Annotated in this window: 44 protein-coding genes (2 of these 44 only partly in view); 22 read left to right on the top strand and 22 right to left on the bottom strand. The window is 44.9% G+C overall.

The features are described 5' to 3' along the window. Positions 1 to 1,737, bottom strand: the 5' portion of a protein-coding gene (locus tag ON006_RS17930) for a SusC/RagA family TonB-linked outer membrane protein (protein WP_244820747.1). 1,527 nt of this gene lie to the left of the window's left edge; the window shows 1,737 of its 3,264 coding nt (coding positions 1-1,737); the start codon lies at positions 1,735 to 1,737; its stop codon lies off the left edge, out of view. 792 nt (positions 1,738 to 2,529) lie between these two features. Here ON006_RS17930 and ON006_RS17925 point away from each other — a divergent pair. The 5 genes from ON006_RS17925 (at position 2,530) to ON006_RS17905 (ending at position 9,974) form a co-directional block, all read left to right on the top strand. Continuing rightward, a complete protein-coding gene (locus tag ON006_RS17925; protein ID WP_244820746.1) occupies positions 2,530 to 5,733 on the top strand; it encodes a SusC/RagA family TonB-linked outer membrane protein in 3,204 nt (1,067 codons plus the stop codon). An 11-nt stretch (positions 5,734 to 5,744) separates the two neighbouring features. After that, complete coding sequence (locus ON006_RS17920; RefSeq protein ID WP_244820745.1) at positions 5,745 to 7,223, top strand: SusD/RagB family nutrient-binding outer membrane lipoprotein; 1,479 nt, start codon at positions 5,745 to 5,747, stop codon at positions 7,221 to 7,223. 17 nt (positions 7,224 to 7,240) lie between these two features. Further along, a complete protein-coding gene (locus tag ON006_RS17915) occupies positions 7,241 to 7,984 on the top strand; it encodes a BT_2262 family domain-containing protein (protein WP_244820744.1) in 744 nt (247 codons plus the stop codon). A gap of 12 nt (positions 7,985 to 7,996) precedes the next feature. After that, entirely contained in the window at positions 7,997 to 8,485 is a 489-nt protein-coding gene (locus ON006_RS17910) for a lipid-binding protein (protein WP_244820743.1), read from the top strand. 151 nt (positions 8,486 to 8,636) lie between these two features. Beyond that, the gene (locus ON006_RS17905) at positions 8,637 to 9,974 is read left to right on the top strand and encodes an amidohydrolase (RefSeq protein ID WP_244820742.1); all 1,338 of its coding nucleotides are present in this window, start codon (positions 8,637 to 8,639) and stop codon (positions 9,972 to 9,974) included. Positions 9,975 to 9,983: 9 nt separating this feature from the next. Here the strand turns inward: ON006_RS17905 and ON006_RS17900 are convergent, their stop codons facing one another. From ON006_RS17900 to ON006_RS17875, 6 genes are all read right to left on the bottom strand, one after another. Continuing rightward, positions 9,984 to 10,784, bottom strand: a complete 801-nt coding sequence (locus ON006_RS17900) for an SDR family oxidoreductase (RefSeq protein WP_244820741.1) — start codon at positions 10,782 to 10,784, stop codon at positions 9,984 to 9,986. Positions 10,785 to 10,787: 3 nt separating this feature from the next. Continuing rightward, complete coding sequence (locus ON006_RS17895; RefSeq protein ID WP_244820740.1) at positions 10,788 to 11,726, bottom strand: S66 peptidase family protein; 939 nt, start codon at positions 11,724 to 11,726, stop codon at positions 10,788 to 10,790. 85 nt (positions 11,727 to 11,811) lie between these two features. Continuing rightward, a complete protein-coding gene (locus tag ON006_RS17890; protein ID WP_244821174.1) occupies positions 11,812 to 11,943 on the bottom strand; it encodes a Txe/YoeB family addiction module toxin in 132 nt (43 codons plus the stop codon). 115 nt (positions 11,944 to 12,058) lie between these two features. Then, on the bottom strand, positions 12,059 to 12,277 hold the full coding sequence (locus ON006_RS17885) for a DUF2683 family protein (RefSeq protein ID WP_244820739.1): 219 nt from the start codon (positions 12,275 to 12,277) through the stop codon (positions 12,059 to 12,061). A gap of 42 nt (positions 12,278 to 12,319) precedes the next feature. Then, positions 12,320 to 12,646: a DciA family protein gene (locus tag ON006_RS17880; protein ID WP_244820738.1), complete on the bottom strand. Its 327-nt coding sequence runs from the start codon at positions 12,644 to 12,646 to the stop codon at positions 12,320 to 12,322. Between the two features lie 65 nt (positions 12,647 to 12,711). Then, entirely contained in the window at positions 12,712 to 15,675 is a 2,964-nt protein-coding gene (locus tag ON006_RS17875; RefSeq protein ID WP_244820737.1) for a serine hydrolase domain-containing protein, read from the bottom strand. A gap of 211 nt (positions 15,676 to 15,886) precedes the next feature. On the opposite strand from ON006_RS17875, the gene ON006_RS17870 reads away from it, so the two are divergent. Next, a complete protein-coding gene (locus tag ON006_RS17870; protein ID WP_244820736.1) occupies positions 15,887 to 16,063 on the top strand; it encodes a hypothetical protein in 177 nt (58 codons plus the stop codon). Next, entirely contained in the window at positions 16,029 to 16,571 is a 543-nt protein-coding gene (locus ON006_RS32350) for a DUF6169 family protein (RefSeq protein WP_374760215.1), read from the top strand. Before ON006_RS17870 ends, ON006_RS32350 begins: the two co-directional genes overlap by 35 nt. Before the next feature lie 67 nt (positions 16,572 to 16,638). Here ON006_RS32350 and chrA read toward each other — a convergent pair whose 3' ends face one another. The 3 genes from chrA to ON006_RS17855 all read right to left on the bottom strand — a co-directional run bounded on the left by chrA (position 16,639) and on the right by ON006_RS17855 (position 19,723). Then, positions 16,639 to 17,781, bottom strand: a complete 1,143-nt coding sequence (gene chrA, locus ON006_RS17865; RefSeq protein ID WP_244821173.1) for a chromate efflux transporter — start codon at positions 17,779 to 17,781, stop codon at positions 16,639 to 16,641. A 60-nt stretch (positions 17,782 to 17,841) separates the two neighbouring features. Next, a complete protein-coding gene (locus ON006_RS17860; protein WP_244820735.1) occupies positions 17,842 to 18,798 on the bottom strand; it encodes an isopenicillin N synthase family dioxygenase in 957 nt (318 codons plus the stop codon). A gap of 70 nt (positions 18,799 to 18,868) precedes the next feature. Beyond that, the gene (locus ON006_RS17855) at positions 18,869 to 19,723 is read right to left on the bottom strand and encodes a sugar phosphate isomerase/epimerase family protein (protein ID WP_244820734.1); all 855 of its coding nucleotides are present in this window, start codon (positions 19,721 to 19,723) and stop codon (positions 18,869 to 18,871) included. 680 nt (positions 19,724 to 20,403) lie between these two features. Between ON006_RS17855 and ON006_RS17850 the strand changes: the two genes are divergently transcribed. Together ON006_RS17850 and ON006_RS17845 are read left to right on the top strand one after the other, a co-directional pair. Further along, positions 20,404 to 23,571 (top strand): SusC/RagA family TonB-linked outer membrane protein, encoded by a 3,168-nt coding sequence (locus tag ON006_RS17850; protein ID WP_244820733.1) that lies wholly within the window; start codon positions 20,404 to 20,406, stop codon positions 23,569 to 23,571. Positions 23,572 to 23,605: 34 nt separating this feature from the next. After that, positions 23,606 to 25,246: a RagB/SusD family nutrient uptake outer membrane protein gene (locus tag ON006_RS17845; RefSeq protein WP_244820732.1), complete on the top strand. Its 1,641-nt coding sequence runs from the start codon at positions 23,606 to 23,608 to the stop codon at positions 25,244 to 25,246. Positions 25,247 to 25,313: 67 nt separating this feature from the next. On the opposite strand, the gene ON006_RS17840 is transcribed toward ON006_RS17845, so the two are convergent. Both ON006_RS17840 and ON006_RS17835 read right to left on the bottom strand, forming a co-directional pair. Beyond that, entirely contained in the window at positions 25,314 to 26,690 is a 1,377-nt protein-coding gene (locus ON006_RS17840; protein ID WP_244820731.1) for a M16 family metallopeptidase, read from the bottom strand. A gap of 42 nt (positions 26,691 to 26,732) precedes the next feature. Next, complete coding sequence (locus tag ON006_RS17835) at positions 26,733 to 28,052, bottom strand: M16 family metallopeptidase (RefSeq protein ID WP_244820730.1); 1,320 nt, start codon at positions 28,050 to 28,052, stop codon at positions 26,733 to 26,735. Between the two features lie 98 nt (positions 28,053 to 28,150). Here ON006_RS17835 and ON006_RS17830 point away from each other — a divergent pair, with 98 nt between their 5' ends. Beyond that, positions 28,151 to 28,948 carry an endonuclease/exonuclease/phosphatase family protein gene (locus ON006_RS17830; RefSeq protein ID WP_244820729.1) on the top strand — a complete coding sequence of 266 codons (798 nt, stop codon included), beginning with the start codon at positions 28,151 to 28,153 and terminating at the stop codon, positions 28,946 to 28,948. On the opposite strand, the gene ON006_RS17825 is transcribed toward ON006_RS17830, so the two are convergent. Next, the gene (locus tag ON006_RS17825) at positions 28,935 to 30,674 is read right to left on the bottom strand and encodes a VRR-NUC domain-containing protein (protein ID WP_244820728.1); all 1,740 of its coding nucleotides are present in this window, start codon (positions 30,672 to 30,674) and stop codon (positions 28,935 to 28,937) included. The two genes, ON006_RS17830 and ON006_RS17825, sit on opposite strands and share 14 nt — an antisense overlap. Positions 30,675 to 30,956: 282 nt before the next feature. Between ON006_RS17825 and ON006_RS17820 the strand changes: the two genes are divergently transcribed. After that, positions 30,957 to 32,147, top strand: coding sequence for a phosphoglycerate kinase (locus ON006_RS17820; protein WP_244820727.1), 1,191 nt, complete (start codon positions 30,957 to 30,959; stop codon positions 32,145 to 32,147). A gap of 120 nt (positions 32,148 to 32,267) precedes the next feature. On the opposite strand, the gene ON006_RS17815 is transcribed toward ON006_RS17820, so the two are convergent. Together ON006_RS17815 and ON006_RS17810 are read right to left on the bottom strand one after the other, a co-directional pair. Then, positions 32,268 to 34,709 (bottom strand): TonB-dependent receptor, encoded by a 2,442-nt coding sequence (locus ON006_RS17815; RefSeq protein ID WP_244820726.1) that lies wholly within the window; start codon positions 34,707 to 34,709, stop codon positions 32,268 to 32,270. Between the two features lie 301 nt (positions 34,710 to 35,010). Then, a complete protein-coding gene (locus ON006_RS17810) occupies positions 35,011 to 35,202 on the bottom strand; it encodes a cold-shock protein (RefSeq protein WP_244820725.1) in 192 nt (63 codons plus the stop codon). Between the two features lie 180 nt (positions 35,203 to 35,382). Here ON006_RS17810 and guaA point away from each other — a divergent pair, with 180 nt between their 5' ends. Further along, the gene (gene guaA / locus ON006_RS17805) at positions 35,383 to 36,912 is read left to right on the top strand and encodes a glutamine-hydrolyzing GMP synthase (protein WP_244820724.1); all 1,530 of its coding nucleotides are present in this window, start codon (positions 35,383 to 35,385) and stop codon (positions 36,910 to 36,912) included. 64 nt (positions 36,913 to 36,976) lie between these two features. Here the strand turns inward: guaA and ON006_RS17800 are convergent, their stop codons facing one another. Further along, a complete protein-coding gene (locus ON006_RS17800) occupies positions 36,977 to 37,141 on the bottom strand; it encodes a DUF1328 family protein (RefSeq protein WP_026628251.1) in 165 nt (54 codons plus the stop codon). A gap of 248 nt (positions 37,142 to 37,389) precedes the next feature. Between ON006_RS17800 and ON006_RS17795 the strand changes: the two genes are divergently transcribed. Beyond that, the gene (locus ON006_RS17795) at positions 37,390 to 39,246 is read left to right on the top strand and encodes a M1 family metallopeptidase (RefSeq protein WP_244820723.1); all 1,857 of its coding nucleotides are present in this window, start codon (positions 37,390 to 37,392) and stop codon (positions 39,244 to 39,246) included. Here the strand turns inward: ON006_RS17795 and ON006_RS17790 are convergent, their stop codons facing one another. The 3 genes from ON006_RS17790 to ON006_RS17780 form a co-directional block, all read right to left on the bottom strand. Continuing rightward, entirely contained in the window at positions 39,247 to 41,814 is a 2,568-nt protein-coding gene (locus tag ON006_RS17790; RefSeq protein WP_244820722.1) for a DUF5686 and carboxypeptidase regulatory-like domain-containing protein, read from the bottom strand. 169 nt (positions 41,815 to 41,983) lie between these two features. Continuing rightward, complete coding sequence (locus tag ON006_RS17785) at positions 41,984 to 42,691, bottom strand: DsbA family oxidoreductase (protein WP_244820721.1); 708 nt, start codon at positions 42,689 to 42,691, stop codon at positions 41,984 to 41,986. 26 nt (positions 42,692 to 42,717) lie between these two features. Next, positions 42,718 to 43,350, bottom strand: coding sequence for an NAD(P)H-dependent oxidoreductase (locus tag ON006_RS17780; protein ID WP_244820720.1), 633 nt, complete (start codon positions 43,348 to 43,350; stop codon positions 42,718 to 42,720). 108 nt (positions 43,351 to 43,458) lie between these two features. Here ON006_RS17780 and ON006_RS17775 point away from each other — a divergent pair, with 108 nt between their 5' ends. Next, positions 43,459 to 43,866, top strand: a complete 408-nt coding sequence (locus ON006_RS17775; protein ID WP_244820719.1) for a winged helix-turn-helix transcriptional regulator — start codon at positions 43,459 to 43,461, stop codon at positions 43,864 to 43,866. Here the strand turns inward: ON006_RS17775 and asnB are convergent. Both asnB and fbaA read right to left on the bottom strand, forming a co-directional pair. Further along, a complete protein-coding gene (gene asnB, locus ON006_RS17770) occupies positions 43,811 to 45,721 on the bottom strand; it encodes an asparagine synthase (glutamine-hydrolyzing) (RefSeq protein ID WP_244820718.1) in 1,911 nt (636 codons plus the stop codon). The two genes, ON006_RS17775 and asnB, sit on opposite strands and share 56 nt — an antisense overlap. A gap of 349 nt (positions 45,722 to 46,070) precedes the next feature. Continuing rightward, the gene (gene fbaA / locus ON006_RS17765) at positions 46,071 to 47,150 is read right to left on the bottom strand and encodes a class II fructose-bisphosphate aldolase (RefSeq protein WP_244820717.1); all 1,080 of its coding nucleotides are present in this window, start codon (positions 47,148 to 47,150) and stop codon (positions 46,071 to 46,073) included. A 184-nt stretch (positions 47,151 to 47,334) separates the two neighbouring features. Between fbaA and ON006_RS17760 the strand changes: the two genes are divergently transcribed. The 8 genes from ON006_RS17760 (at position 47,335) to ON006_RS17725 (ending at position 56,965) form a co-directional block, all read left to right on the top strand. Further along, positions 47,335 to 47,580, top strand: coding sequence for a hypothetical protein (locus ON006_RS17760; protein WP_244820716.1), 246 nt, complete (start codon positions 47,335 to 47,337; stop codon positions 47,578 to 47,580). After that, on the top strand, positions 47,577 to 48,782 hold the full coding sequence (locus ON006_RS17755) for a hemolysin family protein (RefSeq protein ID WP_244820715.1): 1,206 nt from the start codon (positions 47,577 to 47,579) through the stop codon (positions 48,780 to 48,782). The genes ON006_RS17760 and ON006_RS17755 overlap by 4 nt, the downstream gene beginning before the upstream one ends. A gap of 22 nt (positions 48,783 to 48,804) precedes the next feature. Then, complete coding sequence (gene bla / locus ON006_RS17750) at positions 48,805 to 49,716, top strand: class A beta-lactamase, subclass A2 (protein ID WP_255772899.1); 912 nt, start codon at positions 48,805 to 48,807, stop codon at positions 49,714 to 49,716. Between the two features lie 43 nt (positions 49,717 to 49,759). Then, positions 49,760 to 50,380, top strand: a complete 621-nt coding sequence (locus tag ON006_RS17745) for an ABC transporter ATP-binding protein (protein ID WP_244820713.1) — start codon at positions 49,760 to 49,762, stop codon at positions 50,378 to 50,380. A 20-nt stretch (positions 50,381 to 50,400) separates the two neighbouring features. Continuing rightward, complete coding sequence (locus ON006_RS17740; protein ID WP_244820712.1) at positions 50,401 to 53,862, top strand: DUF7948 domain-containing protein; 3,462 nt, start codon at positions 50,401 to 50,403, stop codon at positions 53,860 to 53,862. 13 nt (positions 53,863 to 53,875) lie between these two features. Then, positions 53,876 to 54,307: a hypothetical protein gene (locus ON006_RS17735; RefSeq protein ID WP_244820711.1), complete on the top strand. Its 432-nt coding sequence runs from the start codon at positions 53,876 to 53,878 to the stop codon at positions 54,305 to 54,307. A 361-nt stretch (positions 54,308 to 54,668) separates the two neighbouring features. After that, the gene (locus tag ON006_RS17730) at positions 54,669 to 55,112 is read left to right on the top strand and encodes a DUF4920 domain-containing protein (protein ID WP_244820710.1); all 444 of its coding nucleotides are present in this window, start codon (positions 54,669 to 54,671) and stop codon (positions 55,110 to 55,112) included. A gap of 71 nt (positions 55,113 to 55,183) precedes the next feature. After that, positions 55,184 to 56,965 (top strand): SGNH/GDSL hydrolase family protein, encoded by a 1,782-nt coding sequence (locus ON006_RS17725; protein WP_244820709.1) that lies wholly within the window; start codon positions 55,184 to 55,186, stop codon positions 56,963 to 56,965. A gap of 10 nt (positions 56,966 to 56,975) precedes the next feature. Here ON006_RS17725 and ON006_RS17720 read toward each other — a convergent pair whose 3' ends face one another. Beyond that, positions 56,976 to 57,671, bottom strand: partial view of a 1,4-dihydroxy-2-naphthoate polyprenyltransferase gene (locus tag ON006_RS17720; protein ID WP_244820708.1) — the 3' portion only. The gene runs 198 nt beyond the window's last position; only the last 696 of its 894 coding nucleotides appear in the window; the start codon falls outside the window, past its right edge; it ends in the stop codon at positions 56,976 to 56,978.

The raw sequence follows: 57,671 nt of genomic DNA, 5'->3' as shown, positions 1-57,671 counted from the left end.
CATGCTACCACCCAACAAACCCGAGAAGTGAATATCCTTTGTAATTTCCTTTCTGAAATTAGCGATTACGTCAAGGTTAGTTTCGTTAAATAAGCGGTTGTAACGTGCGTAAGCGCCAGGAGCTTGGCTGAAAACCGCGATTCTCTCCTCCTGCATATCGCTAGTTCCGTTATAGCTGAAACGACCTGTGATGTCTACCCATGAGGCGATTTTGTAAGTTCCGGTAGCATATCCGAAGAAGTTGTCACGGCTGTCGTTGTTATAATTTTTGTACCTCGACCAGTAGGGGTTGTCAGCGTAGATCGGATAGTTGTTTGCAAACTGGGCGCCTGTGCCTGAATGGTTTGCCCAGTTCCAGGTAACATTCTGCCCATTTCTGAAATATGCATCTTTCAATTCAAGCACATCAACATTGGTCTGAAACCACTGACGGAAAGCTTGGTTAGGGTTTTTACCGCTATAACCAGTTCCGAAACGGCCCAATCCTTTAATTTGTGAATAGTTCACATTTGCAGATACGCTCAGTTTTTTCGACAGATCGTAGGATGCTGAAAAGTTGAAAAGGTTTTTGCCTAGCTTACTATTTGGAAGGACACCTTTTTCATCATTTCTCGCGTAGCCAATTTTAAAAGTGCTGTTGTCGCCACCACCGGTGATGTTAATGCTCTGGTTAGAGGTAACACCTGTTTCATAAAATTTGTCAGGGCCATTCTGAGCAGCAGTCCAAGGCGTCATTTTTTGGAACGAAGGAGATGAAGGGTCGATCGCATTCCATTGATAAACCATCAGGCTAGGGTCGAATTTAGGGCCGAACGAAGCATCCGAATCAAAGGAAGCAATTTTGCCATCGCCTGATCCAAGATTGCCGTTGTAAAAGTCAGTAGCGCCACCGTAGCCCGCACCGTATTCTTTTTGATACTTTACGTAAGTTGATTTGTCGATTTTACCCCAGGTAACACCCGAGTTAACAGTTACGTCGAAGCTGTTTTTCCGGCCTTGTTTGGTAGTGATCAAAATCACACCGTTTGCAGCACGCGAACCGTAAAGGGCAGTTGCGGCAGCACCTTTCAATACGTTAATGGATTGAATGTTATCAGGATTGATATCAGCAGCAGCGTTACCATAATCAGCACCAGTTCTACCAGTTTGCTGGTCAGTAGTGTTATTGTTGGCATTAGAAACAGGGATGCCATCAATTACATAAAGAGCCTGGTTGTTTCCAGTGATTGATTTGTAACCACGGATGATCGTGCTGGTAGAACCTCCCATCGTGTTACTCGCCTTGATATCCACACCTGCTACTTTACCGGAAAGGGCATTCATCATGTTGGTGTTGCGGCCCTGCGTAAGTAATGCCGAGCTAACCTGCTGCGCAGCATAAACCAGTTCGTTTCGTTTTTTCTCCTGACCTAATGCTGTTACAACAACTTCTTGTAACAGACTTATGTCATTGGTAAGGGAAACATCTATGGTAGACTGGGTACCCACAATAATTTCCTTCGTCTGGAAACCAATAAAGCTAAAAACCAAAGTAGCGCCCGACTCGGTTGTAATGGTGTATTCTCCCTGGGCGTTTGTGGTGGTACCCCGATTAGTACCTTTCAAAGAAATGTTAACACCCGGTAAAACCGAGCCGTCTTCAGCGCTGACCTTACCGGTCACAGCGCGGTCCTGGGCATAGACTTGTGCGCATAACAGCACCAAGCACCCCAGTAGGGATAATAGAGTCTTCCTCATAAATGATTAAATAGTTAGATTTGTTATGTTAACATAATGTTGCAAAATTAATTATTAGTTTAACCATTACAACCATGCAATTGCCAGATTTCAAAATATACTTTGGTTTGGTATATGTTTTCGGCGAATTTTATAGCAGGATTTGGCCGTTTTTTGCGATTTTTTTAAATGTTTAAAACTTCCAAAAAAACAGCTCTTGTTATGTTTTTGTTAACAGATCTCTCCTTTCTTTAACTTTTTCGTAGTATTCCCTCCAAGACTTACTGAGATTATCAATGATTACAGTCAACTGACGGTATATGTATACGTAGCTGTTATTAAGAATTAATATAAATTATATAATCTTCGCTATTTTTTTAAATCATCCTCAAATCCAATATTTTATTCATGGCTTATGATAGGATTATTCTAACATTTTTAAGGTTTTGCAGAGAAAAAACGAGCTGGTTTGGACGGGCTAAATCGTGGTTTGTGAGGCTTACGTGTATGAAAATTGCACGGTGCTAGGCATAAGGTTATTTACCAAATGTCGAATATGATTACAATTATTCTATTGATCATGTAGTACAGTTGAAATTTTAATAACAAATCGGCATAAAAGCTAAACTTCTACAATATACGCTTTAAGGGGTGCTTTTGAGTATTTGTATATTTTTTTGGCAATAAAACGATTCTAATACCAAATTATATTCTGGGCTTGGTGCCCCAGGCATTGTAATTTTATTAATTCGGCAGTAGTTTTGTAACCAGTAAAATCAAATTATCCTATTAAACAAACTCTAAATCATTGCTATGAGAAAGATTCTACAATTGTTGATCTTGATCGCCTTACTAATGCCTGGGTGGCACACCTATGCCCAGGACAAGGTGGTATCAGGAGTCGTGACCGCGGATGACGGGAGTGTCCTGCCAGGAGTGAACATTACAGTAAAAGGGACGACAAGAGGGGTAAGCACAGACACAGAGGGGAAGTATTCTATTTCAGCTCCGGCCTCTGCAACATTGGTATACTCATTCGTGGGTTACCTTGGCCAAAGTATAGTAGTAGGTTCCAAAACCACAATTAATGTAACGCTGGTGACCGACGCCCAGCAGCTTGGAGAAGTAGTGGTTACAGCCCTTGGTATTTCCCGCGAAAAAAAATCGCTCGGATATTCCACTGCTACCATTACCAACACATCTATTACAGAAGCAAGGAATACAAGCCCGCTGGATGCCCTGAATGCCCGGGTACCCGGTTTATCTGTGTCTACTGCTTCGGGAGCGCCGGGAGCTTCAACAGTTTTGAACATCCGGGGTTTTAACTCTGTAACGGGTAATAACCAGCCATTGTACGTAGTCGATGGTGTGCCGATGAACAACAGGGGAAATTCTTCATCTACAACTGCTGCAAACAGCAATGATGACTTCAACAGGTCGATGGACTTTGGTAACCAGATGAATGACATCAACCCAAACGAAATTGAGAGTATCACCGTTTTGAAAGGTATTTCAGCGTCGGCTTTGTATGGTAGCCGTGCTGCTAACGGTGCGATCCTGATCACTACCAAAAGAGGAAAGTCAGGTAAAACGACTGTGGACTTTTCAAGTTCTTTTGCCCAATCACAAATTCTGAGGGTTCCTCACCTGCAAAATACTTACGGACAGGGATGGAGCGGACTGTTTGACCCGATCGAAAACGGTTCCTGGGGGCCTAAAATGGACGGCTCAACCAGGCTGTGGGGTAACGTGGTGGACAATTCACAATTGTTGAAACCATTCGCTGTACAGGAAGATAACCTGAAAGACTTTTTCGACCGTGGTTACGAATGGAACAACAGTATTGCTGTTTCCGGAGGTACCGAAACTGCCAATTACCGTGTGTCTTATTCCAATGCCATGGCGGACGGTGTAGTACCAACCAATGCAGATTCGTATAAGCGTAACACGTTAAGTCTGAATGGCGGGTTAAAGCTGGGCAAATTCTCGGTTAACTCGAACATCAATTACGTTCACAAACACCAGAAAGCGGTAGCAACCGGACAAGGTGACGACGCAGGCGGTGGAAAGGTGGTATGGCAGGAGATCATTCAGATCCCGAGAGACCATTCTATTGTAGATTCAAAAGCATTTCTTGATCCGAATAATCCTTTTGGCAAGTTCATGGATCTTGATAATTATTTTACACCATACGCACAAAACCCTTACTGGACGCTGTACAACCAAGGTAACAACTACGATGAAGACCGTATTTTTGGTAACATCGAGTTTGGTTATCAACTGCTGCCAAGTTTAGGTGTTCAATGGAGAGTGGGTGGTGACTACTCCGATGCATTCCAGAAAGACTGGGGTAATGTGGGCCGGATCACACCGGGCACTCCTAACAGCACGGCCAACAATGTATTTGGTAGTGTGGCCCAGTTGTCGAGAGGTAACCGTCAGTTCAACAGTGACCTGATCTTTAACTTCAAACATAACTTCGGAACCCGTTTTGATGTTCAGGCATTTCTTGGACATAACCTGAATGAAAGATCGGGACTGACCAACTATGCGAAAGTGACCAATCTTGACTTGCCAGGTTTTTACAGCCTTTCCAACAGCTCGGTAACCCCGATCACATTCGCAACCACTACAATGCGTCGTCTGGTCGGTGTTTATGGTTCCGCCACATTCGGTTTCGATAGCTGGTTGTACCTGACAGTGGGAGCGAGAAATGACTGGAGCAGCACATTGCCAAAAGGTAAAAATTCCTACTTCTATCCAAGCGCGAGCATTAGCGCGGTGCTTTCGGAGGCATTCAAGCTTCCTGCACAGATACCATTTGTTAAGGTACGCTTTGCTGCCGCATCAGCCGGTAATGACGCCGATCCTTATCAGGTGTATTCCGTGTATGTTCCGGGTAGTGTGAGAGCGGGTGGTTTTGGTAATATCAACTTCCCATTCGGTGGTGTTAACGCCTATGAAGTTTCCAATAACCCGGGTAACCTTGATTTGAAACCTGAAATTTCGCAGGAATTCGAAGCCGGTCTTGAACTTGGTTTCTTTGGCAGAAGGGTAGGACTTGATCTTAGCGTTTATGATAAACTGACCAAAAACCAGATCATCAGCCTGAACCTGGAACCAGCAACCGGCGCCACAGCGCAAACTGTGAACCTGGGTAGCGTTAGAAACCAGGGTTTGGAACTCGCATTGAACCTGATCCCGGTTCGTACAGCGGATTTTGAATGGGGCGTGACCCTGAACTACAACAAAATCAAAAACGAAGTAGAGTCACTTGGTTTGGAAGGCGGATCGGGTAACATCCTGCTCAACAGCAGCTACAATGTGAAGCTTCGCGCCGTAGTTGGTAAGCCACTTGGCGCTATCTACTCTCCTGACGTGAGGCGTGATCCCGACGGCAATGTAGTTGTGAACCCTGAAACGGGCTTGCCATTGCAAAGCACCGAAGAAACTTACAGAGGTTCGATCAATCCTAATTATACGCTGGGACTTTCAACTTACTTGACCTATAAAGGTTTTAAACTGAGCGCAAATGGTGATTACCGTAACGGCGGTGTGTTTTATTCCTATACTGCCAGGTTGAATTACTTCAATGGGAACGCGTATAATACTCAATATAACGATAGAGAACCATGGGTAATTCCTGGTTCGGTGGTACAACAGCCAGATAATACTTATACAGAAAACACGACGCCGATCTCACGTGCTGATGTTTATACTTACTATGGAGGTACCACTTCCTACGAGTATAACCACGTGTTGCCGAAGACTTTCTTTAAGCTCAGAAACGTGTCATTGACTTATTCTGTGCCAAAAAGCTTCCTGGCCAAATCGCCGGTCCGTGTAGCATCCGTAGGCGTTTTCGGAAGAAACCTAGTACTGTGGACACCAAAAGGAAACCACTTTACCGATCCCGAGGCGAACACATTTGGTACCAGTCTTAAAAACCTTTACGGTGAATTTGCATCTGGTCCTTCTGTCGCAACGTACGGCGCGCAGTTAAATCTATCATTCTAATTCAATTTCAAATGAAAGGTATAATTAAAAATAGTGTATTGCTGTTCGCAGCACTTGCACTGGGGTCTTGCAATGACTGGCTTGATGTTAATGAAGATCCCAATAACCCAACCAATGTAGCCCCACAATACGTATTGCCAGCCGCGCAGGCGTCGGTAGCAGGTACGGTAGGCGGCGATTTTGCGATCATCGGCGGAATCTGGTCTCAACACTGGACGCAATCCAATGCAAGTTCCCAGTACAGGACCATTGACGCGTATAACCTGAATGCGGCAGATTACAACACTGCCTGGACCGAGCTATACGCCGGAGGCTTGAATGACTTCGAAGACGTGAAGAAAAAGGCGACCGAATCAGGAAATAATCTGATGGTATTGCAGGCGGTGGCTGTTCAGTCATACGGTTTTCAAATGCTGGCCGACTGGTTTGATAAAATTCCTTTGACAGAAGCACTACAGGTAGAAACTAATAAGGCGCCGAAGTACGACGACGGGCCGGCTGTTTATGCTGAGTTATTGAAAAGACTGGATGCAGCACTTGCTCTGGATTTCGACAATGGAAAGTCTACGCAGGTAACGTCCGACCTTGTTTTCGGAAGTTTGAGTGCGGCCGATCAGCTTGATCAATGGAAACGGTTTGTCAATACGCTGAAACTGAAAATGTATCTTCGTCAGACGAGCAGCGCCAATTCGGCACAGGCAATTGCAGCGATCAAAGCAATGCTTGATGCTAATACGGCGTTCCTGGAAGGACCGGCAGCTATCACCCAGTTTGTAGACGAGCCTAACCGTAGCAATCCATTGTACGAAAACAATGTACGCCAGCTTAACACAGGTACTAACCTGAGACTAAGCAGAACGCTGTTCAGCTATTTGGATGAAAATAACGATCTGGATAGATTGAATGCATATTTTACCCCTGGTTCGGGCGGGCAATACGGCTTGGTTCAGGGTGACTATGGCTCAACAGTCGCTCCGACTATACCCAGTGTAGCGAAAATGACCGCCACCGATCCCTTCTTCTTTTTTAGTACTGACGAAGTATATTTCCTGCTTGCAGAGGCATACCTGCGCACCGGCAATGAAGCGATGGCCAAATCATTTTATGACAAGGCGGTGCAAGCTGCTTATGCCAAGTTCAACATCACGTTCGATCCGAAGAAAATAGCTGCTGGCGGCGTGTATGCCTACCCTACGACAGGAACGACTGAAGCAAAATTGAAAGCCATCATCATTCAAAAATGGGTAGCAATGTTCCGTCAGGGCTATGAGTCGTTCTGGGATCAGGCACGGACTGGGTATCCTGAAAAATCGCCGGTACCAGTAACCAGCAACAGTTATGTACCTGGGCAATGGACTTCCTCAGTACAGGCGGTGACCTCGGGCGGTGCGCTTCCGAAGCGTATCCCTTTCACATCGGCCTCACGCGACGTTAACCCTAATACCCCGCAGGTGCCGAACATTACGGACAAAGTCTGGTGGATGAAATAATTCAAATCAATATTCAGATGAAAAGATTTATAAAATATATAGCCGTTGCGTTTATAGGTGCCCTTTCTTTATCCTGTGAAGAAGAGAAAGTAACCGAAGGGATTTCGGAAATAACCTATTTTCCTGATTTTGATTACAAAGGTGACGAACTGATACTCTTGCCGTGCGGAACAGCGTTCACAGATCCCGGGGTAACAGCATCTGAGAATGGGACCTCCATTCCAATCACAACCAGTGTTTCGCCAATGATCAGCGGTGGTACATCTGCCGAGGTCGGTGCAACACCCGACAGGTACACCGTCAACTATAGTGCCGTGAATAAAGATGGTTACGATGCCAATGCATCACGGGTTATATGGAGGGCTTGTACAGGTGACCTGAAAACCTCGATCGAAGGTCTGTACACCTCAACTGTTTTTAGAAATGGTGCTTCTGGTGCTCAGTACACTAATATGAGGTATGTACTTATTCGCAAGAAACCTGGTACTACCGATACTTATCAGATATCCGATGCCATTGGTGGTTGGTATGCATTGGGAAGGGCGCTTGGGGATGCGTACCTGGCTCCGGGACTAGAGGTTACTGCGAACAGTATTCCGAAAAACGACTTCAAATTTGGCGGTGCTCCGCAAGTGTTGGGCTTCGGTGGTCCAGTGACTCCAAAAACGCTTACGGTTGACCCTGCAACTAAAACAATCGTGATGACTACCGAATGGAACATTTATTCCTTCGTAACTACATTGAAGCAAGTATCATTTTAAAACCAGATAAAAATGAATAAGATTTTAGGATATATAGCTATTCTCATCGCAGGCCTTTCTATGTCAGCCTGCGATCTGGGAAGTGAACCCACTATCGAAGGGACCAAGTTGCAAGCAATGGCAGGTGAATGGTGGATCAATGTGCTGGTTGACGGCGAAGACATTGGTGCGGGTTTTAACCTCATTACCACATCAAATACCGCTGCGAACAATGAGACAGACCTCATTTTGGATGATCATGAATTATGGCCTGCGAAAATCGTCGCCAAAGTTAGCCTTCCGGGCCTGACCTTTGTAGCTGCTCCTGGTTTGAGCAATGCTTACGATCCCGACATTAAAGTATCGGTGGTTGAGGGTAAGATCCTGAAAGGCATGGCTACTACGCCGGGAGGGAATAAAACGGATTCTATTTATGTAAAATTTGAATTTTCGGATGACCCGGGCACACAGTACGAATATGCGGGCTACCGTCGTACCGGTTTCCGCGAAGACGAGCATTGATCGCCGAAACCGGAAAACTTAATTTGAATTGAATACAGAGGCCTTATCTTTCACAGGATAGGGCCTCTGTGTGTTTCTTGAATGCTATTCTGTATTATATTGCGTAAATGCATTCCTAGGACTGATTATTAACTTTTAAGAAACACGCTGCATGGCATACGCTACATTTCGTTTTTCCAAATCTATATTGAAAGCGCTGTTGCTGTTACCGGCAGTGTTTCCTGCCACCCAGGCATTCAGCCAGTCGAAAATAAACACTGCTATAGATCAGAAAGCGCAGACGCTGGATAAAAAACTGGTGGAATGGCGGCGCGATTTTCACCAGAATCCCGAACTCGGCAACCGGGAGTTCAAAACCTCTGAAAAAGTTGCCAATCATTTAAGGAAACTGGGAATCGAGGTTACGACCGGCATCGCTCATACGGGTGTGGTAGGTATTCTGAAAGGCGGAAAACCAGGCCCCGTGGTGGCACTTAGAGCTGATATGGACGGACTGCCGGTGACGGAAAGGGTTGATGTACCATTCAAATCAACAGTAGTGACCGAGTATAATGGTCAAAAAACGGGCGTAATGCATGCTTGTGGGCATGATACGCACATTGCGATCCTGATGGGCGTGGCGGAGGTGCTGGCGTCCGTGAAAAGCGAGTTGCCCGGAACAATCAAGTTTATTTTTCAACCAGCCGAGGAAGCAGCGCCAGCAGGCGAGGAAGGTGGTGCACAGCTTATGGTGAAAGAAGGTGTTCTGGAAAATCCCAAAGTTGAAGCCATTTTTGGTTTACACATTGATTCTCAGCTTGAAGTCGGAAAGATTTCATACAGGCCGGGCGCAACCATGGCGGCAGTAGATTTTTTCACTATTGATGTAAAAGGAAAACAAACCCACGGCGCTTATCCGTGGTCAGGGGTGGATCCGATCGTGACATCTTCTCAGATCGTGACTGCCTTGCAAACCATTGTAAGCAGAAACTTAAATATCACCCAGGCACCGGCGGTAGTCACGATTGGAGCAATCAATGGCGGTATCAGGGAAAATATCATTCCCGAATCAGTAAAAATGATTGGAACGATACGCACGTTTGATGAAGGAATGCATACCTATATTCACAAAAGGATCAATGATATCTCCACGCACATTGCCGAAAGCGCGGGAGCGACGGCGCAGGTGAAAATAAACGTAATGTATCCGGTGACGTTTAATGATATACCACTAACTGAAAGAATGATCGGTACCATTGAAAATGTTGCAGGAAAGGACAACGTGAAAGTGATTCCAGCCAAAACCGGAGCAGAAGACTTTTCTTATTTTCAACAAAAAGTACCCGGTTTGTTCTTTTTTCTGGGTGGTATGCGCAAAGGGAAAAATGTGGCGGACGCTGCTCCACACCATACACCTGACTTTTACGTAGACGAAGGTAGCCTCGTTTTAGGAGTTCGCTCACTCAGCAGGCTGGCAACAGATTATCTGGAAAAAGCAAAAAGTAAATAGGAACGAATGTCATTCGGGAATGTTCTTCCTGACCTGATCGAAAAGCATGCTCGGGAAGAACCTTTTCAAATATATGGCAGCCACTTCTTTGAAGCCGCCGATATAGATTTCCTTTTTATCCTTTTTAACAGCGTCCAGGATCTGGCGCGCACATTCGTCGGCAGGAATGCCTTTGGCCTGATTGGCATCCATTTTACCAAATTTAGCGCCGGATTCATTTAATGCATTCAGCGAAATATTGGTACGGATATAGCCCGGACAAATCGTAGTAACCTTGATATTATCCTTATAACCCTCAGCGCGCAAAGAATCGTAAAATCCCTGCAAGGCATGTTTGGCAGCATTATAGCCCGACCTCATGATGGTGCCAATCTTGCCAGCCACGCTGCTGATCACAATAAAATGACCACTTTTTTGCTTGGTCATGTAAGGTAAAACGGCTTTCGTTAATGCTACGGTACTGTAAAAATTTACATTCATTAGACTCTGATACACTTCAAGATCTGTGTCCTGAATGTATGACCGCTGGCTTACACCGGCATTGTGTACCATGATATCAATCCTTTGAAAATGACTGATAACCTGCTCAGCAGCAGGTTTGGCTTTCTCAAATTCCGTTACATCCAGGGGGAGTACCAGTACGTCACCGTCAGGAAGTCCCGTTAGTTTTTTCACGCGGATCAATTCCTCCTCGCGGCGGGCAGTTAGCACCAGTTTGGCACCTTCTTTGGCAAAAGCCAGCGCAATAGCCTCCCCGATTCCCGAAGAAGCACCCGTGATCCATACTACCTTATCCTTGAAAGTTTCCATGTGTTAAATCTGAATATCAGGAGCTTGTGGCAAAAAACGGAAATTGACCTCATGATCCCCGACTTCCAGAGAAGCCTTCATACCAATGCTCATCGCCCTGTTGTCACCTACGTGGCCAACCGGGAAATTGTAACATACCGGATAGCTGAACTCGGCAACATGCTCTTGAACGATCTCGTAAGTATCTTTTCCAAATGAGGGGTTACCATTGTCCTTCATATCAGTAAACTGTCCTACAATCAGTCCTGCGAGGTTGGTCAGCTTTCCAGCTCTTTTCAGCTGGATCATCATTCTGTCCAGATTGTATAGGTATTCATTAATATCCTCAATAAACAGGATCTTGCCTGTCGTATCGATTTCAGTTTCGGAGCCGATCAGATGCGCAAGAAGGCATAGGTTTCCGCCTACAACCTGGGCGGTAGTGCTTCCGGTACGGTTCAATGAATGAGATGCAAATGTATATGCAGGCTGTTCGCCAAAAAGCATTTGTCTCAATGATTCAGCAGCTTCTTCCGCGCCTTCCGTAGTAATGGATTTGGCCATAGGAGCGTGCAGGCTGGCATAACCGAGCTGGTAAATTCGGGAAAGGATCACAGTAAGATCGCTAAAACCGATAATCCATTTGGGAGATTTTAAAAAACCATTAAAATCAAGACCATCGACGATCCGGGAGCATCCGTAGCCACCACGTGCGGCGATAACAGCTTTGATATCAGGATCGTCCAGCATCTGCTGCAAGTCTGCGAGACGTACAGCGTCCGAAGCCGAAAATTGATTGAATGCACTTTGTAATGTGGTACCTTCTACCACTTCCAGTCCCCACTTGTTTTTGAAGATATTGATACCAGGCACGATATCGTCATACTTAACCACACTGGCGGGAGCAATTATCCCTATTTTATCACCTGGCCTCAGAAAAGGCGGAAGCTTTATTTCGTTCATTCAAATAAGTCAAAGCATTGACGATATCTTGTGGACGTGGAAGAAGATGTCGTCAATGTCGTCATGAATAATTGTTAACCTGGGACTAGTAATGTCCCTTTAATGAGAGTATGTAAACGGTATTGCCTATTATTTCGTAAATAATACGGTGTTCCTGATTTATTCTGCGTGAATATTTTCCAGCAAGCTGATGCTTCAATAGCTCTGGTTTACCGATCCCGGAAGTGGGCGTTTCCCTTATTGATTGAATAAGTTCTCCGATCTTTTAATGAGATTTTTCTGACCAGATTTATGCCAGAATTGCAAATGCAGAATAGCGAGCTCTGTAAATTCTATTTCGAAGATATCAGATCCCATACATTAGCGCCTGCTTCTAGTTTAACGGTCTTGCCAGCCTTCATTTGCTTTTCGCTCAATTTTACCATCGCAACAAATTCAGGATCATATTCCTTATCTTTTGCTTCTTCAAAAGGAACTTTGAAACCGTTAAGAAGTGCTCTAACTGCTTGCAAAACCGCTTTGTCCTCGGTATTAATGAATAGCGTTGTCATTGCTTTATTTTATTAAGTTATCACTAATGATACCACGGCTGACTAAATAAACACCACATCCTCAACCAGATCTGTCCCCATTTCGCGGTTGATCAGTTCTACAATTTTGGTTTTGGCGCGGAAAAGTTCATTACGTAGCGGAGCCGATTCTATCTGAAGAAAAAGCGTCCTTTCTTTAATGTAAACCGTTTTGGTACGGGTAGCAATCGCCGAACCCATGATCTTGTCCCAATGTGCCACGACATACGACTGGTCGAACCGGTTTCTGATCCGGTACTTGTCCAGCATCTGATCAATAGCATCCTTCAAGGGGGTAATTCCCGGTCGGCGGGATGCTTTTTCTTTGTCAAACCGATAGTGTTGTGCCATAGTTGGAGTGAATGTGCGTGTTACAAATGTAGCAAGATATCAGGGTTCCTTCTCAGAAATCGATCTTACTTTTTTAACAATTCCTGGTATACAACGTCCATAATCGCCGTCCGGATATTGAGTGCTGAGATCTTGTTATTCTCTCTCGTCGGGTAAACCCGGTTGGAAAGAAAAACGTAATTCAGCTTCCACGCCGGATCGGCCCAGGTCATGATACCCGTGTAGCCCGTGTGCCCGAAACTCGACGGACTGGCGTATCTAGGCGCATTGCCTGAATATTTGAAAGTAGGTTTATCAAAACCGATTCCCCGACGACTGCCTTCCTCAGGATATTGATAACGCGTAAATTCAATGAGTGCATCCTTGCTCAGCAACTGCTGACCACCGTAGTAACCCTGCTGCAAGTACATTTGCCACACTTTCATCACATCATTGGCATCGCCAAACAAGCCTGCATGACCGCTAAGCCCGCCGAGCATCGCAGCGGCTTCATCGTGAACCTGGCCGTGAAGCTGCGTCATCCTGAAAAACGTGTCTCTTTCGGTAGGTACAATGTCTTCCAGTTTATAAAAACGTTTTGGATTGAATGTCAGTGAATTCGCTCCCAATTTATGGTAGTAATGGTTTTTGAGATAATCTTCAAAATTCTCACCGGAAAGGCTTTTTACAATCTGCGGATAAAGGATGAATGATAGATCGCTGTAAACATATCCTTCCTTTTCGTTCAATGGCGAATCGCGGATGGATTTGAAAATGGTTTTGTCATAATTTTTAAAAATAAACAGACTATCACCGACGACCGAAGTAGGGTATCTTTTAGATTCCTTGGTACTGAAAGTCTTCTTTTTCCAGCTTCCGTCCTGATTTTGCGCTTCTTTCCAGAGTACAATAAATGCTTTCAGCCTTGCGCTGTGCGTCAGTACGCGTCTCCATTGAAGATCAGCTTTGCTCGAGTTTTTAAAATCGGGTAAATAATCTTTCATGGTAGCGTCCAGGTCAAATTTTTTCTGATCCCAAAGGCTCATCAATGCCAGGGTAGAAGCTGTAATTTTGGTGACCGACGCCAGGTCATAAAGATCGGTCAGCTTGACTGGTTCCGGGCCTTCGTAAGTATGCTTGCCGTAAGCTTTCCGGAAAAATACCTTGCCATCTTTTGCCAGCTGGACCACGCAGCCCGGCGTTGCTTTTTGCGTCAGTGTAACATTGGCAATGGAGTCGATTTTGAAAGTAATGACTTTGGAATCCAGCCCCAGCTCTTCGGGAATGGTGTATTTCAACCTGCCAATTGCTGGCGTTTCAATTCCTGCATTGTATGGAAACTGTGCATTCACCGTCACTGGCAGCTTACCTTTCGCGGGTATCGCCCCGAAAATCAGCTGAGCCGACAAGTCCTGTGTGTACTGTGTCAGCTGGTACGACATGATCAATGCTTTTGCAGCCTCGGGTTTCTGGATTTTATTCAGTGCGTAGGGATTCCCAAAAATGGATACGACTGCTTTATTGGTAGCAATCAGCTCCTGCAAAACCGCATTCATCTGCTCAGTCAGGCCATAATTCGTGCGTGGAGAAATACTTCCCAAATGAACGCCGACTAAAAACAGATTGTATGATTTCAATTTGGAGCGCAAGTCAGCAATCTGCACATCCGTAGCTTTTGCGGGGATAAAGAAATGATCAACGCTGGTATACAGGCCGAGTGTTTTCTGAAAAGTGGTAATGGTATCCGCGCCAATCGAGACCGATGCGATTTTTAATGTATCAAGCTCCCGCAGGGGTAATAGATTGTTGTCGTTTTTCAAAATGGTCAACGCTCTTTCCGTTAAGAGGCGGTTGCTTAACTCCGCAGCTTTTGGGTTCAGGTCTTCATAAAGATTGTTGAGGTCAACCGGTTTATAATGATTAAGTCCGGCCCAGGCTTTTGCTTCCAATACTTTTCTGCAACGGTAGTCAATCTCCGCCTGGCTGATCTTTCCCTCCGCAATGCTTTTCTTGATCTCCGCAATCGATTTGGAAACATCTTCGGTAAATTCAAGCAAGTCCATTCCCGCTTCCAGGCCCATTGCATCGGCTTTGCCGTCGGGGAAATATTTGGTAACCCCTTTCATATTCATTGCATCCGAATAAATCAACCCTTCGAATCCTAGTTGGTTTCTCAGCAAGTCGCTCACGATCGGTTTGGAGAGTGTGGAGGGCAGGTTAGGTGTTTTGTCAAGAGCGGGAATGCTCAGGTGCGCGATCATAATCCCGCTGATGCCATTGTTGATCAGGGCCTTGAACGGATATAATTCGAGCGAGTCAATTCTGGTAGTATTGTGAGAAATCAATGGCAGGTCATAATGTGAGTCAACGCCGGTGTCGCCGTGGCCGGGAAAATGTTTTGCGCTGGTTAGCAGGCCGTTGTCCTGCATTCCTTTCATGTAAGCAACCGCTTTATCGGCGACTTTATATTTGTTTTCGCCAAAAGAGCGAAAGCTGATAACCGGGTTATCGGGGTTATTGTTAACGTCTGCTACCGGCGCGAAATTGATATGCATTCCCAATCGTCTGGCCTGTTTGGCAAGCTGGGCACCCATTTCATAAATCAGATCATTGCTGCCCTGAATCGCACCCAATGTCATCTGATATGGATACCTTACCGTACTGTCAATGCGCATTGCCAGCCCGAATTCCGCGTCCATCGCCACCAGCAATGGTACTTTGGAAATGGATTGGTAGTAGTTCGTCAAGCGTGCCTGAGGAACCGGTCCTCCCTGAAAAAACACGATACCCCCTACTTTATTTTCACGGATCAGTTTCTCAACAGCCGCCGGACTACTCGTTTTGGGATCAATTACAGCCCTTTTTACATCCGAAACTGCCGCTACCATAATCAGCTGCGCAATGCGTTCATCCGGTGTAAGTGTCGCAAAAACGGAATCGACCCATTGCTGATTTCTGTGCAAAAAACTAGGCGGTGTACTAATCTGGGCCTTGGAACTGAAAGTATGAAAGAGGATAACGGAAAGAAGAAAAAGGAAGGAATGTTTCATTCTTGTAATTGTATACTATTCTGTGGTGGTTAAATTTCGTTTACTCTTGTCAGAACCTTGGTAAGCGTTACACTTTCTCTGATGTGAAACAAATTTTATATATTTGTATGTTTACAAAAGTAAATATACAAGAGCGTTACCTATAAAACTTAAATCGATTCAAGAATATAGGTATAAGGTCAACGCCTAAAACAATATTACCAAAAAGACCATGAACAAAACAGCAAGTGAGCCAGTGGCAGAAGCTGCTGATGGCGCAAATAAGAAGAAAGGATCACTTTTTCAGAAGATGCTAGACGACAAAAAAGCGGTGTCCAGATACTTCGAGGGGAAAGAAACCTTAGAAAACATACATGCAAGGGGAATCAAATTCGTTAAACCCGTATGATCTAGTTAGTGCAGGCGAGGATTCGTATAAATTTTATACGGATAGTGGCATAGAGTACATAGCCTACTTTACCAACTCACCAGACTATTTTAGCAAATACCCGGACTTCAATAATGACATAGTAAGCTTCACGTTTGAGCCACACGGCAAAGTACGTGAAGCTTTATACTATTCAGGTAACCGAGCTTCAAAAATTCTCGGGCAGAGCCACGACAAAAGAATCATGGACACCGTGCTATCTCTACTGTTAGGATCTCTCGTTAAGTCCCCCTCGAAATCGATTATTATGATATGCGAAAATGATGATGCAAGAGATGTTTGCCGAAATAGGTTGTTCACCAGATGGTATAACAAAATATTTCAATCTAATAATAATCTAGCAACTAAGAACGACAATGAGCTATGTGGTGAGGGGTATTGCTCAATTTTCATTAGCAATTCGAACCCATATCATGATACTATCAAAAAAGCATTTGATAACATATTATTTGAAGATCCATCTAAATAACATTCCTATTTTTCTCTTTCTTAGTAGGAGTGTTAAACGCCATTAAAACCAGTTCCAGTTTAGCAGCTCAGAAAATCAATCCTAGCAGCAAGCCTGCGAGAATGATGAGGTAGGAGGGGACTTTGGCGAAGGTGAGGACGAGCAGGGTAGTGATTACGGTCAGCAGCGGTTGCCAGTCGGTCATCATGGGTTGGAAAAGTGAAATGGCTGCGGCGATGGTAAGTCCGCAACTAGCCGCATGAATTCCTTCCAGCGAGGCGCGGATACCGCGGTATTTTTTGAGCTGGGCCCAAAAAGGGTAGGCAAAAAAGATAAAGAATGTACCTGGGAGAAATATCCCGGCGGTAGCGACAAACCCTCCAATAATTTGCCCGACGATACCTTCGGATTGCAGTGAAATGCTGCCGACAAAAGTAGCAATTGAAAATACAGGGCCCGGTACAACCTGCGTCAGGGCCATTCCCGCCAGAAATTCCTGATCGGTGAGGTAATGCTTAAATCCAACAAACTCATTGTAAAGGATTGGGATCAGTACCTGCCCGCCGCCAAAAACCAGGCTTCCGTTACGATAAAAGTTTTCGAAAAGCCGCACCGGCAGTGAGTTCGTGATCTTTCCGATAATGGCAGCAGCTACCAGTACGGATATCCAGAATATAATGGGCCGCCAGAGAATCCGTATCGGGCCACGCTCCATTTTTTCGTGCTTCTTGAAATTGAGAGAAGCGGCAATTCCGCCCGAAATGATCAGTACCGGCGTCATGTAGGGTGATGGATATAAATAGGCAAGCATGGTTGAAATGATCAAAAAAGACCAGCCCTGCGCGTTATGAATCACTTTGCGGGCGATTGCCCATGCTCCGTACATTAAAAAAGCTACTGCCATCGGGCCGACAAACCTGGTGAATCCTAGCGAAATGGAATTTCTTTCAAGGTAGTGGATACCGATAGCCGCCGTCGTCATGAGTATCATCGCTGGCAGCGACCATACGATCAGGCTGAGATAAGCCAGTGGTTGTCCACCAATTTTCAGGCCAATGGCTGTTACCGTTTGCGTCGAACTTGGACCTGGCAATACCTGGCAAAGAGCTTGTAATTCAAGCAGTTCTTCTTCGGTGATGTATCGCCTTTTTCGCACGAGCCTTTCTATCATCATCATCAAATGTACCTGCGGACCGCCAAACGCTGTGAGTGACAGCAAGAGGATATCCATCAGGTAAATGATGTAACGAAAGCGGCGAATGGGTGGATGGGCCAAGTGGGTTCTGCCGTTTTATTTCTTTAATCCTAACTCTCTCAAACGCTCATCCAGAAACTCGCCGGCAGTCATATTGGTATAAAGTTTCGGATTTTCCGCAGATACGCAACTGTCCAGGCTGGTCAGGTCCATGTCTGCGCGCGGATGCATGAAGAATGGGATCGAATATCGGGAGGTACCCATCTTTTCCCGCGGTGGATTGACGACGCGGTGAATCGTGGATTTGAGTTTGTGGTTGGTAAGCCGGTCAAGCATATCTCCTACATTGACGACGATCTGGTCCGGTAATGCCGTAATGGCGATCCATTCACCGTCGCGTCTCAGTACTTCCAGTCCTTCCGCACTGGCACCCATAAGCAGGGTAATGAGGTTGATATCACCGTGTGCCGCCGCGCGAACCGCTCCTTCCGGTACCAGCTCGGGATTGGGGATCGGGAAGTAATGCAATGCTCTGAGCAAACTGTCGCCGTTTTTTACTTTATCTTCAAAATAGTCTTCAGGAAGGTTCAGATAGATGGCGATAGCTCGAAGCAATGTTTTTCCGGTGCTTTCAAATGTGTTATAAACTTCGAGTGTATATTTTTTGAAATCAGGCAGCTCATCGGGAAATACATTGGATGGCATACTGCCAATGGGCTCGGGCTGACCAACGTGGTAAAACTCTTTCAGGTCAGCTACTTTGAATCCCTTGGCCGTTTCCTTGCCTTTACCAATGTAGCCGCGTTGGCCAAACAGGTTTGGAAATTCGTATTTCTTTTTGATTTCATCGGGAAGTGAGAAAAACTGCTGTACGTAGTGGTACAGATCATTTCTGAGGGCATCACTAAGCCCGTGATTTTTGATAGCGACAAAACCTATATTTGTAAATGCCGACCCAAGATCAGCGACGAATTGCTCTTTCTGCTCCGGATTTCCTGATGTGAAATCGGCCAAATCCAGCGAAGGGACTTGATTTAACAATGCTGGTTCCATAAAATCCTTTTTTCTGCAAAGTATAAAACTATCCTGAGACTTGCCAAGGGACTTGCCAAGTCTCTCTGTTTTACTCCTTCACACTCTTAACAAAAGCAATCGTCTGAGGGATTTGTTTCAGATACGAAGGACTTTCATCTTCGATGAAATAGTGAACGATCCCTACTTTTTTTGCGGCTTTCAAAACAGCGGGAATGTCAATGGAGCCGGTTCCCAATGCAACGTCGTTGGTCGTTGGCGTACCGCCCGACAAGTTTCCTTCTACACCTTTACGCAGGTCTTTCAAGTGCATCAGTTTCCAGCGTGTCGGATACTTTAATAGCAGTTTCGCAGGGTCTTGTCCCGGGAAAGCTGTCCAGAGTACGTCCATTTCGAAGCTTACATATTCAGGCTTTGTATTTTTGACCAGATAGTCGAACAATGTACCGTCCTCGTAAGGCTCGAATTCATAACCATGGTTGTGGTAGGTGAAGGTGATCCCTGCCTCTTTCAATTCTTTGCCAACTTTATTGAAGTCAGCCACGGCCTGTTTTGCAGTAGCAAGATCAAATGCACCTTTATGGGGGATCCAGGGGACCATTACAAAAGTCGCTCCCAAAATTTTGCAGTTTTTGATCGTCTCTGCTGTGCTTTCACTGATCATCTTGTAATCGGCACCGATCGATACCATTTTAATGCCGCGCTTATCGAGTTGCTTGCGCAGCTCTTCGGTAGTCATCCCTTTGATCGGCCCGCCTTCCATTTCTGTCACGCCTAAGGATTTAATCGTGTCCAGAGTCGCCTCAATGCCCTTGTCCCAGCTGCCCCGGAATGTGTAAGCTTGCAGGCCTATGGGTTTGGTATAAACAGGTTTCCCCTGTCCAAAGCTTTCGAAAGACATTAAAACGCCAAGTGCAAAATACACTATCTTCGTTACTTTCTTCATTGTAAACGATTGTTAGAAATTTGGATAAAAGTTTTCAGCAAAAGTAGGCAATACTGTGAAACCTACTGCTTCGAAAGAAGTTTGACGTATATGACAAATCGTTCATTTTTCCCTAAAACTCATTGCTATTCTCCGGCGTTTATTCATACCGTTTATATTTTTTTGCCAAATTATGGCTTGCATACATGAAAATGCACTTCTTTAAATTTGATATTATATTAAAATAACAATATTTCTATAGGCTGCATTAATATCACCCTTTTCTCGGGTATAGTTAATTTTGGTGGTTTAATTGTATGATTACAAGGGCATAGCATTTTTATAAATCAATAATTCTTGGAAAATCCGAAAAGCGATCGTTTTTGGCTAATCATTTTTAAATGGAGTTGTAGAATATTATCAAGAATCTTTGCCAAGCGAATTAATAATATTTTTTAAAAACAAAAAGCGGGCACATATCGTCGGCAAAATGAAGATTTGCTGGTAGCGTTACCGAAATATATTTGGCAGAATAACATTTTTATAAAACCTTGTTTATGCAAATATTATTTCTTTTTATAAAATGATTGTAGATTATTATGTAACCATATTTCCGTTTGTACAGTAGTTTGTATCGAAATTTCAAATGAATATATTTGCTTAGAGGCTGACCTCGATACCAACCTAACTATTACTTACTAATGAAGAAAATTCTACTGCTGGGCGCCCTGCTGGTGTGCTCCTGCTCGTCATTGCTATGGGCACAGGAAAAATTCGTAACAGGTACAGTCACCGCCGCGGACGATGCGTCCGCCATCCCAGGGGTGAACATCGTGGTAGCCGGAACCAACAACGGTGTGATTACAGACATGGATGGGAAGTACAAAATTGGTGTGCCCGACAAGGGAAAGTTAATTTTTAGCTTTGTAGGCATGATCTCTCAGGAACTCGCTTTTGAGAATTTGAGCGTTATTGATGTGAAGCTCGTTTCCGACGCGAGGATTTTGAGCGAGGTGGTCGTAACAGGTAGCGGGGTGGCTACTACCAAAGCCAAGCTGGGGATTTCTGTGGAAACGATTTCTGGTAAAAATCTGCCACAGACGCCTTCCGCCTCGGTCGATCAGGCACTGGTTGGTAAAATTCCGGGAGCGCAGATTACGAGCGGCAACGGAACGCCCGGTGCGTCGGTCAATATCTTGCTAAGGGGCATCAACTCTGTGAACCGCGGAACGTCCCCAATGATCCTGATCGATGGTATCCAGATGGTTTCGACGGACCTTAGCTCGATCGATCTTAATACTATTGAAAGGATCGAGGTTGTACAGGGGGCTGCCTCCGCTTCTATTTACGGCGCCCAGGGTGCAAATGGGGTAATCCAGCTTTTTACCAAAAGAGGTAAAAACGGCGTGCTGAATATCGATTTTTCATCTTCGATTACGAACAACACCTATTTGAACGTAGGTGGAATGGCAAAGTCCCAGTTTCACGGCTACAATACCGACGCAAACAATAATATCATTGGCTCCTCAGGTGCTCCGATTACCATTGATCCGCTGACCGGCTTGTACTCCGAAAATGTCATCTGGAACAGTACGGACCCATTGAATAAAACCGATAAGCCTTATAACGCCAATCTTGCTTATCATGATCATTTCAAAGAATTTTTCGTTCCGGCAAACACCTACAATAACAGTGTTTCCATGTCAGGCGGCAGCGAAAAATTTGATTTCAGCGCTTCTGCGTCCAATAACCATCAGAAGTCAAACTTCCTGAACAATGGATATAATGACAGGAGCAACCTCACGACGAACCTGGGTGTTCAGCTGGCCAAGGGATTAAGACTGCGGAGCACTACGCAGCTCGTTTACACCAAAAACACGGTAAATGGAAACAACATATTTTCTATTTTTAACAGCCGGGCTTTTGTTGATTACGACTTCAGGCTGCCTGATGGAAGCCCTATCAACAGATTAGGGGATGCGGCAGGTGTGAACGGTAGTAATCCGATTTACGCTCAGCATTATTCCAGCAGTGACGATAAGCGGGTTGATATCATTCAAAATTTCAATCTTAATTACAAAGTCAATAAGTATCTCGAATTGGATGCGAAGTACGGGCTGAACTACCGCAGGGAAGATTTTATCTTCACCGCACAGAATCAGTCGGACAACGCTAACTCCGTCGCGGCTTCGACCTGGGTTGGTTCCGCGATCAGCCCAGATAATACCGGTGGTATTGACAAATATACCTATGCCAAAACATTCCAGAACTTTCTGGGTACCGCGTTCTTTTACACCAATTTCCAGGACGACTTCCATTGGAATGTTCCTATTACAACATCTACACAGGTTTCTTTTGACTATCGTAACCAAAAGCAGACGCTTTACGCGGCCTCTGCGGCCGGATTGCCCTCTTACACGCCGTTTACTAGCACCCAGGGGACTTCTTTCAAGGTTATTGAGGACTACGCTGAGCCGTTTATCACATATGGATACCTTGTTAACCAAAAAATTGAATATGGCGAACTTTTTGGTCTGGCTGGGGGATTCCGGAGCGATTATTCGTCGGCATTTGGCGGTGGTTCCAAGCCGTTCACTTTTCCAAGAGGCGATGTTTATTTGAGGATGTCCTCATTTGATTTCTGGAAGGGTGGTAACCTTGCCGGCCTTGTGCCTGAATTCAAACTTCGCGCAGCTTACGGCGAAGCGGGTATTCAGCCCAATCCTTTCGATCGTTACGTTACGTTGAGAACGAAGGTTTTAGGATCCAGTAATGCCTTCTATTTTGACCCGAATCAAAATAACCCTGACCTGAGCGTAGAGGTTTCCAAAGAACTTGAAATAGGGACAGATCTGACAGTCAATCTGATGCCTGGCGGGAACTGGCTGAATGATGTCCGTTTGTCGGCAACTTACTGGAAGCGCACGACTGACAATGCGATCTGGAACATTGATGTGGCCCCAACTTCCGGTTCCGGAACCTTGAAGACCAATGCTTTTTCATTAGGCTCGCACGGCTTGCAGGCTTCGTTGAACGCAGCGATGTACCATGGGAAGAATTTTACCTGGAACCTGACGACGAACTTTACAAAACAAACTTCGAAGATAAATTCTGTGGTAGGCGACCAGGAGATCGTCATTATTTCCAGTGCGGGAAGTACCAATTACGTGCTGCGCAAGGATGAAAAAATCGGGCAGCTTTATGGCCACAAAATGATCCATAGCCTGGATGCAGTGAAACCAGACGGAACACCATTTTTGACCGAAGCTGAAAAAGGGAACTACACGCTGGCCAGCAATGGATATGTGGTGGATAAGGCTACCAAATTTCCTTATGTAACACCTGACAAATACAGCTTTGGTGATCCAAATCCAAAGTTTAACATGTCGTTCATCAATGATTTGACCTTCAAGAACTTCCTGACTTTCGGGTTTCAATTGGATTGGATCCAGGGAAGCCACCTTTACAACCAAACCAAAGAATGGATGTATCGCGACGGTATTCATGCAGATTACTCGAAACCATTCACTATTGACGGTGAAACCGGCGCGTGGACGTCGTTTTACAGAGGGGTCTATGCGGCTGTTACGAGAAATGGGACCAAAGATTATTTCTACGAAGACGCTTCTTTCCTGCGTCTGAGAAATATTTCCCTGGGTGTCGATTTTGCCAAAGTGACCAAGATCAAAGGATTTAGAAAATTGCAGCTGGTATTGTCGGGACGTAACCTGTTTACCTTGACCAAATACACCGGTATGGATCCTGAAATCGTATCCGGAGCGAACAACTCTGCATGGGATCGCGGAACTGACCATAGCAGTATGCCGAACTACAGATCATATCAGGTCTCTCTCAATTTCGGCTTCTAAAAACCATTCATTGTATTCTTTAAAAGATTAAAATATGAAAAAGATAAAAATATTGTCAATGTTGGTCCTACTGGGATTTGCCTTTTCCTGCAAGGATCAGTTGGACGTTAAGAACCCGAATCAGCCTACAACCGGAAGCGCTAATTCTGAATCCGGCCTCATCAACCTCGCTCAGGGCGCTATCTATGTCAATGGTTTTCTAACCGTAAAGTATGGCGGTTTTTATGGCGGGTTTTTCGGAGATCCTGTTGGTTATCATGAAATCATGGGCGACAATATCGGTGCGGAAGCGGCTAACCAGCGGCTGAACGAAATAGGGGTGGCCAATTACGTGGTCCTCGATAATGGTACCAAAGTGATGAACCCCAATTCTCCGACGCTTCAATTGGATATGCTCCGGCAGGTCAACATCAATGCGAACGCAAGCGACAACCCGCTATACTACGAGTGGGCGTATATGTACAGCCTCAACAGCGGGGCCAATAACGTTCTGGCATTGGTGGACGCTACCACATTTACGGGCGACGCGGAAAGTAAGAAAAACGCATTGAAGGCATGGGCATACTGGTGGAAAGGTTATGCTTACTCCCGGATCGGGTCTGTTTACTATGCTGGTATCATTAATGACGAAGCAGTTGGAACAAACGGGGTTTTTGTAAGCAAGGAGGCAATCATTGCGGAGTCTAATGCCAATTTTGACAAGGCAGCGGCAGCACTGAGCGCTGTGAGCAACGTTTCTGATTATTCAGCGATCATCGGAAAGATCATTCCCGCATTCTTTCAGGTTGGCAAAGGAGGGATACTTACGCCAGACATGTGGAAGAGGAATATCAACTCCATGAAAGCACGTAACATCCTGGTAAACACGCCTGTAAAAGACATGACTGCGGCGCAATGGGCATCTATTATAGCACTTGCGAAGGATGGTGTTTCAGCCACTGATTATGTATTCACAGCCAGGTCCAACGAAACCAGTGATTTTATTTCAGCTACGGGAAGCACGCCTTCGGCACTTACTGCGGGTACTACCAAAACCAGTAATTTCAAAGTAAGCGAACGCCTCATACAGGATTTCAAAGCTGGCGATAAGAGGTTGGAGAATAATTTTGCGATTGAGGCTAATCCATGGATTGGTAACAATGACCGTGGAAATATATTCAATACCCGCTATGGCTTGATCGACGGTGGCAAAGGGCTGGCCGGGGTAGTTGTGTTAGGAAGTAAAAAGGTGGGAGAATATGAATTTTACATGGCCACTACCTACGAAGAAAATCAGCTTACTTTGGCGGAAGCCCTGATCAACACAGGGGACATCGAGGGTGGCCTTAAAATTATTGATGCTATACGTACACTTCAAGGCGCTGGGCTGGCTGCTGTGGCCGGTAAAGGTCTTGCTCTTGCAGCTGCCAAGGAAGAATTGAGAAGTGAGAGAAGGGTGGTTTTACCATTCAGGGGCCTTGCCTTTTACGACGCCCGGCGCTGGGGAATAATTGACGATGTGGCAAGCGGCGGAGGCAGAAAAGGTGCGATAGTGGTTGACAAGGCTGGTTTGGTGAACAAGAACGCGACTATTAATTACAACTTCCTGGATTACTGGGATGTACCTGCCAATGAGCTTGCTTACAACAAGGCGGGGGAGGGCAGTGTGGCTGTTCAGAACCCGAAAGGATTATAGTAATGTAAAACTACGCATGGGTAATTGAAAACCGGGCGGGATCTGTTCCTGCCCGGTTTTTTTGGTCTTAAAAGCCGTCCGCCTTGATTTGTTTTTCGGTCATCTCGCCATACTTTTTCACTTGCTCCCGGATCTCCTCGGCTTTCCCGATCAGGACAAATTGCAGTTTGTCTTTTGGGAAATAAGTTGCAATGATTTCCTTGGCCTGAGCGGTGGTTAAGCCATCCACTTTGGCCTGGAATGTATTGATGAAATTTTCATCGAAATTATATACGTGCATGTCGGTAAGCAGTCGGGCAAGTGCCCCGGCAGACTCGTACGCAGGCGGGAAGCTACCTTTCACGTAAGCTTTGGCGGATAACAGGATTTCCTCATTAATGCCTGTCCTGTGCAGGCTGTCCAGTACTTGCAAAGCCATATCAATGGCTGGTACCGTCGTCGAGTTTTTGGTAAATGTGCTGATCGCGAACGTTCCGGCGAATTTGTACCGGGCAAAACTGCTTCTTGCACCATAAGTAAGCCCTGAATTGACGCGTAACGCATCGTTCAGCCACGACGTGAAACGGCCGCCAAGAATGGTGTTGATCACCAAAACAGGAACATAATCGGCAGAGTTGTAATCGATTCCCTTGCCGCCGATCACAAACGTAGTTTCTCTTGCATCGGCTTTATCAACCAGTAATACCCGGCTTTTGTTAAAATCGAGATTGGGGGCAACCCGTTTTACCATTCGGTAGGGAGCTGTTTTCCAGGTGCCAAAAAGTGCAGTCACTTTTTTCCTCATATCGGCGGCTTTGAAGTCGCCTACAATTGAGATCGCACCGCGTCCCGACGTGTAATTACTTTCATAAAAAGCCTTTGCGTCGGCGGCAGTAAGTTTTTCAATGGTCGAGGGAATTCCGTCGCCGGGAGTAGCATATGGAAAATCTTTGAACATGAATGCATTCAAATAGTTGTTGATCACCGCGCGCGGACTTTCTTTTTGTCTCACAAGATCCTGAACAGTGCGTTGTTTGTGTTTGTCAAATTCCGTTTGGTCAAACACCGGGTGCATGAGTACCTGCTGGATAATGTCGAGGAGTTTTTCCTGATCTTTTACCGCGAATGAGGACGTAATGCCAGCAGCATCTTTGCCAGCGTAAGTATTAATGCTCGCGCCCACGAAATCGGTCATTTCTTCGATCTGCGGCTTGGTGTATTTTTCAGTACCAAAAAGCAGCGCGTCGGCCGTGATACCGGCAAGTCCATACCGGTCACCATCATTGATTGAACCTGCGTCAAAAACAGCCGAAACATTAATCAGCGGAACTTCGTGCTGCTCCATGAGGTAAACGGTCAGACCGTTTTTGAGTTTGAATTTCTCATAAGCAGGTACCTTAAAATTGTTTTGCGCCGAAGCTGAAAGCGTTATCAGCCCCAGAAGCACAAATAGTATCTTTTTCATATATCAAAAGTTATGAATGAATGTCGGTTGTGAAGGTTGAGGCTATTTCGATTTCTCCGGCAATAGATAACCCACGGTACGGTTGCGATCGGTGAAGTACTTGGCTGCAACCCGCTTGATGTCTTCCACGGTCACTTTTTGATACAGTTCCGGTGCCTCGAACATCTTTTTATAATCCCCAAAAAACACATCATAACTACCTAGACTATTGGCTTTGCCGTTTATGGTTTCGAGCGTGCGGTAAAATTCCATCAGCTTCTGATTTTTCACTTTTTGGAGTTCCTCGTCCTTTACTCCGTCTTTGATAACCATATCAATCTGATTATCAATCGCTTTTTCCAGGTCCGGGGCGGTAATATTGTTTCCGGCAATGGCGTAGATCACAAAAAGGCTTGGGTCAAAACTCTGATCCGTGAAGCTGGATACATTGGTCGCCAGCGTTGAATCCATGACAAGTGATTTGGTCAATCGGGAAGAGTTGCCGGAGGTAAGCAGGCTGCTGAACAGGTCCAGCGCGTAGTAATCCTCGTGTTTGGTTTCCGGGACGTGATAGGCCATCAGGATATTCGGCGTGGCAATGTCCTTGTATGTGGTAACCCTTCTTTCGCCGTTTTGAGGTGGCTCCACAGTCCTGATCTTGGGAGGTAGCCCCCGCGCCGGAATGGGTGCCATATACTGATCGGCCAGTTTTTTAACCTGCTCCAAAGTCACATCGCCAACCACTACCACCGTAGCGTTATTGGGAGAATAGTAGGTTTTGAAATAGTTTTCCAGGTCTTGCTGCGTCCAGCTTTTAATGTCAGATTCAAACCCGATCACCGGAAACATGTAGGGGTGCTCCTGAAATGCCACGGACTGCACGAGTTCGCCAATGAGCCGGTAGTTGCTGTTTTCCAGACCAGTGCTGCGCTCGGAAAGCACCACGCCACGCTCACTTTCCACCATTTTTGGGTCAATGGACAGGCTGGCAATACGGTCAGATTCAAGTTTAAAAATCGGTTCCAATGCATCTTTTTGAAACCAGTCGGTGTAAACCGTTACATTCTCAGTAGTATACGCATTGTTGGAGCCGCCATTGGCTTCCATAAAACGGTCAAATTCTTTGGGGCCAAAGTTTTTGGAACCATTGAACATCATATGCTCGAAGAAGTGGGAGAGGCCTGTAATGCCGTGCACCTCATTTCTGGAACCAACTTTCCAAAACAGGTACATGTTCGCATTGGGAATGGATTTGTCTTCAAGCACCAGGAATTTCATCCCGTTGGCCAATGTGAAGGATTTCACATCGTCGGGCTTGGTTTGAGCAAAAGACATCCCGAAACCGGCCAGAAAGGCGACGGTTAGCAGTATTTTCTTTATCATTTGATTATGCTTAGTTAATTGATGTGTAATGATAGCAAACGGATTTAAATCTATCCACTATTTTTGGCTCTTCATTATCCTAAATCCTTTTATTCTTTATGAAAAATACCCTTTTGAGTGTGCTTGCCCTGATTTCTTTCTCTGTTTTTGCAAACACGGGAACTGACCAGCCAGTTAAGAAATTCCGCTTCAAGGTGATGACGTACAACATTCACCATTGTAACCCGCCGTCTGCCGGAGATAAAATTGATGTTGAAGCAATTGCCAAGGTTGTTAATGCTGAAAAACCTGATTTTGTGGCGTTGCAGGAAGTGGACGTGAACACTGAACGTTCCGGAAAAGGTAAAAACCAGGCGCAGCAACTGGCGGCGCTGACAGGAATGAAATTTTATTTTTCCAAAGCCATTGATCACCAGGGCGGAGACTACGGTGTGGCCGTTTTGAGCAAGTATGCTATTATTGACTCGGCCAGAGCTTCACTGCCCATTCATGCTGACAAACCGGAGGAAAACCGTACGATTGCAGCAATAACAGTAACATTGCCTTCGAAGCAAAAAATTATTTTTGCCAGTACGCATTTGGGGTTAAAAGAGCCAAACCGCCTGCTGCAAGCTGAAAAGATCATGGAAAGTTTCGGGAAAAACGAGCTGCCTATGATCCTTGCAGGGGATTTCAATGCAGTTCCTGAAAGTCCCGTGATCGCTTATTTTGATAAATATTTCACGAGAACCTGCTCGGACTGCAAGCCTACGATCCCGGTTGAAGCCCCCAACAAGACCATTGATTTTATCATGGCCAAAAAGGGTAGCAAACTAAAAGGCGGTGAAACCAGGGTAATTGACGAAAAATACGCCTCTGATCATTTGCCGGTAGTGGCTGAATTTACATTGGAGTAGCGGGTTCCTTGATCCAGTTGACCCGCACAATCCTGCTATGGACGTCACGCTCCGCAAAAAAGTGCTGCCAATGCAATTGCCGTGAGGACAAATGGTCGGTAGGTGACTTGATCTCTATGAATGCATATTCCGAGTCATTCCAAACCAGTAAGTCGGGAAAACCACGGGTGTTTTCCCGCAGGTTTAAAGCAATTTCCAGCATGATCGCATGGATTTTTTCAGGGATGAGCAGGGACGTCAGGGTCAGTACTTTTTCCAGCGCGCCGTCGTACCAGGGTACCAGTACATTGGTAATGCCATATTTTTCGGCATATGTCCTGCTAACCAGCTCATCTATAATTTCCCTGGAATGAGCTGCCTCCAATCTTTCTTTGAGCTGTGCTGATCTTTTGTAATAAAAATCAGGCAGGAAAAAGTCAGACGGAACGCGCTGCAACGGGTTATGAATGGTTTTGACATTGGTATCATATATAATGTCCCAAAACAGCAGCCCGAACAATGCGCGCCAGGGCTCATTTTCACTAAAAAAAGCCTGGTAACCTTGTGCCCGGTAGTAATGTATCGCCCCAAGTTCGACCTGGTACCGGTACATCACAGGTACTTCAATGGCCTCCGCGGCTTTCAGCGCCTGCGTCGTACGTTTGATAACCCGGGTCTTTTTGTTTTTTATTTTTTCATAAAAATCAAGACTGAAATAACGCTCGTCGGCATTCTGCGGATTTTCGGAAATCTCTTCACAAAGCGCAATTGCTTCATCGATTTCACCTAGATTGTAAAGCAGTCGTACTCGCCTTTCACGTGCAGGAGCATCGTTGGTGAGCTGGTAAATGCTGAGGGCTTGCGACAACATTTTTTTGCGTTCGAGCCACGCGCTCACCCGCAGAATGAATGAATTAAATGAGGGCTGGGCTTTTTGGCTCAATCCATTGGCGTCGGCAGCATGCCAGTTCATGAACCAGTCGAAGATTTCTTCGGGAGGCAGCTCGTGTTTCATCACGTCAAAAGTCTCTTTCATCAGCGAGACCATTAACGTATCGTCCATGTCCTTCCGGGTTTCAAACTGAATGGACAAATGCTGTTCATCAAACGACTGGAAACGAACATGGCCAAGGTCCCGGATCACAAACTCGGTCATATCGGCATTCCTGTTCCCAAAAAACAGGAATTTCATCACCATTACCTCCACTTCGTATGTTACTTTGACGACCGGCTCGGTTTGCGAAATAATCTCGCACAGCGTTTTGAAATCGTACTCATACATCAACCAGCGCACGAGATCGGGCTTCTTGATGCTTTTGGAAGGCATGATCTCGGGTTCGAGCATTTTAGTAAATATCAAATGCTCGGGCTTTGTGAACAGCTCCATGATTTCCGCAAAACGGCTCTCGTGGGCATCACAAAGCGACTCAATGAATTCCTTTTCGAGCAGCTCATTCAGGACTGCCGGGAGGTCGGCTATTTCGGAATAGGAGAGGCTATTGACTCTGAAAAACGACTTACTTCTGTTACTGAACCGGATAAAAAGACATTGCGCATCTTCGGAAAGTGCGTCGTAACCGTCCAGAAATGCAAGTTCCTTCTCATTCAGCACATGGGCATACCGCTTCCTGACAAATTCCAGTACATAGCCGAAATAATCATGGTAATATTTGGGTGGAAGATCTGTCGGGAACTCCGGCGGGAGCTCAAAATTCTGCACGAATGGATTCGGAAGTACGTCGCTCAAAACGGGATGAAGTGAATTGGTTTTAATGATAAAGTTACCAAATAAATCATTTTGGAGGATGAAAAGTTGCCAACTTTCAGCAAAGAAAATAGGGCAGTCAGGCGGTGGCGGTGACTGGCGGGTACATGATATTAAAATTTGGTTAAACTGATATTTTTTAGAAAAATTGAAGGCAAAAATTGCATTATACCTATTATGAAAGCGGCCTTTTCTCAATCATATAGTATTTAATAAAGAAATTGGTTTACATTTGTTTCCTATGGAAAACAATTTTACCTGCCCATGACAACATTAGATTCTTACGATTTTTCAGGCAAAAAAGCCTTGGTCCGCGTTGACTTTAATGTCCCGCTTAATGACAAATTTGAGATCACGGACGATACACGTATCCGTGCGACAATTCCCACAATCAGCAAGATTCTTAACGACGGAGGTTCCGTTATTTTAATGTCACATTTGGGACGCCCGAAAGACGGACCAACTGAAAAATATTCTTTGAAACACCTTGTTAACCCATTGTCGTTGATATTGGGCAAAACAGTGAAATTCGCAGACGATTGCATTGGCGACAGCGCAACGGAAATGGCGGGTGCATTGAAACCAGGTGAAGTTTTGTTGCTTGAAAATCTTCGTTTTTATAAAGAAGAAGAAAAAGGTAACGAAGAGTTCGCCGAAAAACTTTCCAAACTCGGCGACGTTTGGGTAATGGACGCATTTGGAACTGCTCACCGCGCACACGCTTCTACGGCTGTGATCGGCAAGTTTTTTGCGGATAAAGTTTGCGGATATGTGATGCAGGCTGAGCTTGATAATGCAGAAAGACTTCTGGAACATTCAGAAAGACCATTTACTGCAATCATGGGCGGAGCGAAAATCTCCGATAAAATTTTGATCATCGAACGCCTCATCGATAAGGTAGATAACCTGATTATCGGTGGCGGTATGTCATATACATTCTCGAAGGCGCAAGGCGGAAGCATTGGCGGATCACTTCTGGAAGCCGACAAGCAGGAACTGACTTTGGAACTGGTGAAAAAAGCCAAGGAAAAAGGAGTTAACCTGATCCTCCCGGTTGACACCGTTATCGCTGACAAATTCAGCAATGACGCTGAGCTGAAAGTGGTAAAAGCAGGGGAGATACCTGACGGATGGCAAGGGCTGGACATTGGTCCTGAAACTATTGCAATCTTTGCTGACATCGTTAAAAATTCAAAAACAGTGCTTTGGAATGGTCCAATGGGCGTATTTGAATTCCCTAACCTTGCAAAAGGAACCAATGCAATCGCCAAAGCCGTGGTAGCGGTGACGGAAGAAAACGACGCATTCTCATTGATCGGCGGCGGCGATTCAGCTTCTGCTATTAATAATGCAGGTTACGGCGACCGCGTAAGCTACGTTTCGACAGGCGGTGGTGCATTGTTGGAATACATGGAAGGAAAAGTACTTCCGGGTGTTGCAGCTTTGGAAGCTTAGGAGTTACATTCAGGTTTTGTTTAAAATAAGAAATCCATCCCGCATAGCGCGAGATGGATTTTCTGCATAACAAACCTAACTAATTTATGAATATCGGCCACGTTTGGCCGGGATTCCAACCTAACTACCGCCGTTGGCACGTTTCTGAAGATCATCAGAACCGGTATTGCGCTGGCGGGCACCCTTAACATTTTGATTTCCAAAATTGTATGTAAATGTCAGTCTGAACTGGCGGCTTGGCCATTGAGATTTGACACTGAAATCAATGTCTTTGTAAATTGCTTTTCCACGGAACCTGTTGGTCCAGAAAATGTCGTTTACATTCAGGCGTATTGTTCCTTTCTTATTCAGGATGGTTTTTTGAAGTCCTGCATTCAACATTCCCATCGGTTTCGCAGCATATAAACCGTAAAACGCTCTGCTATTGTACCATCCCGAAATTTCTCCCGACCAAGTTTTGGAGATGGTGAACTGGTTGCTTGCATACATATTCCATGAAGCCTGCTTGATTTCCAGTTTTTCTTCGAGGTAAATCGAGTTGTAGTGGTTGTACACTCCGGTGAAATTGGTTTGTACATTCCACCACTTGGCGATTTTGATCGGGAATGAGATAGTAAGGCTCACATTATCCTGATTATCCAGGTTGTCGGATGTTACAAATGTTTTATTTTCAGAGGCGATCTGTTGTGGCAATTCGTCGGCGATCATATCCTTGATCCGGCTGTATGCCAATGTGGTGTTCAGGAAATTTTTGTAAACGTGTACGAGCTGAAATGAGTTGGTATACTGTGGTTTAAGGTTCGGATTTCCTTTTTGGAATGTATATGGATCCAGATAAAATTCGAATGGGTTCAATGACTGATAGTTCGGGCGATCGATCCGGCGGCTGTACGACAGGTTGATCACGTTGTTGGTATCCAGCTGATTGGACAGGAATACGCTAGGGAAAAGGTTGACATAATTCCGGTCGCGTTTCTGGTTCAATGTTACCGAGTTACCGATCGAATGTGTGTGCTCGCCGCGGACACCAATCTGGTATTTCACTTTTTTGGAAATGCTGCCGCTGTAATTGATATAAGCCGCATTCACATTTTCAGTGTATTTAAATCGGTTAGAGCGGGTCGGATCCAGTACCCATTCATCGGTTTTGGTTTCAAAAACCATGTCATTGTCCGAGGTAACATAACTTGCTTTCAAGCCGGTCTCCATTTTGCCTTTCCACAATGGCTGCGTGTAGTCCAGTTTTGCTACCCCGATGTTGATGTCAGAAGGCATGTTGTTTCTTACATTCTCGGGATTTCCGTCAACTGAGCCGTCCGGTTTGAAGTAGTTGGTATTTAAATTACTGTTCTTCTTGCCACCATAATTAACATAGTCTACATCGAAAGTAAGCTCCTTGCCTTTATCGTCGAACTGATGTTTAAAATTGGCATTGGTACTGATGTTGGTCATTTTGCCGCCATTGAAAACATTGGTACGGAATGTTCTCTGAAGGCTTAGGTCTTCATTTAAAATGCGGGTATTGGTTTGCCCGAACGGGTTGCTCCAGTCATTAAAGAATCCTGATACGAGTACCCCCACCGTAGTTTTGTCCGTTGCAAAATAGTCCAGCCCGGCTCTTACATTATAATACTGCGATTCGTTGGTCCGCTCCGTTTTCTGATCGAAAATGGTTACTTTATTTTCGTACGGGATCTTCCGGTAAATGTCATTATTGTTGAAGCCTTTGTTATAAAATGCGCCTCCATTGATGAATGTACTGATCTTACCGGCCCGGTGATTGATCGTCGCAGTGGCATTGGCCCGGCCATATTTTGCCCAGGCACCACCCAGGTTAACATTCCCGTTGGTCCCGTAATTTTTATTACGTTTCATCTTAATGTTGATGATCCCGGAATTACCGGCGGCGTCATATTTGGCCGAAGGGTTGGTGATCAGTTCTATTTTTTCAATGTTGTCGCTGGGCGTGTTACGCAGGAGGGTGATCAGCTCTTGTTGGGAGAGAAATGTTTGTTTACCATCAATCTGGACGATAACGCCTTCTTTTCCGCGAAGTTTGAGTTGCTCGTTTTGTTGATCCACGGTAACGCCGGGCGCTCTTTCCAGTACTTCAAGGGCAGTAGCACCAGCGGAAACAATGCTGTTTTCAACATTAACAACCGTGCGGTCAATCTGTTGTTCAATGAAAGGCTTCTTAGCTACAACGGTTACCTCATTGAGAGATTGGATGTCTGTTTTGAGCGCGACGGTAGGTAGGTTCACCGCGTCATCGTTAACCTGAAAAGCCGCGCTGTAACTTTTTTGATATCCTACCATCGATACCAGCGTCATGTACTTGCCGGTTTGAACCTGGTCGAACAAAAACTTTCCATTCTCGTCAGCGGCGAGGCCTTTTACGAGTACAGAATCTTTGGCATTGAGAAGAAGCACGTTCACGAATGGGAACGGCTGTGACTTTTCATCGAGAATAGCGCCCGATACCTTTCCTTTTCCGGTAGTGACAGCGGGAGTTTGTGCAAACGCAAAACTTCCACTCAGTAGCAATGCTACAGTTAGGTTCATTAAAAATTTCATGGCTAATAGATTATGGTCAATGTACCGGAGGCATTTTTTCCTTATCGGTACATTGCAAAGATAAGTACTTTGTATAACATAGAACCTTAGATTACATAAATGGTTTCTCTGTTATATAAGTGGAAGCGTGTGTCTTTCTTTCGGCTTATAGATACAAAGGGAATAAAGAAAGTTGCACCAACGCGAAAAAAAAGTTTAAGTGGTAAAATAGTGGTGTGAATTGACGAAGGGCCAACAAAAAAGCCGCTTCGTGAGAAGCGGCTTTTCGAAATTCTATATTAAGTCCCGATCAGGCAAGCTTAACATTGATTGCGTTAAGGCCTTTACGTCCTTCCTGAAGGTCAAAAGTAACGTCATCATTTTCGCGAACTTCGTCAACCAGACCAGAGATGTGTACAAAATAGTCCTGTCCTGTTGTTGTGTCCTTAATAAACCCGTATCCCTTAGAGTCATTAAAGAATTTTACTGTTCCTTGATTCATATTAATTATATATTGAAAATTTAGGCAAAGATATGGGCAACTCGGCAGTTGTACAAATTAAACTTAGAAAAATTAAAATTATTAAGGTTTCTGTCCCGTCACTGTTCTCCCTGAAGATTGAAGTTCGTTTTTTGGTTTGGGTCAATCTCCCTACCTTTGCGTTTTAGATAGCATATATATATGACTGAACAAATTCTTATTTTAGATTTTGGCTCACAGTATACTCAATTAATCGCGCGACGCGTTCGTGAACTTAATGTTTATTGTGAAATCCACCCTTACAATAATTTCCCCGACCTCACTCCAAATATCAAAGGCGTCATTTTATCAGGAAGCCCCTGCTCCGTTCGCGATACTGATGCTCCCCGTGTTGATCTGGACCAATTTCGTAAAGTAGTGCCTTTATTGGGCGTTTGCTACGGAGCCCAGCTTTTGGCTCAGGAATTGGGAGGCGATGTGAAGCCTTCGCAACATCGTGAATATGGCCGCGCCCGTCTGGAAATAGATGATACTGATTCATCATTGCTCGCTGGTTTGTCGGAATCTTCTCAGGTATGGATGTCACACGGGGATACGATCGTACGTACTCCCGATAACTTTCATATCATTGCTTCTACCGAATCGGTAAAAGTTGCTGCATTCAAAATTGAAGACGAGCTGACTTACGGGATTCAGTTTCACCCGGAAGTGACGCATACCACAGAAGGTAAAAAGCTGATGCACAACTTTGTAGTCAATATTTGTGGCTGCAAGCAAGACTGGACAGCGGAATCTTTTGTTGAGCAAACAGTCAATCATTTACGTCAGAAATTAGGCAACGACCGTGTCGTAATGGCGTTGTCTGGCGGAGTGGATTCTACTGTTGCGGCTACATTGGTACACCAGGCGATCGGTTCTAATCTATACTGTATTTTCGTTGATAATGGATTGCTCCGTAAAGATGAGTTTGAAGAAGTACTTCTTTCTTATCAGGATATGGGGCTTAATATTAAAGGTGTTGATTCAAAATCGCATTTTTATAAGTCCCTGGCGGGTATCAGCGAGCCTGAGGCAAAACGGAAAGCGATCGGGAAATCATTTATCGATATTTTTGACCAGGAAGCACATTTAATTGAGGAAGTTAAATGGCTGGGTCAGGGTACGATTTACCCGGATGTGATTGAATCAGTGAGCATTAAAGGGCCTTCTGCAACAATCAAATCGCACCATAATGTAGGCGGGTTGCCTGACTTTATGAAGCTGAAAATCGTTGAGCCACTGAATACATTGTTCAAAGACGAGGTGAGGTCAGTAGGACGGACGTTAGGCATCGACGAGAAAATCCTAGGTCGCCATCCATTCCCTGGTCCGGGATTGGCGATCCGTATCCTGGGAGAGATTACTCCTGAAAAAGTAAGCATTTTACAGGAAGTAGACGCTATTTTTATCGGTGGTTTGAGAAAATGGAACCTATACAAAGACGTTTGGCAGGCTGGCGTAATGCTTCTGCCCGTACAAAGCGTAGGTGTAATGGGTGACGAAAGAACTTACGAAAGTGTGGTCGCACTCAGAGCAGTAACGTCAGTTGACGGTATGACTGCCGACTGGGCGCATTTACCATACGAGTTTTTGGCAGAAGTTTCGAACGACATTATCAACAAAGTGAAGGGTGTCAACAGAGTCGTGTATGACATTTCTTCCAAGCCACCTGCGACCATTGAATGGGAATAAGGGGTTAAAAGAGAAAAGCGGACCTAAATCCGCTTTTCTCTTTTATAATGATCTTGCAAGTGCGTCAGGATCGCCCGACTCCGCGGCTAATCAAACTCAATACAAACAGCACCAGGAAAACAAAGAAAAGTATCTTAGCAATTCCTGCTGCTCCCGCAGCTATCCCGCCGAATCCAAGTACGCCGGCAATAATAGCTACAATCAGAAATATTACGGTCCATCTAAGCATAATTGACAAATGTTAAGGTTCTTTTTAACTTATTATAATGAACCAGCTACCAATTATGTGCCAAAAGCCGATCTGTAATAAAACCCCAATATAAAGCTGAAAAAGGGCTTTTGAAGTAGACTATGCCGGTTTTGTGGGGAGAATGATGCCCAAATTATAGATCAAATCCATTTTTAGGTTAAGACTTTAAAGCCAGCCAAGTCTGGCAACACCGTTGTTTTACATTTTAACCCATTATATAAATTAGAATGAAATTTAAACTGATAGCGCTCTTGCTGACCGTTACGGTCCTACAAGTATCAGCACAAAGCGACCGCTGGCAGCAGCGGGTGAAGTACCAGATGAATGTGGAGTTTGACGCGGACAAGCATCAGTATAAAGGAACTCAAAAACTGGTTTACACCAATAATTCCCCGGACACGCTGCACAAAGTGTTTTACCATTTGTATCTGAACGCATTCCAGCCGGGGAGCCAGATGGACGTTCGTTCGAGAAGCATCAGCGACCCGGACCCGCGGGTGAAAGACCGTATTTCCAAATTGTCTCCCACGGAAATTGGCTATGAAAAAATCATTTCCCTCAAACACAACGGCAAATCCCTGAAATATCAGGTTGTCGGTACCATTCTCGAAGTGACACTGAATGAGAAGATCCTTCCCAAATCCCAGCACACATTTGACATGGAGTTTGAAGCACAGGTTCCAATCCAGATCAGAAGGATGGGAAGGAATAATAACGAGGGCATTGATTATTCGATGGGGCAGTGGTATCCCAAAATGTGCGAGTATGATTACGAAGGCTGGCATTCCAATCCATATATAGGTAGGGAATTTTATGGGATCTGGGGCGATTTTGATGTAAAGATCACATTGGACGCGTCATATGTCGTGGCAGCGACCGGTTATCTTCAAAATCCGGACAAAATAGGACACGGATACACGGAAAAAGAAGTGAAACACAAGCCGGGGGAGAAGCTTACCTGGCATTTTATCGCGCCGGAAGTGCACGATTTCATGTGGGCGGCGGACCGCGATTACAAGCATGACATTGTCAAAGTGGATGATAGCCTGGACCTGCATTTTTTCTACCAGACAGACACATTGGCTCATGTATGGAAAGAAATGGAGCCTCTTGCAGTGCGAAGTTTCAAGAGTATGAACGAGAAATTCGGCCGGTATCCTTACAAGCAATATTCCATTATTCAAGGCGGTGATGGTGGGATGGAATATCCAATGGCTACGCTCATTTCCGGTCGTCAAAATTTAGGAGGTCTTGTTAGTGTAGCGGTGCATGAGTCTATCCATAGCTGGTTCCAAATGTTGCTGGGAACAAACGAATCGAAATATTCATGGATGGATGAAGGGTTCACTACCTATGCGCAAAACATCGTGATGGCCGAGCTGTTTCCATCCAGAACTGATCCGCAGCGTAGCAGCACGACAAGCTATCGTAATCTTGTGAAATCCGGGCTGGAAGAACCGCTTACCACCCATGCCGATCATTTCAATACAAACAAGGCATACAGCGTGGGCAGTTATTCCAAAGGAGCGGTATTCCTGAACCAGCTGGGCTACATTATCGGGAAAGACAAACTTTCCGTCGGAATGAAGCGCTATTTTAATGAATGGAAATTCAAGCATCCTAATCCGACAGATCTCAAAAGGATCATGGAAAAGGAATCAGGACTGGAACTGGACTGGTATTGGGAGGATTTTATCGGTACCACCAAAACCATTGACTATGGCGTGAAGGAAGTGTTTTCGAACGGTGGTAAAACGGAAGTTGTGCTGGAAAGAATTGGCCAAATGCCTATGCCGCTTGACGTAGTGGTAAGTTACAGAAACGGTACCCAGGAGAATTTTTACATTCCGTTGGAAATCATGCGGGGCGAAAAAGAAGAAAAATTGTACTCCAAAACTACCTTGATGCCGGACTGGGGCTGGACTTATCCCCAGTACTCATTCACTATTGATAAGAACCCGGCCGATATCGAGGCTATCGTGATAGACCCAAGCCGGAGAATGGCAGACATTGACCCTGATAACAATGTTTACCCTGTTATAATTAAAGAAGTTCCTCGGTTTAAGGCCGTAAAAACGAAGTAATTATCTTCCGAATTTGATGGAAGTGCCAAAGCGCCAACCCATGCCTTTGAAATGACTGCCGTGGAACTGTGCAACTGCTTCCAGCCGGATTACCCTGAGGATGTTATCGATGCCATATACAGCCTCAGTGTAATTCCGGATCGAAGGAACCCGGAGATAATGTAGCTGCAGCGTCTCCGACAAGCCTGTTACCCGCAGTGCCTGAATGCGTGTGAGAGCAAAACGTTGGAGCGTCCAGGTCGCATGGGCCTGAAAAAACCATGACGCTGTGCTATAACGATAATATGGCAGCATCCGGAACTGATCGGGCGGGTACGTGTATTGAAAAAAGAATTCATTGCCCATGAAGTGGCGATAGTCCGGAAAGTACATTTGTTTTTTACTCAAAAAGCTGCCTCCATTAACCAAATATTCCAGATTGCTTCTCGGCCCGAGGTTCAGGTCCTGGCGGATCGTTGCCTGCAGGCGCGAATAATCCACATCACCCGCGAAACCCATTCCGCGGTTATAGTTTACACTGAATGATGGCCCTTTGCTACGGATATATCTTTTCTCGCCGTTTCGGATCAGGTAGCGTCTCCACGGGCGTAGTGTTGCCGTCAGGTCTAGCAATAATGCATTGTGCTCAGGAAAGCCGGTGTCAGCCAACTCCCTGCTTATAGGCCGGTTGGGTGTGAAGCTGTATCGTCTCCAGAAAAAGATCGGCTTGGCGCTTTCCTGATTAAATAATTCTTCCCGGTGCTGAAATTCAAGACTGGTATTGAAACTAAGAATATCGGCGACATTCCTGATCGAATGCTCCACTTTTGCATACTGCTTTTGATAAAGCTTCATGAAGTTCCGGTCAAAAAATCGGGCTGCCATGCTATTGGGTAATGGTTGAATAGGGTCATTGTTATTGAACTGGCTGGCCATTTCGCCACCCTGCAGCATCAGGTTCCATTTATGGTTACCAATATTGGTTTCCAGGTTGCCATATACCCTTTTTCTTCCTGCCGAATACCGGATCAATGGACGAACGCTGAAAAAGTGAGACTTACCCCATCGTTTTTGCCATTCCGTGATCAGGTTGATAGCATTACCTTCTACGGTGTTGTAACTAACAGATAGTAAGGGGCTTTTGAAATAAAATGTGTTACGTTTTCCCAGCGAATAGGTGTTACCCGTAATCAGGTGCTGCGTTTTGAAATAAATAGAATCAGGTTTGGACTTGATTTTCAAAGAATCCTTGATCACTTTAATGCTGTCCTGCAGTACATAACTCGAAACTTCGGACTTAGTAAGTGGAATGGGACGCAGGGCCTGCCAGTAGGTGGTATCCCTTTTATTGGCCATGGAGTCGATCACAATGGAATCCTGCCTCACCAGCCTGTCGCTGCCGCTTTCCATTTTTCGCTCTTTTTTCTGGTCTTTTTCGTACTCCTTGGTCAGTTTCCTGAAATTTTTTGTAGAAAACTCTTTCTGATCTTTAATGAGGTTTTCGAGATCTTTTTTACGGGTTTTTTCTTTGGCAATGTCATCCTTTTTGTGGTCGTTGATCACGATATCTTCTTTGAGATTCGGGTCAATATCGAGTTTTTCGTAGGTCAGTGATACCAGGTAACGGAATTCACCGGCGAAGCCCAGGTAGCTGCCATTGATCCTGAATTGCTGATTGACAGGTATCCACACATTTTGTACCGGACTGAATATCTGTTTCGCCGAAATGTTTAACCCACTCGTTGTAGTCTGAAGATCGTAACTATGGATTGCCCAGCGATCTTCCAGAATGAAGAGGCTGCCTTTGAAAACCCCCTCGCCGTAGGCCTTTGGTATTACCTTTATTTTATTGACCAACTGCCCCTGATCCTCAAAATAGCCCTCATACTCAAATTTGTAATAGGCCAGCGCTTTGGGAGACAGCGGCGAGATAGTACCCGCAATTTCGGGACTATACAAACTGGCGAGAATGTATTCGTTCGGTGATGGAATGCTGTTATCAAGACTATTCCGGGTAGAAACTATGCGCTGGCTGTAACTGTTCGGTCGGCGGTACTTTATCTCCGCCACACTTTCATTAATGATGGCTTTTCCTTCCTGGATGCCTTCCTTTTTTAGTCTTCTTTCAACGAGATAGGGGATTTTGGTAGGCAATGCAGTACTTCTGGAGTATACTTTTGCGGTGTAACCGCGCAACTGCAACTGATGAAAACGAGCTTTGGCAATGGCCCGGCGCATAATGCTGTATGCGGGATCTTCCTTTCCTTTGCCAACGGTTGCTTCCTGAAGATTAAGGGCTTGCTCTTCGAGCGTAACGTTCAGTTCCTGAAAATCGCCGGTGACTGTAATTTTACGTGACACACTTTTGAAACCGAGATACTGAAAAATGATCTCGTAACTTCCGGCAGCCAGGCTGAACTCATACTCGCCGTCTTCATTGGCCATTGTTCCGTTACTTGTTCCTTTTACTGCAATGCCAGCATATGGTAATGCTTCTCCTTGTTTGGTAGTGATACGTCCCTTGATCCCTCCGGCCATGGAACAAAGCCGGAGGCCGACAAAAAGTATCAGAAACAAGGTAAAGCGCATAGAGGTTTTGGTCAGTTATTGCAATAAGCACAAATTAGCCGAAATTACTGATTCGTCTTTTTATGATTACATATATAACCGTACCAGTGATGCACTTTGAACCTGGCAAACAAAAACGGAGTATCCCTTTGGTAGGCATACTCCGTTTTACTAATGCTCAGGGTTTGTGTTAATTACATTCGCCGTCTGTCGTGCAGGTATCTCCTTCTGCAAATGTGACCAATGGCTCGGGGTTCGCTTTTTGCCATTCCCCAAATGACTGTTCCAATGCTCCCAGAAATGTTTCGGGTTGCTGTGCACCTGAAACTGCATATTTACGGTCAAGCACAAAGAAGGGAACTCCTCTTGCACCTACTTGCTGCGCTTCATATATGTCTTTTCTTACCTCATCGCTGAAACGGGTACCTTCCAGCACTTTCTTCAATTCCTCTGCATCCAGCCCGATTTCACCGCCGAGCTCCACTAACGTAGCCAGGTTAGAAGTGTCTTTCCCATCTGTGAAATATGCTTTGAAGAGCTGCTCTTCGACAGCGTCACCCAGTCCTTTGGTTTTAGCGAATTGTACGAAACGGTGGGCGTCAAATGAATTAGCTACCACTGCTTTGTCCATATTATATTCCAGGCCTACCTCCCTGGCGAGACCGGTAACATGGTCATTCATCTGTTGGGCGTAGTCGGGAGTCCAGCCTTTTACTTCTGCCAGATATTCATTAATGCTTTTTCCGGGCTCCGTTTTCATTTGCGGGTTCAGCTGAAAACTTTTCCATTCCACCTGAATTTTGTCTTTCTGAGGGAATTGGTCCAAAGCTTTTTCAAATTTCCGCTTGCCTATGTAGCAAAACGGGCACATTACGTCACTCCATATTTCAATTTTCATGTCCAAATCGGTTTTTTAGATTAACATTACACGTTAATGAAAAATTCTTCATGTGGCCTTCTGACCTTCTTAGCCTTCACGTATGGATCTTTTTCATTGTCACGGTAGCCTAATGTCATAATCACTACGCTTTTTAACCCTTTCTCTTTAAGACCAAGAATCTCATCCAATGCAGCAGCATTGAAACCTTCCATCGGCGTGGCGTCGATTTGTTCAGTCGCAGCTGCGACCAATGCGTGGCCAAGGCCGATATAAGCTTGTCTGGCTGCCCATTGAAAATTCACTTCTTCCGATCTGCTCAAAATTCCACCCGAAATACTGGTATGGAAGGCCGAAAGCGAATCGACAGTTACGCCACGTGTTGTCGCGATCAGATTCATATACTTATCCAGACTTTCAACGGTAACTTTTTCCCAGGCCGCAAATACCAGCAAATGAGATGATTCCAGGATCTGAGGCTGGTTGTTGGCTATTTTATGGATTTTTTCTTTAACCTCCTTTTTATCAATGACCAGGACATTGTATGGCTGCATTCCCGCGGATGAAGGGGCTAGTTTGATGGCTTCCAGGATGTTATCCAATTTGTCTTGAGGTACTACTTCTCCGGTCATTCTTTTGGCGGCGTAGCGCCAGTTTAATTTCTCTATCAGCTCACTCATGATCGCTTCTTTTTTGTATTCAATTACTAAACGGTCACAAAGTTACGATAATTTACTATACATTTGTAAGTAGTATACAAAAGGATAGTGACATTTAAAATGATAGCCATGGAAAAGACAGAAGAAAGGAAACACACATTGGGTGAGTGCACCAAGAGCATTTTGCCGGTAAGGGACGCGTTGGAAGTATTAAGCGGCAAATGGAAGCTGCCGATCATTATATCATTGATGTTTGGCAATAAACGGTTTTCACAGATCGCCAAAGAAGTACCGGGTATCACCGACAAAATGCTCTCCAAAGAGCTCAGGGATCTTGAATCCAACGATCTGGTCAAGCGCAGAGTTTACGACTCTATCCCGGTGGTCGTAGAATACAACCTGACCGAATACGGCCACTCGCTGAAAGTGGTGATAGAAGTACTAAGGAACTGGGGGCAAGCGCATCGGGAGAGGATTATGACTAATCCATCCATTTCTCATACCACATCTGAAACATCAGCAGGTACCATATCTTGAGTGCGTATTCCTTTTTACCGGAAAAAAAACTTTCTTTTAGTTTCTGCACAACATTCGGGTTGAAAATACCCTGACCGACTATTTTGTTATCGCTTAAGTAATAGCAAACCTGTTTTCTTAAATCGGTACTTAACCAATTTTCAATGGGTATTTGAAAACCCATTTTCGGGCGATCCATCAATTTTTTGGGAATATGCTGGTGAACGATTTCTTTCAGTATATACTTTTTTACACCATTATTGTACTTATAGTGATCGGGTAACTGGGAGGCCCATTCGATAATGCGGTGGTCGGTAAAAGGCTCACGACTTTCCAGGCTGTACGCCATGGATGCCCTGTCTACCTTTTGCAGGACGTCATCCAATAGAAAAGTTTGAAAGTCTATGGCCATCATATAAGCCAATGGAGTATAGAATTCTTCGGACAGATCATTGTTTAAATAAGCTGTTTCAAGCGATTTGATGTTAATGTTTTTGTTTAATAATGCTCTGATTTCTTTTTCATCAAATTGCTGGTTGAGACTTAACATTATATTTTTCGCGGATGGATCCTTTAACAATGATTTGAGTTTCTCATACCGGTTATGAAAATTATATTGATTTCTCATCACAGGTATGTGATCTGCCGCGATGACGCCCATCATTCCTGAAATCTGTTTTCTTACAAAATCCGGAATTCGATTAAGGGTTTTACCATGCTTCATGATATAGCCGTACCTGCTATAACCTGCAAATACTTCGTCGCCCGCATCTGCACTTAAAGCCACGGTAACTTCATCAGCAGTCATTTTGCATAAAAGCATCGTCGGAATAGCACTTTGATCACCAAATGGTTCGTCATAGTGATACGGCAACTCGGAAATTAATTCAAGGACTTCTTTTCGGGTACAGTTATATTCATGATGTTCCGTTCCGATATAATTGGCAATATTTTTAGCATATTCAGATTCATTCAAGCCAATATCCGGCACGCCAATGGTAAACGTTTTTAGTTTTTCAGTGCGATCTTTTTGTAAAATAGCTGTGAGGCATGTGCTATCATAGCCACCGCTCAAAAATACTCCCACCGGAACGTCCGAAACCATTCGGTATTCAAATGCTGATTTTAGTATTTTCTGTGTCTCGGTCTTAGCTTCTTCAAATGAAATGTCCAGCTTGGGTTTGTTATAAGTGTCGTAAACATCCCAGTATTTATGCATGTCGAACATTCTATCGCTGACATTGAATTTTAGAAAATGCCCGGGGCGTAACTTATAGGTATAATTGAAGATGCAGTGCGGCGTAGGTACGTTACCATATTGCATAAACGCAGCCACGGAATTAAAATTGATCTCCTTTTTAAAATCCGGGTGTTTGTGAAATGCCTTTAATTCCGAGGCAAATAAGAAAAGGCCGTCATGCCAATAATAGTAGAATGGCTTAATTCCAGCCCTGTCCCTTACACAATATATTACCCCGGTTTTGGTATCGTAGATTACAAAAGCAAACATGCCAACGAATTTGTCGACGCAGGAAATTCCCCATTTTGAGAAGGCATGTAATATTACCTCCGTGTCGGAATTGCCGATAAAATGATGTCCGTCAGCAATAAGCTCTTTTTTGATCTCCAGATAGTTATAGAACTCCCCATTGAATGTAATCCATAGGTCACCAAACTGCATAGGCTGCTTTCCGGCATCTGACAGATCGATGACGGAAAGCCGCTGGTGCCCAATTCCTATTTGGGCACCTGCTGGATCAAATATTTGGTGTCCGGACGCATCTGGCCCTCTGTGGCGTAGTTCGTTGGTAATACTAATTAAAATTTCTTTTGATGAACCCTGGTTGTAATCTATAAATCCTGCGATCCCACACATATTGACCGATTAATATTAAATTGTTAATAACACTTTTAAGAGGGAGTTTCCCTTTCGGGATGATCGATCAATGGGACTGAAATTAGTATAACCTTTCCATTTCAAATATTGCTTTGATTGAATTTGGCTATCTGCAAACGGTATCAGTCGGGAGACACTGTTTTTGGTATTTTCGTTGCAAGTTATTAGACAGAAATGGGATACTTAGCAGGAAAGGTGAGTTCATTGTGCCACCAGGTGACATTATTTATTAAAAGGTAAAATAATCCAGAGAAGCGGGACGGTCAATACACAAAAAAAAGCAGCTCTTTCGGAGCTGCTTTTTACTATATTATTAACATTCAAAAAATTATCCGAGCTGGTTAATGCAGTTCAAATCTTCGAATGCCAGTTTCAAACGTTGGATCATGCTTTCTTCTCCTTTACGCAACCATACACGTGGATCGTAATATTTTTTGTTTGGAGAATCTGCACCTTCAGGGTTACCCAATTGTGATTGCAGATATCCTTCTTTTTCTTTGTAATATTTCAAAATACCTTCCCAGGTTGACCATTGCATATCAGTATCAATGTTCATTTTGATCGCTCCGTACTCGATAGCCTCGCGGATTTCTTCGCGTGACGAACCTGATCCTCCGTGGAATACGAAGTTAACCGGTAGCTCAGCAGTATCGAATTTTTCCTGGATGAAGTTCTGTGAGTTGCGAAGGATTTTCGGCTCTAATTTCACGTTACCTGGCTTGTAAACACCATGAACGTTTCCGAAAGCTGCTGCAATCGTGAAGTTTGGAGAGATTTTCAACAACTCTTCGTAAGCATAAGCGACTTCCTCTGGCTGAGTATATAGTTTCGAGCTATCCACGTCGCTGTTATCAACGCCGTCTTCTTCTCCGCCTGTTACACCCAGTTCAATTTCAAGCGTCATGCCGATTTTTGCCATTCTTTCGAAGTATTTGGCAGAAATTTCGATATTTTCTTCAATTGGTTCTTCTGACAAATCCAGCATGTGAGAGCTGTACAATGGCTTGCCATACTGATCAAAATAACGCTCACCTGCATCCAGAAGACCGTCGATCCATGGAAGCAATTTCTTAGCGCAGTGGTCAGTGTGCAGGATTACGGGAATTCCGTAAAGTGCTGCCATCTGGTGTACGTGCATCGCACCTGAGATACCGCCAGCGATAGCTGCCTGCTGGTTCGCATTGGATAGGCTCTTTCCTGCATAAAATATAGCACCGCCATTCGAAAACTGAATGATAACGGGGCTGTTCACCGCTTTGGCAGTTTCCAGTACTGCATTCACTGAGTTGGTTCCTACCACGTTAACCGCCGGGAGGGCATAGTTATTTTCGTTGGCATGGCGGAAAATTTCGCTAACTCCGTCACCGGTAACAACTCCGGGCGCAAAGCGTTTTGTGGTCTCGCTCATAGTAATAAAGAATATTTTTTCAAGAATTAATTTTACAATTCAGATATAAAAAATGAACTGTGTGGCAATCTCTGCAAGTTAGCCATTTTACAGAAAAAGGCGGAAATATGTATGGTATATTATGCTTATTGACGAAGATTTATCCTTGTATAATCGTTTTAACACAATCTGTGTATCTTTGAAAATGATTAAAAATTCCAAACTTTCCAGGACCATTCAACTGGCGCTTGCCTTTGGTTTTTTTGCAGTATGGGTGCTGGAATTCAGGCGTGCCGGGCTTTTTGAAAGTTACTGGTTATTACTATTGAGTATTTCCTGCCTGCTTGTCTTCCAGCTCAACAGATTAAAAGCAGCTAACGAGGCCAAAACGAAGGAGGAGGGGACACTGAAAATACATCAAACAAAAGCCCGTAAAGCCGCGAAAAAATGAACATGCTCCTACTGGGAACTACCATCGTGTTTTTTGTACTGGCCGGATATTATGGTGCAGTCCGATCGGTGCTGCTGGATGTTTCCATTGACAGATATTCGCTCCGGCACGAAAAATCGGATCAGGTTGTGCAGACACTCTACTGGCGCAGGGTACTCCGGATGATCCGTTTGCTGGCGGTTGCATTGGGTTGTTTTATGGGCGTGGCGACGATTTACGGCATGTTATCTGCCCAATCGGGCATTCAGGAAGGCTTGCTGGTTGCGCTGATGTTCATTGGCCTGGCGGTAACCTGGATGATTTCTTACAGTAGCTGGGTCAAAATCGGACGGAATTTCCCTGAGATTCTGGACCTGAAAACATTTCCTGTAAGGTTTGCCGAATGGTTTATAACACCCCTGTACTGGCTCGTTGAACCATTTGTAAAAGAAAATATATTGTCTCCCTCGCTCCGTGACGACGCTGTTTCAGCCGACGATCCGGATTTTGATGATCACAGCATTGAAGAAAGAATGTTTATCAATGCACTGGATTTTAAAGACTTGCGTATCCGTGATTGTATGATACCGAGGACCGAAATTTCGGCGGTGAATGTGAATGCAAGTATTGAAGACCTGCGGACCGCATTCCTGACCTCGGGACATTCCAAGATCATTGTTCATAAAGAGTCTGTAGATGAAGTACTGGGTTATTGCCATGCATTGTCGCTTTTTAAAAAACCGAAAGAGATCAGCAACATCATTACGCCTATTCTGATCGTACCTGAAGCAATGCCCGCAAATGATTTGATGTTACGCTTTTTGGAAGAAAAAAGAAGTCTGGCTCTCGTCGTTGATGAATTTGGCGGTACCTCGGGTCTCGTCAGTGTGGAGGACGTGGTGGAGCAGATATTTGGTGAAATTCAGGATGAATATGACTCCACCGAAGACTGGACGGAAAGGCAGCTGGATGATCACAGTTATATACTCAGCGCCCGTCATGAGCTCGACTACCTGAACGAAAAGTATGGCTGGGAGCTTCCGGAAGGTGATTACGATACATTGGCCGGTATGCTGATCCATTACTACGGCGACTTGCCGGACGTCAATGAGACGGTCAGTATCCCTCCGTTTTCATTCCAGGTAGTGTCGATGCAGGATACCCGTATTGAACTCGTGAGGCTTACTATTGAAGAAAAGGAGAAGAAAAACAGTAAAGAATAAACCATTTCAGCCGAAAAAATTAATGAACCAACGCGTGCCAGTGAAAGCCTTATCAGTTAGCAGCCTGTTATTTTCAATTCTGTTCAGCACTTCTGTATTTGCACAAAATGCAGCGCTCAAAACAAAACTCGAAACCATTTCGAAAGGAATCGACGGAAAGGTAGGAGTGGCAGTAATGGATCTCAAAAGTCGCGAAACACTGATCCTGAATGAAAAACACAAATTTCCGATGCAGAGCGTTTTCAAATTTCCGCTCGCGATGGCTGTTCTGGACCTGGTTGATAAAAAGAAGCTAAGTCTTGATCAAAAAGTACACATTACCAAAAAGGATTATTTCGCAAAGACACATAGTCCAATGCGAGATAAATATCCGGACGGCGAAGTAGACGTAACCGTCGGCGAGCTGCTGGCATATTCCGTCTCAACGAGCGATAACATTGCATGTGACATTTTGTTCAGACTGGCGGGTGGTACGAAGGCGGTCAATGATTACGTGCACGGATCGGGTGTGAAAAACATCGCGATCGTCGCCAATGAAGAAGAAATGCATTCAGGCTGGGAGCCCCAGTATAAAAATTGGTGCGAGCCGGGCGCAATGCTTCAGTTGCTGGATATCTTTTATCAGGGCAAAAAGCTATCAAAAACGAGCACCGATTTTCTTTGGAAAATTCTCATCGACGGACCGACGGGCTTAAAACGCATTAAAGGAGAATTGCCGACAAATATCACCGTAGCACACAAAACCGGCACATCCGGCGCGAACGAGCACGGGATGATGGGCGGCCTGAATGATGTGGGGATTATGAAATTACCAAATGGGAAGAACATTGCAATCGTAGTGTACATTTCAGACACGCATGCTAAAAGTGAAGAAGCGGAGCTCGTGATCGCGAAAACAGCCAAAGCAGTGGCGGATCATTATTCAACGAAGTAATGTATTTATTTACAGGTGCTTCCTCATTCAAAGCTTAAGACAGGTGCGAATAACAGTTGAAAATATAGGAAAGAAGTTTGTCAGGGAATGGATTATCCGGAATGCCAGTTTTGAGCTTTTGGCTGGGCAGCAATATACTTTTGTGGGGCCTAATGGTAGCGGAAAATCAACTTTACTGCAATTATTGACGGGTATTATCCCGGTTACAGAAGGTACAATTCGATATCGGGATCATGCGGGAAAGGAAATTGAAGAGGATCGCTGGTACAAACACATTGTGATCGCGGCACCTTACCTGGAACTGATTGAGGAGTTTACATTGCGGGAGCTTATTGAATTTCACAGTAAATTCAAGCCGTTCAAGAATGGCATGTCATTCAGTGATTTTGAGGATTTTGTACAGTTGGCACACGCTAGTGGCAAAACGATCCGTCATTTTTCTTCTGGCATGAAACAAAGGGTTAAGCTCGGGCTGGCTTTTTTGTCCGATGTCCCCATTATTTTTCTGGACGAACCCACGACGAACCTGGATGTTCAGGGGATCAACTGGTACCTGGAACGTGTTACGGATTATACTCAAAATCAGCTTGTTTTACTGGGTTCTAATGTAAAACAGGAATATGAATTTTGTGAAAATATCATTTCGGTTTCTGCGTTCAAATAGAAACACAAGAAGTACTGGCTATGCAGAAAACTTTACGGTCCATTGCGGTATTGTTCCTGATTTTTCTCTGTGCAGCCGGTAAATCACTGGCGGGCGGAATGTATTTTATCGAAAACCATGGCCAGTGGGACAAAGACATTCTCTACCGCGCCGAAATCCCCGGTGGATTTCTCTTTCTCAAAAACCAATCCCTCGTTTACGTTTTATATGATGCGTCAAAAGTAATGGCGCGCCACGGGAAAGGAACTTCGGTTTCTGCTGAGGCGAAAGAGTCGGTAATGGCGAATGATCTCATTGCCGCGCATGGTGTGGAAGTAATGTTCCAAAACGCCATTGCAAATGTCACGCATACGTCGAAACGTGAAATTGAGACGAAATTCAGCTACTTTTTAGGTAAAGAGGAGGCGAAATGGGCTGGTGGTGTAAAAGGTTTTGAGGAAATCCTTTACGAAAATTTATACGATAAGATTGATCTCCGCATTTATCTTAATCAGTTCAAACTCAAATACGAATTCATAGTAAAGCCCGGTGGCGATCCGACGCAGATTAAGCTAAAATATAATGGTGCTGAGAAGGTTTCACTGAATGAAACGGGGCAGGTTGTCATCAAAACTTCTGTTGGGCAATTCAAGGAGGCTGAGCCTTACTCTTTTCAACAGGTCAATTCGAAAACTGTTGATATCTCTTCAAAATTTACATTAACAGCCGATAATACTGCTCAGTTTGCCCTTCCAAAAGGCTATAACAACCGGGAAACGCTGGTTATTGACCCGGAACTTATTTTCTCCACGTACTCAGGTTCGACGGCGGATAACTGGGGGCATACCGCAACGTATGATGATGAAGGTAACCTCTATTCGGGAGGGACGGTTTTTGGTACCAATTTCCCTGTCACCGTCGGCGCATTTCAAACCAAATTTGAAGGACTGGTCGACGTTTCGATCATGAAATTCACGCCCGACGGCAGCCAGCTCATTTACGCCACATTTTTGGGAGGGAATAATACGGATCTTCCGAGCAGCCTGATCGTTAGCTCGAAGAAAGAGCTGCTGATCCTTGGTACTACATCGTCTAAAAACTTCCCGACCCGTACGACCGGTTTTCAGACCGTTTTTGGCGGTGGTACCCGCGTCATACCTATTTCCGGACTGGACCTGCCCAATGGAAGCGATTTGTTTATATCCAAATTGAGTGCCGACGGCAAGCAATTGACGGCTTCTACATTTGTGGGTGGCAATGGCAATGATGGTGTCAGTAACACCGATGAAGTGATCATTAAAAATTATGGGGATAGTTTCAGAGGAGAAATTGGCGTCGATAAAGACGATAATGTGCTCGTTGTTTCCTCCACGAACTCAGCCAATTTTCCTTTAAAAAACGCTGTGCAAGCCAAATTACTCGGCGCTCAGGATGGTGTGATCATGAAACTGTCGGCGGGTCTGAACAGCTTGTTGTGGAGTACTTATGTAGGCGGGGAAAAATGGGATGCGGCTTACTCGCTGAAGCTATCGTCGACGGGCGAAATCTATATCACCGGTATTTCTCAAAGTAGTACGCTCCCGACCAGCGCGTCGGCATATCAGGCGAGCCTTAAAGGTTCGGAAGATGCATTTGTAGCAAGATATGCCAATGACAAATTGGTAGGAATGACCTACCTGGGCACGGATAAGCAGGAAGGCGCTTACCTGCTTGACCTCGATCAGGCGAGTAATGTATATGTGTACGGACTCACGAACGGGGCTTATCCGGTTACCGAGGACACTTATCAGAATGCCAAAAGCGGTCAGTTTATTCATGCGCTCGATGCTGCATTGACCAAAACCATTTTTTCTACAGTCATAGGTTCCGGCCGCGGCACATCTGATATTTCGCCGACGGCCTTTCTGGTAAGCGAATGCGGTAACATTTATATCGCTGGATGGGGTGGTAATGTCAATACCGGTACTGGGAATAATGTTGCCAGCAGCACATTTAATCTGGTAGTTACCGACGATGCGATTCAGCCGACGACCAATGGCAACAATTTTTACATTGCCATTCTGGAACAAAATGCAAAGTCGCTTTTGTATGCCACATTTTTTGGAAGCAGCAGCCGAAATGGAAACATTCAGGGAGACCACGTCGATGGAGGTACCAGCCGGTTCGATAAAAACGGGACGATCTACCATGCCACCTGTGCCTGCGGAGGCAGTCATTTCCCGGTAACTCCCCAAGCCTGGTCCAAAACCAACAATAGTGAGAACTGTAACAACGCAGCATTCAAAATTGACATTGATCGCCTGAAAGCAGATTTTGATGTGTACTCCGGTAGTAATAAAAATGTTCTGAGAGGTTGCGCACCATTGTCATTGTCGTTTGTGAACACCAGCGAAGGCGGTATTGACTACATCTGGGAGGTTAGCGGCAGCACGATTTCCCGCGAGGAAGACCAGGCGGAATATATTTTTACAAAACCGGGCGAATACACCGTTACCTTAAAGGCATATAACCGTCTAAGTTGTAAAAGGATAGATGTAGCCCAAAAGAAAATCATTGTGGAAACACTGAATGCGAAGATTACCGGAGATACGACCGTTTGTGAAAATACACTTGTAAAGCTCTCGGCATCAGGAGGTACTATATATAAATGGACTCCTGTAACCGGCCTGGATAATGCAACGAGTGCTACTCCGAATGTCAAGGTCAAGGAAACGACCGAGTATTCGGTGGAGATCAGTAATGCCAGCGGATGTAAGGTCACCGAAAAAGTAAAAGTGGCTGTGGAGAAAAAGACAGACTTTGTGGATATGCCGGACACTGAGGTTTGCCAGGGAGCTACTGTCGTACTGACGGTCTCAGGGGAAGCGCCACAATACCGTTGGCTGCCGACCACCGGACTCGCCGAAACCATCGGAAAGTCAGTAACAGTAAAACCAACCCAAACAACTACCTACACGGTCGAGGGCCTATATACCGACGGCTGCCGGCCACTTAGAGAAATTACCGTGAAGGTGGATAATTCCTACGCTCCTGATTTTGAAATGGTGCAATCCGGCGGCGCGTGCAATGAACCATTTGGCTATTCTATGAAAAATAAAACCGTAAACGGGACGCGTTATGAGTGGGATTTGGGAACTGGAAATCCTGTCACGGATCCGGATGTGAAGGAGTACTCTTACAAAGTTCCGGGAAATTATACGATCACACTTACTGCATATAATGCTGCCGGTTGCTCATTATCTGCTTCAAAAATACTGACCGTGTCGCCTGCATTTACACTAACGAATGTGATTACGCCCAATGGAGACGGTAAAAATGATTCATTTATCGTACCGGTTTCGCCGTCCTCGCTGGAAATTTTTAATCGCTGGGGTAAATCTGTTTTTAAGTCGGCTGATTATAAAAATGACTGGGGAAAGGGAATTACGAATGGGACGTATTTCTATGTTGTGGACACGCCTCAGGGAAATCATTGCAAAGGATGGGTGGAGGTTTTGGAGTAACTAGTATTCAGTTATGGAAGTTCATTTTGAGATATTCATTGCATCTGGACGGTTCGGATCTCTGTCGGCCCGTTCTAGTTCTTCAGACATTAGACGTGCCTTTGGCGAACCAGATATATTCACTCCGGCTAGAAAGTCTTATCCAATGATGTTAGTATATGGAGATGTAGAATTCGTACTACGCAACGATCGTTTGACTTTTGCTGCTATTTCTTTATTAAAAAAAGTTCCATCTTTGCCACCGACGATGATCCTCCACGGTTCAGTAGGGGCTTCTGAGCGATGCGTAGACAAGGTAAAGGAGATGCTCGTGCGTCGTGGAATTTCCTGGACACTTGATGTGATTATGTCTGAAGAGGGAGCTCCTGTTTTTGTGACCGAGAAACGTGTGCACTTGGCATTCACGCAGAATATTCTACAACGTGTAGGTGCCGAGTACATTTGAATGTGCAGTCTGCGATGATCAGCACCTGAAGAGGATGGATGTTTAGTTTTTTACAGTAGGCAAAAGAGGTACCAATTTTATGCGGACACTAACGGCATGCATTTAGAATCAGTGTACTGAGCACCAAAACGACGAACTCTAGTAACAAATGATAATGGGACGTGTGTTTTAAAGACGTTTAAAATTTTTCTAAGAAACTAAATTTGGGGACAATGCATCTCGCTGAACAAGAATGCGTGTTTCAACCAAAAATAGATGGTGTAGAAGAAATGGCCGACGAACATGGGTTTACCGGGGTAAATTCAGGAGCTTATCGAAGTTTTTTGTCCTATTGATAACACATTTTTAAACGTTGAACATTATGAAAAAAAATATTTTAGTACTCCTGCTGATTTTGACAGTTTTTTTTGCCAAGGCCCAAGGTAATTTTGGTAAAGAAATAAATGAAAACAAGGCGATTGAGGCCAGCGCGCTTCCTGCTAAAATGGGGGACAAGACAGAAATGGCTGCAAAAGTGAGCGGTACTGTCGAGTCTGTTTGCCAGGTAAAAGGCTGCTGGATGCAAGTGAAGCTCGACAATGGAGAAACAATGCGGGTAGTGTTTAAAGATTACGCGTTTTTTGTTCCAAAAGACATTGCTGGTAAAACGGTAGTGTTTGAAGGAGAGGCTCAGAAAAAGACAGTTCCGGTGGAGCACTTGCAGCACTATGCGAAAGATGCGGGCCAGAGCAAAGAAGAAATAGCCAAAATTAAAGATCCGAAGGACGAACTGACATTTGTAGCGGAAGGCGTGATCGTGAAATAATCTGCCGATCCAAAGTAAGAAATATCCAGGTGGACACTTTTGTAGTGATACAGAGGTGTCCATTTTATTTTATGAAATTCAGAACCATTTACTTCCTTTTTGCGGCAGTCTGCTGCTCATTTATCTCACAGGCGCAATCCACCCAGTTCAAATGGTGGAATCCACAGACTGCTCAATTCCCGGTCATTGAAGGTCAAGCCTGGCCCAAGGAAGTGAAAAATCCATATGATCGGCTACCGGCCCGTGCCGAGAAGCAGGTAAGAGACCAGGTTTGGGGATTATCCAATCAGTCTGCCGGGTTAATGATCCGCTTCCGTGCTAATTCATCTGAAATCAAGGTCAGGTACATTGTGGGCGGCAAGCACGCGCTTCCTCATATGGCCGCGACAGGCGTGAGCGGGGTGGATTTATATGGAATTACTAGTGACGGAGCGTGGCGGTGGAGCGCGGGAAAGTATGCATTTGGTGACACCATTGTTTATCATTTCAAAAATCTCGAACCCAATGATGGTTACCATAAGCTGGGAAGGGAATACCGCCTTTTTCTGCCATTATATAATAGTGTAAAATGGATGGAAATCGGCACGCCAGAGGGAACAACACTCTCCCCGCTGGCAGTTAGACCTGACAAGCCGGTCGTTATTTACGGAACTTCGATCGCCCAGGGAGCCTGCGCTTCGCGACCGGGAATGGCGTGGACTGCGATTTTAGGCAGAAAACTCGATCATCCGCTCATTAACCTGGGCTTTTCGGGGAACGGACGTTTGGAAAAAGAAGTGGTGGATCTTATTTCGGAAATTGATGCCAAAATATACGTGCTCGATTGTCTTCCTAATCTCACGATCAGGCCCGATTCTAAATTGGAATTGACCATTGATGACGTCAAAAAGCGCGTAGTAAATACGGTTGTAACATTGCGGCAAAAGCATCCTGAGACGCCTATCGTCCTCGCTGAGCATGCTGGCTACACCGACGAGGACATTAATCCCCAGAGCAAACATTTTTACGTAGAAGTGAATGAGGCGTTGCGGGAAAGTTTCGGTCAGCTGAAAGCACAGGGGATCAATCATATTTGCCTCATTCCCAAAGCAGATTTTGGGCAGGACATTGAAACTACCGTCGATGGAACGCACCAGACCGATTTGGGGATGATGCGGTATGCAGAAGGCTACGAAAAGCATATCAGGGAAATCCTGCATGAGCCGAAAGGGATAGTTAGCACCACCCATCCCATTACGCAACTTAGGGAACTGAATAATTACGATTGGGAAAACAGGCATCGAGAGATACTGGATTTGAATAAAACGAATCCCCCTGCGACGGTGGTAATCGGTAACTCCATTACACATTTCTGGGGCGGATTGCCAAAAGGGCCAAGAGCTAATGGCGCGGATTCCTGGAACAGCACATTTGGTATGAATTCGAGGAACCTGGGCTATGGCTGGGACCGCATTGAAAATGTGCTTTGGAGGATCAACCATGGCGAAGTGGATGGTTTTTCAGCCAAACAGATCTTTGTAAATATCGGTACCAACAACCTGCACCTGAACACGGATGAAGAAATTGTGGAAGGTTGGAAACTGCTGATTGCCGCATTGAAATACCACCAGCCCAAGGCGCAAATCACGATGCTGGGCATTTACCCAAGGCGCCAGCAGGAGCAGCGGGTAGCGACATTGAACGAGAAACTGGTACAGCTTACAGGAGAGACAAATATCGGATTTGCGGATCCCGGCAAAGTATTCCTGCAAAAAGACGGAAAGATCGACGAATCACTCTTCTCCGACGGACTGCATCCCAATGCAAAAGGTTACGCTCTGCTGGGAGGCGCTATTAAAGCCTCAACGAAGTAAAATAGAATGGTTATAGAACAACCCCAATTCCAAACAGAATTACAAATAACAATGTCGAAAGCGCCATTTGTTTAAGATAAGGATCCAGCTCGCTTGCTTTGGTAAGTCTTGAAATAGCCAATCCATTTTTCACAAATAGTGGAAAACTAAACAGGAAAATCAGGCTTGTGTAACCTGAAAAATTTTGAAAGGTATAGACCGTTACACAAAGCATTCCGGTGATCAGGATTGCCCAGTGATAACGTACAGCCCTTTCGCGGCCCAGTCGTACCGGAATCGAGTTCTTGCCGGTGGCTTTGTCGGAATCAATGTCCCTGATGTTATTGATATTAAGCACACCCACTGCGAACAAGCCGCAGCTGGTTGCGGGTAAAAGCAAGCCCCAGTCCCAAATGTGGGTATGCAGGTAACTGCTGCCTAGTACTCCTACCCAGCCAAAAAAAATGAGTACCGACAGGTCGCCGAGGCCAACGTAGCCATATGGTCGTTTTCCGGCAGTATAAGTGATGGCAGCAATGATACAGGCTACCCCGATTCCCAGGAACACCCAGAATGTATTGGCAGGGGCGTCGCGTAGTGCGACAGTAAGCAATGTAACTCCTGATATTAATGCTAGAATTGAAAAAACAACGATGGCTTTCAGCATTACTGCTGCTGTAATATGACCTGAATGAACCGCCCGGCGTGGTCCCTCGCGTAAGTCTGT

Source organism: Dyadobacter pollutisoli, assembly GCF_026625565.1.
GTDB classification, from domain to species: Bacteria; Bacteroidota; Bacteroidia; order Cytophagales; family Spirosomataceae; genus Dyadobacter; species Dyadobacter pollutisoli.
The sequence above is the reverse complement of the archived record's forward strand: the minus strand, read 5'-3'. Positions and strand labels throughout refer to the sequence as shown.

Excerpts from the sequence above, each read along its gene's own strand:
- ON006_RS17810 (WP_244820725.1), bottom strand. The coding sequence starts at position 35,202 with ATGAATCAAGGAACAGTAAAATTCTTTAATGACTCTAAGGGATACGGG.
- ON006_RS17900 (WP_244820741.1), bottom strand. The coding sequence starts at position 10,784 with ATGGAAACTTTCAAGGATAAGGTAGTATGGATCACGGGTGCTTCTTCG.
- ON006_RS32350 (WP_374760215.1), top strand. The coding sequence starts at position 16,029 with ATGCAAGGGGAATCAAATTCGTTAAACCCGTATGATCTAGTTAGTGCA.
- ON006_RS17740 (WP_244820712.1), top strand. The coding sequence starts at position 50,401 with ATGCAGAAAACTTTACGGTCCATTGCGGTATTGTTCCTGATTTTTCTC.
- ON006_RS17860 (WP_244820735.1), bottom strand. The coding sequence starts at position 18,798 with ATGGAACCAGCATTGTTAAATCAAGTCCCTTCGCTGGATTTGGCCGAT.
- ON006_RS17910 (WP_244820743.1), top strand. The coding sequence starts at position 7,997 with ATGAATAAGATTTTAGGATATATAGCTATTCTCATCGCAGGCCTTTCT.
- ON006_RS17735 (WP_244820711.1), top strand. The coding sequence starts at position 53,876 with ATGGAAGTTCATTTTGAGATATTCATTGCATCTGGACGGTTCGGATCT.
- guaA (WP_244820724.1), top strand. The coding sequence starts at position 35,383 with ATGACTGAACAAATTCTTATTTTAGATTTTGGCTCACAGTATACTCAA.
- ON006_RS17835 (WP_244820730.1), bottom strand. The coding sequence starts at position 28,052 with ATGATAAAGAAAATACTGCTAACCGTCGCCTTTCTGGCCGGTTTCGGG.
- ON006_RS17780 (WP_244820720.1), bottom strand. The coding sequence starts at position 43,350 with ATGAGTGAGCTGATAGAGAAATTAAACTGGCGCTACGCCGCCAAAAGA.
- ON006_RS17755 (WP_244820715.1), top strand. The coding sequence starts at position 47,577 with ATGAACATGCTCCTACTGGGAACTACCATCGTGTTTTTTGTACTGGCC.
- ON006_RS17895 (WP_244820740.1), bottom strand. The coding sequence starts at position 11,726 with ATGAACGAAATAAAGCTTCCGCCTTTTCTGAGGCCAGGTGATAAAATA.
- ON006_RS17800 (WP_026628251.1), bottom strand. The coding sequence starts at position 37,141 with ATGCTTAGATGGACCGTAATATTTCTGATTGTAGCTATTATTGCCGGC.
- ON006_RS17775 (WP_244820719.1), top strand. The coding sequence starts at position 43,459 with ATGGAAAAGACAGAAGAAAGGAAACACACATTGGGTGAGTGCACCAAG.
- ON006_RS17760 (WP_244820716.1), top strand. The coding sequence starts at position 47,335 with ATGATTAAAAATTCCAAACTTTCCAGGACCATTCAACTGGCGCTTGCC.
- ON006_RS17815 (WP_244820726.1), bottom strand. The coding sequence starts at position 34,709 with ATGAACCTAACTGTAGCATTGCTACTGAGTGGAAGTTTTGCGTTTGCA.
- ON006_RS17925 (WP_244820746.1), top strand. The coding sequence starts at position 2,530 with ATGAGAAAGATTCTACAATTGTTGATCTTGATCGCCTTACTAATGCCT.
- ON006_RS17840 (WP_244820731.1), bottom strand. The coding sequence starts at position 26,690 with ATGAAAAAGATACTATTTGTGCTTCTGGGGCTGATAACGCTTTCAGCT.
- ON006_RS17885 (WP_244820739.1), bottom strand. The coding sequence starts at position 12,277 with ATGACAACGCTATTCATTAATACCGAGGACAAAGCGGTTTTGCAAGCA.
- ON006_RS17730 (WP_244820710.1), top strand. The coding sequence starts at position 54,669 with ATGAAAAAAAATATTTTAGTACTCCTGCTGATTTTGACAGTTTTTTTT.
- ON006_RS17905 (WP_244820742.1), top strand. The coding sequence starts at position 8,637 with ATGGCATACGCTACATTTCGTTTTTCCAAATCTATATTGAAAGCGCTG.
- ON006_RS17920 (WP_244820745.1), top strand. The coding sequence starts at position 5,745 with ATGAAAGGTATAATTAAAAATAGTGTATTGCTGTTCGCAGCACTTGCA.
- ON006_RS17795 (WP_244820723.1), top strand. The coding sequence starts at position 37,390 with ATGAAATTTAAACTGATAGCGCTCTTGCTGACCGTTACGGTCCTACAA.
- ON006_RS17725 (WP_244820709.1), top strand. The coding sequence starts at position 55,184 with ATGAAATTCAGAACCATTTACTTCCTTTTTGCGGCAGTCTGCTGCTCA.
- ON006_RS17785 (WP_244820721.1), bottom strand. The coding sequence starts at position 42,691 with ATGAAAATTGAAATATGGAGTGACGTAATGTGCCCGTTTTGCTACATA.
- ON006_RS17820 (WP_244820727.1), top strand. The coding sequence starts at position 30,957 with ATGACAACATTAGATTCTTACGATTTTTCAGGCAAAAAAGCCTTGGTC.
- ON006_RS17915 (WP_244820744.1), top strand. The coding sequence starts at position 7,241 with ATGAAAAGATTTATAAAATATATAGCCGTTGCGTTTATAGGTGCCCTT.
- ON006_RS17875 (WP_244820737.1), bottom strand. The coding sequence starts at position 15,675 with ATGAAACATTCCTTCCTTTTTCTTCTTTCCGTTATCCTCTTTCATACT.
- asnB (WP_244820718.1), bottom strand. The coding sequence starts at position 45,721 with ATGTGTGGGATCGCAGGATTTATAGATTACAACCAGGGTTCATCAAAA.
- ON006_RS17845 (WP_244820732.1), top strand. The coding sequence starts at position 23,606 with ATGAAAAAGATAAAAATATTGTCAATGTTGGTCCTACTGGGATTTGCC.
- ON006_RS17830 (WP_244820729.1), top strand. The coding sequence starts at position 28,151 with ATGAAAAATACCCTTTTGAGTGTGCTTGCCCTGATTTCTTTCTCTGTT.
- ON006_RS17790 (WP_244820722.1), bottom strand. The coding sequence starts at position 41,814 with ATGCGCTTTACCTTGTTTCTGATACTTTTTGTCGGCCTCCGGCTTTGT.
- bla (WP_255772899.1), top strand. The coding sequence starts at position 48,805 with ATGAACCAACGCGTGCCAGTGAAAGCCTTATCAGTTAGCAGCCTGTTA.
- ON006_RS17850 (WP_244820733.1), top strand. The coding sequence starts at position 20,404 with ATGAAGAAAATTCTACTGCTGGGCGCCCTGCTGGTGTGCTCCTGCTCG.
- ON006_RS17855 (WP_244820734.1), bottom strand. The coding sequence starts at position 19,723 with ATGAAGAAAGTAACGAAGATAGTGTATTTTGCACTTGGCGTTTTAATG.
- ON006_RS17870 (WP_244820736.1), top strand. The coding sequence starts at position 15,887 with ATGAACAAAACAGCAAGTGAGCCAGTGGCAGAAGCTGCTGATGGCGCA.
- fbaA (WP_244820717.1), bottom strand. The coding sequence starts at position 47,150 with ATGAGCGAGACCACAAAACGCTTTGCGCCCGGAGTTGTTACCGGTGAC.
- ON006_RS17880 (WP_244820738.1), bottom strand. The coding sequence starts at position 12,646 with ATGGCACAACACTATCGGTTTGACAAAGAAAAAGCATCCCGCCGACCG.
- chrA (WP_244821173.1), bottom strand. The coding sequence starts at position 17,781 with ATGGATATCCTCTTGCTGTCACTCACAGCGTTTGGCGGTCCGCAGGTA.